Source organism: Dyella jejuensis (assembly GCF_044904675.1).
Classification (GTDB): Bacteria; Pseudomonadota; Gammaproteobacteria; order Xanthomonadales; family Rhodanobacteraceae; genus Dyella_B; species Dyella_B jejuensis.
In genome coordinates, this window is sequence record NZ_JADIKJ010000022.1 from 1 (window position 1) to 52,565 (window position 52,565).

General features: G+C 60.6%; 48 protein-coding genes, 1 tRNA gene and 3 pseudogenes. 21 read left to right on the forward strand and 31 right to left on the reverse strand.

The features are described from left to right. Positions 1-97 precede the first annotated feature (97 nt). From ISP15_RS16770 to ISP15_RS16865, 20 genes are all read right to left on the reverse strand, one after another. Entirely contained in the window at positions 98-301 is a 204-nt protein-coding gene (locus ISP15_RS16770) for a helix-turn-helix domain-containing protein (RefSeq protein ID WP_404548935.1), read from the reverse strand. A 134-nt stretch (positions 302-435) separates the two neighbouring features. Further along, on the reverse strand, positions 436-1,311 hold the full coding sequence (locus ISP15_RS16775) for an anti-sigma factor (RefSeq protein WP_404548936.1): 876 nt from the start codon (positions 1,309-1,311) through the stop codon (positions 436-438). Then, complete coding sequence (locus tag ISP15_RS16780) at positions 1,308-1,868, reverse strand: sigma-70 family RNA polymerase sigma factor (protein WP_404548938.1); 561 nt, start codon at positions 1,866-1,868, stop codon at positions 1,308-1,310. The genes ISP15_RS16775 and ISP15_RS16780 overlap by 4 nt, the downstream gene beginning before the upstream one ends. Before the next feature lie 105 nt (positions 1,869-1,973). Continuing rightward, positions 1,974-2,516, reverse strand: coding sequence for a lipocalin family protein (locus ISP15_RS16785; RefSeq protein WP_404548939.1), 543 nt, complete (start codon positions 2,514-2,516; stop codon positions 1,974-1,976). Positions 2,517-2,520: 4 nt separating this feature from the next. Beyond that, on the reverse strand, positions 2,521-3,606 hold the full coding sequence (locus tag ISP15_RS16790; protein WP_404548940.1) for an SAM-dependent methyltransferase: 1,086 nt from the start codon (positions 3,604-3,606) through the stop codon (positions 2,521-2,523). Then, the gene (locus ISP15_RS16795) at positions 3,603-4,403 is read right to left on the reverse strand and encodes a DUF1295 domain-containing protein (protein ID WP_404548941.1); all 801 of its coding nucleotides are present in this window, start codon (positions 4,401-4,403) and stop codon (positions 3,603-3,605) included. Before ISP15_RS16795 ends, ISP15_RS16790 begins: the two co-directional genes overlap by 4 nt. Beyond that, entirely contained in the window at positions 4,400-4,960 is a 561-nt protein-coding gene (locus tag ISP15_RS16800) for a DUF2878 domain-containing protein (protein ID WP_404548942.1), read from the reverse strand. Before ISP15_RS16800 ends, ISP15_RS16795 begins: the two co-directional genes overlap by 4 nt. Then, positions 4,957-6,252: a class I SAM-dependent methyltransferase gene (locus ISP15_RS16805; RefSeq protein ID WP_404548943.1), complete on the reverse strand. Its 1,296-nt coding sequence runs from the start codon at positions 6,250-6,252 to the stop codon at positions 4,957-4,959. The genes ISP15_RS16800 and ISP15_RS16805 overlap by 4 nt, the downstream gene beginning before the upstream one ends. After that, complete coding sequence (locus ISP15_RS16810; RefSeq protein ID WP_404549001.1) at positions 6,249-7,055, reverse strand: DUF1365 domain-containing protein; 807 nt, start codon at positions 7,053-7,055, stop codon at positions 6,249-6,251. Before ISP15_RS16810 ends, ISP15_RS16805 begins: the two co-directional genes overlap by 4 nt. After that, positions 7,055-8,323 carry an NAD(P)/FAD-dependent oxidoreductase gene (locus ISP15_RS16815; RefSeq protein ID WP_404548945.1) on the reverse strand — a complete coding sequence of 423 codons (1,269 nt, stop codon included), beginning with the start codon at positions 8,321-8,323 and terminating at the stop codon, positions 7,055-7,057. Before ISP15_RS16815 ends, ISP15_RS16810 begins: the two co-directional genes overlap by 1 nt. 3 nt (positions 8,324-8,326) lie before the next feature. Beyond that, complete coding sequence (locus ISP15_RS16820; protein ID WP_404549003.1) at positions 8,327-9,256, reverse strand: acyl-CoA desaturase; 930 nt, start codon at positions 9,254-9,256, stop codon at positions 8,327-8,329. Between the two features lie 112 nt (positions 9,257-9,368). Further along, on the reverse strand, positions 9,369-10,202 hold the full coding sequence (locus tag ISP15_RS16825; RefSeq protein WP_404548946.1) for a hypothetical protein: 834 nt from the start codon (positions 10,200-10,202) through the stop codon (positions 9,369-9,371). 204 nt (positions 10,203-10,406) lie between these two features. Continuing rightward, the gene (locus ISP15_RS16830; RefSeq protein WP_404548947.1) at positions 10,407-11,978 is read right to left on the reverse strand and encodes an RICIN domain-containing protein; all 1,572 of its coding nucleotides are present in this window, start codon (positions 11,976-11,978) and stop codon (positions 10,407-10,409) included. Between the two features lie 179 nt (positions 11,979-12,157). After that, complete coding sequence (locus tag ISP15_RS16835; protein WP_404548948.1) at positions 12,158-13,546, reverse strand: sugar porter family MFS transporter; 1,389 nt, start codon at positions 13,544-13,546, stop codon at positions 12,158-12,160. A gap of 79 nt (positions 13,547-13,625) precedes the next feature. Next, on the reverse strand, positions 13,626-14,516 hold the full coding sequence (locus ISP15_RS16840; protein ID WP_404548949.1) for an SMP-30/gluconolactonase/LRE family protein: 891 nt from the start codon (positions 14,514-14,516) through the stop codon (positions 13,626-13,628). After that, positions 14,513-15,277 carry an SDR family NAD(P)-dependent oxidoreductase gene (locus ISP15_RS16845; protein ID WP_404548950.1) on the reverse strand — a complete coding sequence of 255 codons (765 nt, stop codon included), beginning with the start codon at positions 15,275-15,277 and terminating at the stop codon, positions 14,513-14,515. Before ISP15_RS16845 ends, ISP15_RS16840 begins: the two co-directional genes overlap by 4 nt. A 26-nt stretch (positions 15,278-15,303) precedes the next feature. Then, positions 15,304-16,452, reverse strand: a complete 1,149-nt coding sequence (dgoD, locus tag ISP15_RS16850) for a galactonate dehydratase (RefSeq protein ID WP_404548952.1) — start codon at positions 16,450-16,452, stop codon at positions 15,304-15,306. Further along, the gene (locus ISP15_RS16855) at positions 16,449-17,084 is read right to left on the reverse strand and encodes a 2-dehydro-3-deoxy-6-phosphogalactonate aldolase (protein ID WP_404548953.1); all 636 of its coding nucleotides are present in this window, start codon (positions 17,082-17,084) and stop codon (positions 16,449-16,451) included. The genes dgoD and ISP15_RS16855 overlap by 4 nt, the downstream gene beginning before the upstream one ends. Beyond that, positions 17,081-18,037, reverse strand: a complete 957-nt coding sequence (locus ISP15_RS16860) for a 2-dehydro-3-deoxygalactonokinase (RefSeq protein ID WP_404548954.1) — start codon at positions 18,035-18,037, stop codon at positions 17,081-17,083. Before ISP15_RS16860 ends, ISP15_RS16855 begins: the two co-directional genes overlap by 4 nt. After that, a complete protein-coding gene (locus ISP15_RS16865; protein WP_404548955.1) occupies positions 18,034-18,747 on the reverse strand; it encodes a FadR/GntR family transcriptional regulator in 714 nt (237 codons plus the stop codon). Before ISP15_RS16865 ends, ISP15_RS16860 begins: the two co-directional genes overlap by 4 nt. A 324-nt stretch (positions 18,748-19,071) precedes the next feature. Here ISP15_RS16865 and ISP15_RS16870 point away from each other — a divergent pair, with 324 nt between their 5' ends. The 6 genes from ISP15_RS16870 to ISP15_RS16895 all read left to right on the forward strand — a co-directional run bounded on the left by ISP15_RS16870 (position 19,072) and on the right by ISP15_RS16895 (position 28,734). Beyond that, a complete protein-coding gene (locus ISP15_RS16870) occupies positions 19,072-20,220 on the forward strand; it encodes an aldose epimerase family protein (RefSeq protein WP_404548957.1) in 1,149 nt (382 codons plus the stop codon). 40 nt (positions 20,221-20,260) lie between these two features. Continuing rightward, positions 20,261-21,445 carry a glycoside hydrolase 5 family protein gene (locus ISP15_RS16875; protein WP_404548958.1) on the forward strand — a complete coding sequence of 395 codons (1,185 nt, stop codon included), beginning with the start codon at positions 20,261-20,263 and terminating at the stop codon, positions 21,443-21,445. Between the two features lie 214 nt (positions 21,446-21,659). Further along, positions 21,660-24,527 carry a TonB-dependent receptor gene (locus tag ISP15_RS16880; protein WP_404548959.1) on the forward strand — a complete coding sequence of 956 codons (2,868 nt, stop codon included), beginning with the start codon at positions 21,660-21,662 and terminating at the stop codon, positions 24,525-24,527. A 63-nt stretch (positions 24,528-24,590) separates the two neighbouring features. Further along, positions 24,591-25,655, forward strand: a complete 1,065-nt coding sequence (locus ISP15_RS16885; RefSeq protein WP_404548960.1) for a glycoside hydrolase family 43 protein — start codon at positions 24,591-24,593, stop codon at positions 25,653-25,655. 91 nt (positions 25,656-25,746) lie between these two features. Beyond that, positions 25,747-27,057, forward strand: coding sequence for a GDSL-type esterase/lipase family protein (locus ISP15_RS16890; RefSeq protein ID WP_404548962.1), 1,311 nt, complete (start codon positions 25,747-25,749; stop codon positions 27,055-27,057). Between the two features lie 90 nt (positions 27,058-27,147). Further along, a complete protein-coding gene (locus ISP15_RS16895; protein WP_404548963.1) occupies positions 27,148-28,734 on the forward strand; it encodes an exo-alpha-sialidase in 1,587 nt (528 codons plus the stop codon). A 55-nt stretch (positions 28,735-28,789) separates the two neighbouring features. Here ISP15_RS16895 and ISP15_RS16900 read toward each other — a convergent pair whose 3' ends face one another. From ISP15_RS16900 to bufA2, 5 genes are all read right to left on the reverse strand, one after another. Next, positions 28,790-29,578, reverse strand: a complete 789-nt coding sequence (locus ISP15_RS16900) for a FadR/GntR family transcriptional regulator (RefSeq protein WP_404548965.1) — start codon at positions 29,576-29,578, stop codon at positions 28,790-28,792. A 214-nt stretch (positions 29,579-29,792) separates the two neighbouring features. Beyond that, positions 29,793-30,722, reverse strand: coding sequence for an AraC family transcriptional regulator (locus tag ISP15_RS16905; RefSeq protein WP_404548966.1), 930 nt, complete (start codon positions 30,720-30,722; stop codon positions 29,793-29,795). An 89-nt stretch (positions 30,723-30,811) separates the two neighbouring features. Next, a complete protein-coding gene (locus ISP15_RS16910; RefSeq protein ID WP_404548968.1) occupies positions 30,812-31,591 on the reverse strand; it encodes an HvfC/BufC family peptide modification chaperone in 780 nt (259 codons plus the stop codon). After that, positions 31,588-32,436 carry an MNIO family bufferin maturase gene (gene bufB, locus ISP15_RS16915; RefSeq protein WP_404548969.1) on the reverse strand — a complete coding sequence of 283 codons (849 nt, stop codon included), beginning with the start codon at positions 32,434-32,436 and terminating at the stop codon, positions 31,588-31,590. Before bufB ends, ISP15_RS16910 begins: the two co-directional genes overlap by 4 nt. A gap of 68 nt (positions 32,437-32,504) precedes the next feature. Next, positions 32,505-32,774 (reverse strand): BufA2 family periplasmic bufferin-type metallophore, encoded by a 270-nt coding sequence (gene bufA2 / locus ISP15_RS16920; protein ID WP_404548971.1) that lies wholly within the window; start codon positions 32,772-32,774, stop codon positions 32,505-32,507. Positions 32,775-33,030: 256 nt separating this feature from the next. Between bufA2 and ISP15_RS16925 the strand changes: the two genes are divergently transcribed. After that, positions 33,031-33,492 carry a DoxX family protein gene (locus tag ISP15_RS16925; protein ID WP_404548973.1) on the forward strand — a complete coding sequence of 154 codons (462 nt, stop codon included), beginning with the start codon at positions 33,031-33,033 and terminating at the stop codon, positions 33,490-33,492. A 394-nt stretch (positions 33,493-33,886) separates the two neighbouring features. Here the strand turns inward: ISP15_RS16925 and ISP15_RS16930 are convergent, their stop codons facing one another. Next, complete coding sequence (locus tag ISP15_RS16930; protein ID WP_404548975.1) at positions 33,887-34,105, reverse strand: transposase; 219 nt, start codon at positions 34,103-34,105, stop codon at positions 33,887-33,889. A gap of 228 nt (positions 34,106-34,333) precedes the next feature. Here ISP15_RS16930 and ISP15_RS16935 point away from each other — a divergent pair, with 228 nt between their 5' ends. The 4 genes from ISP15_RS16935 (at position 34,334) to ISP15_RS16950 (ending at position 39,282) form a co-directional block, all read left to right on the forward strand. After that, positions 34,334-35,608, forward strand: a complete 1,275-nt coding sequence (locus ISP15_RS16935) for an HlyD family secretion protein (RefSeq protein ID WP_404548977.1) — start codon at positions 34,334-34,336, stop codon at positions 35,606-35,608. Beyond that, on the forward strand, positions 35,601-37,754 hold the full coding sequence (locus ISP15_RS16940) for a peptidase domain-containing ABC transporter (protein WP_404548978.1): 2,154 nt from the start codon (positions 35,601-35,603) through the stop codon (positions 37,752-37,754). Before ISP15_RS16935 ends, ISP15_RS16940 begins: the two co-directional genes overlap by 8 nt. 67 nt (positions 37,755-37,821) lie before the next feature. Beyond that, positions 37,822-38,022 carry a hypothetical protein gene (locus ISP15_RS16945; RefSeq protein ID WP_404548980.1) on the forward strand — a complete coding sequence of 67 codons (201 nt, stop codon included), beginning with the start codon at positions 37,822-37,824 and terminating at the stop codon, positions 38,020-38,022. Between the two features lie 320 nt (positions 38,023-38,342). Further along, a protein-coding gene (locus ISP15_RS16950) for an IS630 family transposase (protein WP_404548981.1) occupies positions 38,343-39,282 on the forward strand; the annotation gives its coding sequence in 2 pieces (ribosomal slippage) (positions 38,343-38,677 and positions 38,676-39,282; 942 coding nt in all). 42 nt (positions 39,283-39,324) lie between these two features. Here ISP15_RS16950 and crp read toward each other — a convergent pair. Beyond that, positions 39,325-40,026 (reverse strand): cAMP-activated global transcriptional regulator CRP, encoded by a 702-nt coding sequence (gene crp, locus ISP15_RS16955; RefSeq protein WP_404549004.1) that lies wholly within the window; start codon positions 40,024-40,026, stop codon positions 39,325-39,327. Between the two features lie 350 nt (positions 40,027-40,376). Here crp and speD point away from each other — a divergent pair, with 350 nt between their 5' ends. Beyond that, a complete protein-coding gene (speD, locus tag ISP15_RS16960; RefSeq protein ID WP_404548982.1) occupies positions 40,377-41,162 on the forward strand; it encodes an adenosylmethionine decarboxylase in 786 nt (261 codons plus the stop codon). A gap of 122 nt (positions 41,163-41,284) precedes the next feature. Here the strand turns inward: speD and coq7 are convergent, their stop codons facing one another. Both coq7 and ISP15_RS16970 read right to left on the reverse strand, forming a co-directional pair. Beyond that, positions 41,285-41,938, reverse strand: coding sequence for a 2-polyprenyl-3-methyl-6-methoxy-1,4-benzoquinone monooxygenase (gene coq7, locus ISP15_RS16965; protein WP_404548985.1), 654 nt, complete (start codon positions 41,936-41,938; stop codon positions 41,285-41,287). Then, positions 41,938-43,137, reverse strand: a complete 1,200-nt coding sequence (locus tag ISP15_RS16970) for a (Fe-S)-binding protein (protein WP_404548987.1) — start codon at positions 43,135-43,137, stop codon at positions 41,938-41,940. The genes coq7 and ISP15_RS16970 overlap by 1 nt, the downstream gene beginning before the upstream one ends. A gap of 125 nt (positions 43,138-43,262) precedes the next feature. Here ISP15_RS16970 and rplM point away from each other — a divergent pair, with 125 nt between their 5' ends. The 9 genes and pseudogenes from rplM (at position 43,263) to ISP15_RS17015 (ending at position 51,435) form a co-directional block, all read left to right on the forward strand. After that, entirely contained in the window at positions 43,263-43,691 is a 429-nt protein-coding gene (gene rplM, locus ISP15_RS16975; protein WP_404548988.1) for a 50S ribosomal protein L13, read from the forward strand. 9 nt (positions 43,692-43,700) lie between these two features. Further along, complete coding sequence (gene rpsI, locus ISP15_RS16980) at positions 43,701-44,093, forward strand: 30S ribosomal protein S9 (protein ID WP_404548991.1); 393 nt, start codon at positions 43,701-43,703, stop codon at positions 44,091-44,093. A gap of 67 nt (positions 44,094-44,160) precedes the next feature. Further along, a tRNA-Gln gene (locus ISP15_RS16985) sits at positions 44,161-44,234 on the forward strand. 68 nt (positions 44,235-44,302) lie between these two features. Further along, complete coding sequence (locus ISP15_RS16990; RefSeq protein ID WP_404548993.1) at positions 44,303-45,703, forward strand: tyrosine-type recombinase/integrase; 1,401 nt, start codon at positions 44,303-44,305, stop codon at positions 45,701-45,703. A gap of 66 nt (positions 45,704-45,769) precedes the next feature. Then, positions 45,770-47,761, forward strand: a complete 1,992-nt coding sequence (locus ISP15_RS16995; protein WP_404548995.1) for an RNA-binding domain-containing protein — start codon at positions 45,770-45,772, stop codon at positions 47,759-47,761. A gap of 257 nt (positions 47,762-48,018) precedes the next feature. Then, entirely contained in the window at positions 48,019-49,662 is a 1,644-nt protein-coding gene (locus ISP15_RS17000) for a hypothetical protein (protein ID WP_404548997.1), read from the forward strand. Between the two features lie 128 nt (positions 49,663-49,790). Beyond that, a complete protein-coding gene (locus tag ISP15_RS17005) occupies positions 49,791-50,423 on the forward strand; it encodes an FRG domain-containing protein (protein WP_404549006.1) in 633 nt (210 codons plus the stop codon). A gap of 219 nt (positions 50,424-50,642) precedes the next feature. After that, positions 50,643-50,858: pseudogene (locus ISP15_RS17010) on the forward strand (hypothetical protein); the annotation flags it as partial. A 253-nt stretch (positions 50,859-51,111) separates the two neighbouring features. Continuing rightward, positions 51,112-51,435 (forward strand): hypothetical protein, encoded by a 324-nt coding sequence (locus ISP15_RS17015; RefSeq protein WP_404548998.1) that lies wholly within the window; start codon positions 51,112-51,114, stop codon positions 51,433-51,435. 1 nt (position 51,436) lies between these two features. Here ISP15_RS17015 and ISP15_RS17020 read toward each other — a convergent pair. Beyond that, positions 51,437-51,811, reverse strand: a pseudogene (locus ISP15_RS17020) (integrase core domain-containing protein); the annotation flags it as partial. A gap of 2 nt (positions 51,812-51,813) precedes the next feature. Next, positions 51,814-52,565: pseudogene (locus ISP15_RS17025) on the reverse strand (IS3 family transposase); the annotation flags it as partial.

Here is a 52,565-nt window from a genome sequence, read left to right on the forward strand (position 1 = left end):
CACAGCGCCGGCACCTTGATCTCAATGCCCTCCGCAGCCAGACGATCACTCAACTCCGCCAACGTCAGATCCGGCGTCTTTTCAATCCACCCGCGAATCACCGTTTCCTTGTGCGCAATCCGCGAGCGCCGATGACCTCCACCGGCAAGCTTTGACGCTTTCCCTCTTTTTCCCAGCGTTGGCGCACCTGGTACACCCACAGGCGGCTCACTTCGTAGCGCTTGGCAATCGCTGACGGGCTTTCGCCTCGCTCCAATGCACCCAAAACTCGATCACGCAGGTCTTGCGAATACGCATGCATGTTCGTCTCCTCCTCGACACCGGAGGGTACATTACATGTTGTATATGTTTAAATCAAAAATGCTCTAGACCAGGCTGGACTTGTTCACGACACGTTCTTCCGGTGCAGGCAGATGAGGACGCAAGCTCAGCCAGTCATGCCGTGGCGCCGTCAAGCGAGGGCGCTGCGGCAGCATTCGCAGGTTGCAAAATGACAGCTGGTATTGCCACCGCGGCAGGGAAATAGGCGGTGGCATTCACGCGATTGGCGGGGAACGATAACGCTACCTTGCCGCCAGGCTGCGGCGGTGGCGCGCCGCTGATGGCGCCTTGCGCGATCACCGGTCCGGTCGGCTGCCCGGTGGGCGAACCACCCGACGGCTCCAGCGATACCGCCAGTGCGGCGGTCGAGCCGAGCTGGGCGAGCAGGGCGGGACTGAGCGGAATGACGTTGGGTGCGTCGGGGATGAATACCCCGACCGAGATCGGCTTCTTGCCGGCCGGTATCAGCCACAGCTGCGTGCTGCGGTTGCTGGCGATGGCCGCAGGCGTCGCGGGCAGCACGATCATTTCCTTGCGCGTGAGATCCATGGTCGCGGTCCAGCCAGCCACGCCGTTGGTCTGCTTGATGCTCGAAACCATCAAGCTTACCGCCGCCACTTCGTGCCGGGGCGCGGTGGTCGTGCGCAGCATCACCACCACGCATGCCGCTGCGACGATGGAAGCGCCGATGCCGATCCATTGCCACAGCCGCAGGTTTTCCAGCCAGGAACGCCTTGGCGCCGTTTCGCGCACCGCCTGCCATTGCAGTGCGTGCAGGATGCGTGTCCATACATACTCAGGCGGCGCTGTTTCAGGCAAGGTCTGCGCGAGCGGCATCAGATGCCGTTGCCAGCGCGCCACCGCGGTGGCGGCTTCATCGCTGCTGGCTACTTCCTGGGCGATAGCGGCGCGTGCATCGGCATCGAGTACGCCAAGCACATATTCGGCGTAGCGCAGATTGTTGCGGTCGTCTTCGTATGCGGCGTTCATGGTTCAAGGCACGTGCGAAGTTGCATCAGGCCACGGCGAATCCAGCTTTTCATGGTGCCCAGCGGCACTTTGGCCCGCTCCGCCAGTTCGCCATAGGTGATGCCGCTGAAGAAGGCTGCGCGAATGGAGCGCCGTTGCTGCGATTCCAGTTGTTCCATACAGTCCTCCAGCCGCTGGTAATCCTGGCCGCTTTCGGTCTTCGACGCGGGCGTCGGATCGTCATCGGCCAGGCTGTCCATGTCGAAGTCGTGGTCGAGCGCGGCACCCTGGTGCTGGCGCAAGCGGTCGATCGCCTTATTGCGGACCAGCGCCACCAGCCAGGTCATCGCGCCGGCGCGCGCCGGGTCGAAGCTCGCACTGCGCTGCCATATCGATACATAGGCTTCCTGCAATACTTCCTCCGCTTCGCGCCGGTCGGAGAGCATGCGTGCACACACGCCGAACAGCCGTGCCGACGTGCGCCGGTAGAGCTCGCCAAACGCATCGCGATCCTGCTTGGCGATGCGCAACAGTAGCTGCTTGAGTTGTTCGTGATCGGCGGCGCTGGTAACACTCATGGGCAAGCGATCCTGAAAGAATAAAGGGCAGGCAACGACTGAAAAGACCAGGAGCAAGCGTGTTCGTGCGTGCAAGGATGGCATGGGAAGGACAGGCGATAAACATCATGGCCCTGGCTCTGGCCATTGTTGCGGTACCTTGCGCAGCTTGTGCGTATCGTAGCCCAGTGCCGCCACGCGCGCGGTCAACTGCTGGTAGACCGCTTCGGGCAGGCCGGGCGTGCGCGCCATGATCCACACATAATCGCGCTTGCTGCGTGCCACGATCACGTTGCCATAATCGGCATTCACATAGGCCACGACGTACTCGGCCTTGATCGGCCAGACGAATTGCATGCCCCACACCGCTTGCCCGGTACCGGGCCGAACGGTGCCCACCGGATGCATGGTCCTGAGCGGGCCATCGAAGCTGCCCTGGCGAAAGCGGAAGGTAGTCTGGATTTTTCCGTCCGGCAGCAGCGCGTAGGATTCCACGGCGTTGTAGGCGTGCCGTTCCGGATAACTGGGAATGGCCGCGATCACGTACCACGCGCCCATGTAGCGCTGAAGATCGAGATGGTCCACGTGCGGCATGGGTGCGTTCGCGGCGCAGCCTGTGAACGCGATCGCCGTAAGCAGGCCGAGCATGCTGTGCGATAACGGACGCATGGTGTCAGTCCTGCCGCGCAAAACAATAGTGAGCGACCAGCCACTGTTGTCCTTGTTCATAGCCGAACAGTTCGGCACAGGCCATCCAGAACATCCGCCAGCGCTGGAACCATAGCGGCGCAAGGCGCATGCCGTAGGTTTCCTGCAGGATGCGCATCACATCATGGCGGCCGCGGTCCTGGTTGGCCAGCCAATGGTTGGCGGTGCGCTGGTAATGCGTGCCATCGACCAGCCAGCGTTGTTCCAGGCACAGGTCGCGCTGGAACCACAACAAAGTGTCCACCGCGGGCATCAGGCCGCCGGTAAAGAAATGGCGGCCGAGCCAGTTGTCCTCGCCTTGCGTCTCGAACGGATACAGCAACGAACGGTGCGCGAAGATATGCACGAACAGCTTGCCGCCCGGGCGCAACCAGCTGGCGATGCGCGCCAACAGCGATTCGTAGTTGCGCATGTGCTCGAACATCTCGATCGATACGCAGCGGTCGTAGGCTTCCACCTGCAACGCCAGCGCGTTCACGTCGCAGGTGATGACCTGGACATTATTGAAGCCGCGCAGCGCGCATTGAGTCTGGATATGCTGGCGCTGCGAGCGGGAGTTGGAAACCGTGGTGATGCGCGCGCGTGGATAGCGTTCGGCCATCCATAGGGTCAGCGAGCCCCAGCCGCAGCCCAGTTCGAGGATGTCCTGGCCGTCGGCGAGTCCGGCGCGCTCGCAGTACAGCGCCAGCATCGCCTCCTCGGCTTGTTCCAGCGTTTCCTTGCCGGTGGGGTAGTAGCAGCAGGAATATTTCAGCCGGCGACCCAGGCATTCGTGGAAAAAGGCCGCGGGCAACTCGTAATGTTGCGCATTGGCGGCATCGGTGTGAATGGCGAGCGGGCTGTTCCGCAGTTCATCGATGCGCTGTTGCTGGCGCAACGCCTGTGCTTCGGGGCCGCTGCGTTGTTCTTCTTTCAATCGTTGTGTGCAGAGCTGGCGGATGCCGGCGCGCAACAGTGCGTCCGGAAGCAGGCCACGCTCGGCCAGCCCGAGCAGACCCTTGGCTGGGCGGTCCGCGGCGAGTTCGGCGTTCGCCATGGTGGTGGTCGTCATGGTGTACCCCTGTTGGAAGAGGATGATTTGGGAAACCAGGGAATCAGCATCGGCGTGGTGCGCAGGTACTCGCGATAATCCTCGCCCCGGCTGCGCAGGGCCTGCGCTTCGGTGAAGGCGACGCCGCTGATCCAGCGCAGGAACACATACATCACGATCGGTCCGGACCATGCCAGCCATGCCAAAGGCGATGCCCATGCGAGGGCGACATAGGCAAACCAGTGCAGCCATTCGAAGAAGTAGTTGGGATGGCGCGAATAACGCCACAGCCCATCGCGGCAGGTTTTGCCGCGATGGGCCGGATCATGCCGGAAGCGCGCGAGCTGCCGATCGGCGATGGATTCGCCCGCCACGCCGATGCACCAGATGGCGATGCCCACCATGACCGCTGGCGTGAAGGCGGCCATCGGATTACGCGCGGCGGCCATGAACGGCAACGCGAACAGCGGTACCGATAACGCCTGGCCTTGGAAGAACAGGAAGAACTTCCATGCATCGCCGCGCCAATGCGCACGCAATTGGCGATACCGTCCGTCTTCGTCCTCGCGGCGAACGCGCTGCCACAGATGCCATGCCAGGCGGCTTGCCCAGATGCTGCCAAGCACGCCCACGATGCAGCGCGGCGTCGCGGCGCCACGGCTGGTGAGGGCGGCCAGAACAGCACCCAGGCCGACACCTGTCGACCACAGCACGTCGACGATGCCCGCGTTGCGGTGCCGCTGCTGCCAGCGCCAGCCGAGCGTCATCAGCGCCATCATGGTTACGAGGAGCACCGTCAATTGCAGCCACAGGTTCATGGCTGGTCCGGGGAAATGGATGCGATAGACGGGCGCGATGCAGCGCCAAGGCGGCGCGCCAGCCATGCCAGCAGCGGCAGTGCCAACGCCCAGCTGGCGGCGATCCAGCCGATGCCGCGCCAGGCCGGCGCAGCAAACACCACGGCATGCCAGCCGCGCTGCGCGCCCAGATAGGCGAGCGGTGCGCCGATCGCGCCTAATGCCAGCGCAAGCCATGGCCGGTCGCGCAGATAAGCAAGGCTGCGATTGAGTGTGGTGGCGAACGACATCCATAGCGCCAGAATCCACCACGGAGCGCCGTGCTCCGGAAACGCGGGTGACGACGTGGCATATCGCGCCCAGCCGCGCTGGGCCATGACCCCGTCGATCACGATGCCGAGCAGCAACGCTATCGCGAGCAAGCGCAATTCCACCTCCGGACGCTTGGCGGTAACTGTCTGCCAACTTATGAACAGCAAGCCGCTGATGAGCCCGGGCCATGCCGCGCCGCGCGCGGCGCCGATGACTGCGGCGAACCACACCAGTTGGTAGCCAATGAGATTGCCCCAGAAGCTCATTCGCATGCAGCTCCTGCGCGTGGGGTCCAGCGCGCGCCGGCCGGTTGCGCGGCGGGGCGTGCGAACAGCAGGTGCGCGACACCGATGGAACGTTCCAGGAATCCGCCCTCGCAGTAGGCAAGGTAAAACTCCCACAGGCGCATGAACGGCTCGTCAAAACCTTGCGCGCGAATCTCCGGCGCAGCGGCCAGGAAGCGTTCGCGCCAGGCATGCAGGGTGCGCGCGTAAGAGCGGCCAAAGTCTTCCAGGTCGATCAGCGCCAGGTCGCTCGCGCGCGCCTTGGCCGCCAGCATGGCGCTGATCGAGGGAATGAAACTGCCGGGAAAAATATGGCGCTTGATGAAATCCACCGAGCGCAGCGCCTGCGTATAGCGGTGATCCTCGATCGTGATGGCCTGGATCAAGGCGATCCCGTCCGGTGCCAGCAGTTCGGTCAGCTTGGCGAAATACGTTTCCAGATACGGCGCGCCGATCGCTTCGATCATTTCGATCGATACGACCCGGTCGTATTGACCGTCCAGGTCGCGGTAGTCCTTCAGCAGTACGCTTATTTTGTCGCTGAGCCCGGCTTCGGCGATGCGCTGCGTCGCCAGTGCGTGCTGTTCGCGCGAAAGGGTCGTGGTGGTGACGTGGCAACCGTAATGCCTGGCGGCGTGGATGGCGAAGCCACCCCAGCCGGTGCCGATCTCCATCAGGCGCTGGCCGGGGCGTAGATCCAGCTTGTGACAGATCGTGTCCAGCTTGCGCGTGGACGCGCTTTGCAGCGTATCGTCGTCGTCCGTCCACAGCGCCGACGAATACATCATGTCGTCCGACAGGAAAGTGGCGAAGAAGGTATTGCCGAGGTCGTAGTGTTCGGCGATGTTGCGGCGGCTTCCCTCGCGCGTGTTCCGGCGCAGCGCATGCCACAGTTTCAGCAAGGCGCCTCCGGCGCGGGCCATGCCGGTTTCCATGCCATCGAGCAGACTGCGGTTGCGCACCAGCAGCCGCACCAGCGCCACCAGGTTGTCGCAGCGCCAATGGCCGTTGCCGTAGGCATCGCCTGCCCCCACGCTGCCATGCCCGGCGATCGCGCGATAGAAAGCGGCATCGTCGACACGCACATTCACGTGCAAGGAGGCATGCGTATCGGTGACATCGCCCAGCTGCACCGTGCCCCAGGCGTCGTGGATCGTCAGGGTTCCGTGCCGGATACCGCGCATGCGTTCGAGCAGCCGGTCGCGCAGGAAACGGTCAAAGGTGGACGCAGACGATTCCTTCAGGCCTGCGGCCGGGGCGAGGAGTTCGTTCATGGAAGTTTCCCGAAGCTGGTGGAAGACGATGGCGGCAACGGACCGCCAGGGTGGTCGTAAACCGGATTGCGCTTGAGCCAAAGGCGCAACGCCTGCCAATGAATGGCGGCGACCACCTGTGCGGTCATCAGCGGATAACGCCACAGCACGCGCGCCAGCGAGCGGCCATCGAGTGGACGGCGTGCCAGCGCGAGCGTGGCGTCGAACTCCGGCCGTTCGCCGTCCAGTACCTTCATGTGCACGCGCAGATCGTCGCCGGGCGTGGTGAAACGCCAGTCGTAGCCACGCTGCATCGCCATGAACGGGGAAACGTGGAAGGCTTTGCCAAAGCGCCAATGCAGCGCACGGCCGTGCACTTGCGCGTTCGCGACCGGCAGTACATAGGCATGCCGCTCGCGCCAGGGCGTGTTGGTGATATCGGCGACGATGCAATCCAGGGTCGTGCCATCCTCGGCATAGCAGTAATAAAAGCTCACCGGATTGAACACCTGGCCGGCATAGCGCGGATGCGCGAGCAAGCGGATCGGTCCGCCCGGCGCATGCCCGGTCTGTTGCGCGATACGTTGCCGTACCGCCTGCGCCAGCGGCATATCGCCGGGAGCGAGGTAATCGGCACGGCGCCATTCGGCCAGGTTGCGGTGCCGTGCCGACCAGAACCAGCGTTGCTGGAACACGCTGTCGATCTCGTCCAGGTCCAGGTATAGCTGCGCCATGCGGTAACGGAACGCATGTGCGTGCGGCGCATGGCGGCGATGCGTCACCACGCCTTCGTAGACGGCGCTGGCTAGCGGCGGCTTGTGCATCACGCTGCGGTCTCGGCGCGCGAGGAGGTGGTCTGTGCATCCAGCGCGTCGACCACTTCCATGGCGCTGTGCAAGCCGTCTTCGTGGAAGCCCCAGCCCCAGTAGGCGCCAGCGTACCAAGTGCGGCGGCGTCCCTGGATATCCCGCTTGCGCTTCTGCGCCGCGACGGCGTGCAGATCGTAGACCGGATGGTGATAGCTCATCCGCTGCAAGATGCGCGACGGATCGATCGCCTCGGTGCGATTGAGCGTCACCACGAACGGCTCGCGCGAGCGGATGCCCTGCAACAGGTTCATGCAATAGCTCACCGTACATGCATCGCCCGATCGGTCGGGCACATAGGCGTTCCATGCCGCCCACGCCTTGCGATGCCGTGGCAGCAGCGATGCGTCGGTATGCAGCACCGTGTCGTTGATCTGATAACGAATCGCACCGAGCACCGCGTGTTCGTCATCGCTGGGATCGGCGAGCAACGCCAGTGCCTGGTTGCTGTGACAGGCAAGCACGACGTGATCGAAGGTTTCACGGTCCGAGGCGGTGAACACGTCCACGCCATCGTCGCCGCGCTGGATCGCGCGCACTGGAGTGGAAAGGCGCACCTGGGCGCGCCAGCGCGCCTGCATCGCGCGCACGTAGCTGGCCGAGCCGCCTTGTACGACCAGCCATTGGGGACGGCCCGACACCTGCAACATCTGGTGATTGGCCATGAACTGCACCAGATAGCGGGCGGGAAAGGCCAGGATCTGCTTGGCCGACGACGACCACAGGGCCGAAGCCATCGGCACCAGATGATCGTCGCGGAAGGCCGCGCCATAGTGGTGCTGGTCGAGGTATTCGCCCAAGGTCGGCCCGACCCCGGGGCGTTCGAGCAATTGCGGCGCCTCGCGATAGAAACGCATCAGGTCGCCTACCATGCCGAGGAATCGCGGCGATAGCAGATTGCGGCGCTGGCAGAACAATGTATCGAAATCGGCGGCGTTGTATTCCAGTCCGGTGGCGGCGTTGTGCACCGAAAAACTCATGGTGGTAGGGCGGCTCGCCACCCCCAGTTCGTCGAATAACTGGGTCAGCAACGGATAGTGGGTCGGGTTATAGACGATGAATCCGGTATCGATGTCGTACCAGCGGCCGTCCTGCTGCACGGTGTGCGTATGCGTGTGGCCGCCGAGATAATCGTTCGCCTCGTACAAGGTCACCTCGTGCCGGCGCGAAAGCCGGTAGGCCGAGGCGAGTCCCGCGATGCCGGCACCGATGATCGCGATGCGCATGGTTCAGTGCCTCGCCTTGGCCGATACCCACGCCGGCACCGGCTTGAGGTCCCACACCAATCCACATGCCGCCAGCAGCCGCAGGCCGTACCAGGTAAGGTCGATTTCCCACCAGCGGAATCCCTGGCGCGTCGATCCGGGATAAAAGTGATGGTTGTTGTGCCAGCCTTCGCCGAAAGTGATCAGCGCCAGCCACAGATTGTTGCGGCTGTTGTCGCCGGTCTCGAAACGGCGACGGCCGAAGCGGTGCGCCAGGGAGTTGATGGTGACGGTGGCGTGGAACAGCACCACCGTGGAGATAAAGAATCCCCATACCAGCATTTGTCCGCCCGTTACGTGCAGCGAGGGTGCCACGCGGTGCAGCAGCGCACCAAGCCCATACAGGAGCGCGGCCAGCACGATCGGGGCGACCGTGTCATAGCGATCGAGCCAGCGCAGTTCGGGATAGCGGCGCAGGTCAGGCACGCGCGCCAGGTCGGTGCGGAAAGCGCGCGGGGTCAGGAACCAGCCCATGTGGCTCCACAGGAAGCCGGTCATGCTCGGTGAATGCGGATCGAGCGCGCTGTCAGCGTGTCGATGGTGGGCACGATGGTGCGCGGCCCACCATAGCGGGCCGCGCTGCACGCAAGTGGACCCCAGTAGCGCGAAGAAAAATTGCAGCGCGCGCGACGTGCGAAATGTGCGATGGGAAAAATAGCGGTGATAAAAGCCGGTCAGCGCGAACATGCGCACGGCATACATGGCTGCCGCCACCCCCATGGCGGTGGGCGACACGCCCACCCAGAACGCCGCCAGGCACGCCAGATGCAGAATCACGAAGGGAATCGCGCGCAGCCAGTCGACCCGGTCTTCGCGCTCACTGGGCACGGCCGCGGCCGCCTGGGTGTCGAACCAGCTGCGCAAGGCGGCAGTGGTCGTCGGGCGGGAGGCCATGGGTGGCCTTTGGTCGATATCGAGCTTGTTCCGGTACGGGTGCATGGTCGAGTCCTGTGCGTGTCACTGACCTATACGGAAGAGCGGGCGGCTTGGATGCACGCCAGAGGCATCAACCCGGGCAGGTCTGCGCCAGCGGCAGCGCGGCCGCCCGTTGGATGTCCTGCGGGCTGGGGGCGGGGACGCTGGCCGACCGGCTGAAATCGATGCGCACGCGCTGTTCTTTCCCTGCTGCATCGTGGATATTGCTGAGGCCCTCGAAGCGCAGCAGGCGTCGGTCGGCCGTGGCGTAGGTCAGTTCGATCGACGGCACGGCGAAGCCATACCAGGCGTCCATGCTCAACCGCAGATGCCGCACGCTGCCTCGTGCGCCGCTGTTCGCGTCGTCGAGCCGCAGCGCCACGTAGTCGAGCCGGCTGGGCACGGCGAAGACGATGCGGGTACCGCTTGATGTGCCCAGGTCGTTCCAGTGATCCCGCACGTAAGCATCGAAGCCGGCATCGATCACCGCGTTGGCGTACTCGGCCAGTGGGGCCGAGCGCAGCGGCGCGTCGCGGTCGGCTTGCACGTAGATCTCGCGCTTGCCCTGGCTGCCCCGGACGCCCTCGCGATAACCCGTGCGCGCATCGACCAGGTCGAAGTCGGGCGCCTCGGCATTCGGCACGTCGCGCACCCACTTGCGTGCGAACGGCTGGCCGGAAGGACAGCGATACAGCACCAGCCGCGTGCGGACTCCATGGTCGTCGAACAGGAAGTGTTCTTCCTCGTAGATGACGTGCCCATCGACATGGGTAGCCGTCCCTTCGTAATGCTGCGTGTCCTGCGCAGAGGCGGCGCTGCTGAAACCGCCCAGCAGCGCGGCGCAGAAAATCATGTGCAGCCCGGAGCGGATCCGGCCTGCCGAGGTGGGTGGCTGCATCGTGTTGCGCTCGTTGTCCTTGGTCATGACAAGGAGTACGAGTGGGGTCGCCGTTTGGATGCAGCGAGGAGGGTGGCCCCCATCATGGCCGCCGCGGCCTGCCTTTCCAGCTGGGTTTGCTCGATGGGCGGCCCTCGTCCCAGCCTCGCGTGGACAGGCCTGAAGCTGCTCGCGATCGAGATAAAAAAGGCCGGCGCATGGCCGGCCTCTTCATTCACCGGAAAAGCGATCTCATTCAAGCATCCACTGCTGCGGGGCCAGTCCGTTGTCGGTCCATATCTGCAACTGCGTGCCTTCGGTGGTCGAGCCGCCGGTGTCGTCGAGCATCAGCGAGCCGGAGGCCTGGTTCATCAGCTTGTAGGTGCCGTTGCCCAGGTCCATGAACAGCCAGTTCTGGTTGGCATTGCCTGCACAGCCCCACAGCGTGACCAGGTTCCCCGGCGACGTGCTGCCGCCGGTGTTGTCCACGCACAGTCCGGTCTGCTGGTTCTGGATGCTGTACCAGCCGCCACCCTGCGCATGCACGATCCAGTTCTGCACTGGCGCAGCGTTGCAGTCCCACAGTTCCGCGCTGGTGTCATTGGCGGTGGACCAGCCAGTGTTGTCCAGGCACAGCGAAGTGTTCTGCAGGTTGTGGAACACGTGCATGGAGCCGTCGGCGGGCAGGTTGTTCCACGATTCACTGGCGAAGTAGGTGATGCAGCCGCCGTTGTTGTAGTCGGACGCGAGCTCCAGGATGTTCGAGCCATCCGTGGCCGGCAGCAGCGCCGACGAATAGTTCGGGCAGTAGTTGTCGTAGGCGGTGGGAACCTGCACGGGTGCGGCGATGGTGTACCAGTTGCCTGCGCCATCCACGTTGGTGTTGACGAACAATACCTTGCCGTTGGACGCCGATACATTGCCGCTGGATTCGTACATCACCTGGCCGACCAGCACGATCGCGCCATTGCTGGAGATGGCCGACGGGCTCCATGCATTCAGCGGCGCGTGCTCGAAGTATTGGCCGCTGGCGGTGGCGATCTTGGTGCCGGTATTGCTGGCGTCACCGAAATTCCAGCCGTCGGTGGAGGTACGGTAGAACACCGTGCAGGCGGCCGGCCCGCACAATTCGTAGCTCATGAAGAAATGGCCGTCCGGCAGCTTGCTGACCGTGGCCATGCCCGGCCGGTCCGAGGAGACAGTGCTGGCTACCGTGTTGGTCTGGTCCTGCCATGACTGTCCGTTGTAGGTGCGAATCTGCGCCAGCTTCTGGCTACAGCAGGCATCCGTCTCGTCCGACCAGAACATGACCAGCCCGCCATCGTTGGCGACCTCGAACTGCGGTTCCCACAGGCCGTGCGCGCTGCTCCCGGTATTGCCGCCCTGCACCGGCGTGCTGTGGTAATTCCAGCTGACGCCCTGGTTGGTGCTGGTGTATACCTCGATCGCATAGCTGTTGCCGATCGTATAGGTGGCCGCGAACATCAAGGTGCCGGCGGCCAGCGCGCCCACCTGCTGCGGCAGTTCGTAAAGCGTGGCGCAGCATTGCTCGGTACTGCCGCTGATGGTCGGCACCGGGCCGATCAGGTTCCAGCTGGCACCGTTGCTGGTGCTCTGGAAGATGATGCCGTTGGTGCTTGCCACCAGCATGCCGTTGACGGAAGCGGGGCCATGCTCCAGGCGCACGACGCGCGGATAGAGCGTGCTGCCGGTGAGCAGGGTGCCGGTGGCGGCGTGGGCAGGCCGCGTGCCGCCAGCCAGCAGCAGGGCGATCAGCAGGACGAACCGGGAACCCCAGGCCGGCCAGAACTTCGGAAGTTTCATGGAACATCTCCTGTGTCGCGCAAGGCGACAACGTGATGCGTGGATGATTGACGTGCCGAAAGTCGTTGCTGTTGTAGGTGGTGCGCGGCCGCGCGTGTCGGCCGGAAATCCCCAAGTAAAGCGCTTTGCCTGCATCGGGCGCCCGGCGCCCGATGCATAGTGTTTTGTTTTTCAGCGAGTCAGCGGCCGATGTCGCGCAAGCGCTTGCCGCCCAGCAGGTTCCGCTCGATCTGTTCCAGCGTCACGCCCTTGGTCTCGGGCACCAGCCAGAACGTCAGCCCGATGAATACCAGGTTGAGCGCGGCATACAGCCAGAAGGTCTGCGTGTGGCCGAAGGTGTTGAGCAGGGTGAGGAAGGTAGCGCCGACGATCATGTTGGCGATCCAGTTGGTAAAGGTGGAGCAGCCGATGCCGAAGTCGCGGCCCTTGAGCGGCTGCACTTCCGAACACAGCGTCCAGATCAGCGGACCGGCGGACATCGCAAAGCCGACGATGAAGACCAGCAGCATGCCCACGGTGAACAGCTGTCCGGCGTGGGTGCCGATGCCAAGGCGCATCATGCTGCCGACCACGCCCAGGCCGATCGCCATCACCGCGAAGCCGGTGTAGAGGATCGGCTTGCGTCCCCAGCGGTCGATCAGGCCGATCGCGATGAAAGTAGCCAACACATTGGTGAGGCCCACGATCGCGGTAAACCACATCTGCGAATGCGTGTCGTAGCCCATGTCCTGGAAAATGCGCGGCGCGTAGTACATCACCACGTTCATGCCGGTGAACTGCTGCATCAACTGCAGCAGCACGCCAAGCCCGACCGAACGGCGGAAATTACTGTTTTCCAGGAACAAGTGCCAGCCGCGCTGGGGGGTGCGCAGCTGTTCCTTGATATCGTTCGCTTCGCGCTGCACGGCATCGGGATTGCCACGCAGGCGTTGCAGGACATCCAGTGCTTCGGCATCACGCTGGCGCATCATCAGCCAGCGCGGGCTGTCGGGCAGGAAGAACACGCCGAACAGGAACAGGATGCCCGGAATCGCGATGATGCCCAGCATCCAGCGCCAGTTGCCGCTGTAGCTGAAGGCGGTGTCGGAAAGGAACGCCACCAGGATGCCGATGGTGATCATCAGCTGGTACAGCGACACCATCGCTCCGCGGATGTATTCCGGCGCCACCTCCGCCAGATAGAGCGGCGCGGTGAAGGTTGAAATGCCGATCGCCAGACCGAGCACCACGCGCGCGGCGATCAGCGTGTAGGGCGACCAGGCGAAGCCGCACAACAGCGATCCCACCACGAACAGCACGGCGCCGAGGATCAGCGAACGCTTGCGGCCCAGCGAGGCCGACATCCATCCGGCCAGCAGCGCGCCGAGCGCGGCGCCGAACATCATGGCGCTGACGATCCACTCGATCATGTGGTCGGAGATGGCGAAATCTTTCTGGATGAACTGTGTGGCGCCGGAAATCACGCCGATGTCGAGGCCGAACATGAGTCCGGCGAGCGCGGCGAGCACGCAAGTGAATATCGCGGTCGCCTTGGCGTGCGTGGCGGCGGGTGTGGCAATGGCATTCATGGATGACTCCCCAGTCGGATGCGTCGCGTGGATGCCTCGGCGGGCACTTGGGTGATGGCGACGCGAGAAAAGAGCCGGCTCATGCGGGCCGGCCTGCAAAACGTGGTTCGGGCATGCCGGTGAACGGTACTTCGACGGCGAACAGGCCCCCTGCTTGCGGATCCTGCGTCAGCGCTTGCGCGGTCAGGCCGTCGCGCGCGCTGGTGATGTAAAGCACGTTCAGGTGTTCGCCGCCGAAGGCAACGCGCGTCGGTTGCCGGGTCGGTACTGCCACCACCATGTCCGGCTTGCCGTGGCAGTCGTAGCGCACCACACGTCCCGCGCCCCATTCCGCGTTCCACAGGCCGTCCTCGCTGTCGACTGCCGAACCATCCGGTTCGCCTTGCTGCCGCGACAAATCGACGTGGACGCATGCATCCGTCACGCGGTCGCCGTAGCGGCAGCGATGCACGATGCGCCGCATCGAATCGCAGTAATACATGGTGGCGCCATCGGGACTGAAAGCGATGCTGTTGCTGATCGCGACCGGGCCCAGCGGCAATGGTTCGAGCACGAGGTTGTCGTGCAGGCGGTAGAAGCCGCCTGCCGCCCGGCGTGCCTCGCCGGCGGCCGGCTCGTGCAGGGTGCCGAACACGAAGCGGCCCTGGCGATCGCAGGCGCCATCGTTGAGGCGCGTGGGCAACCCAGGCTCGACTTCGGCGATCCGGATCGTTTCACCGCTTTCCAGATGGAAGAAGGCCAGCCCGCTGGCCAACCCCAGCAGCAACCAGTCGTCGTCGTCGCACAGCGCGAACGAGGCCAGGCGTTCGGGCATGTTCCAATGGCGCGTGCTGCTATCGGCGGGGCGGAAACGCCATAGCGTCGACGCATGGATGTCCGTCCAGTACAGCGACTGGCTGCGCACGCACCAGGTCACGCCCTCGCCGAGCGTATTGCGTGCATCGAGCACCAGGGCAGCGGTAAGGCTCATGCCCAGCCGCCGTCCACGATGAAATCCTGTCCGGTACACATGCCACTGTCGTCGGCGCCGAGGAACAGGGCCGCACGCGCGAGGTCGTCCGCCGCCAGGTATCCCGGCATGCACTGCTTGTGCTTGATCTCCCGCTCGCCGGCTTCGTCGAGCCAGAGCTCGCGCTGCTTGTCGGTGATGACCCAGCCCGGCACCAGCGCATTGATGCGGATGCGATCCTTGCCGAGTTCGCGCGCCAGTCCGTTGACCAGGCCGTGCACGGCCGATTTCGCCATCGCATACATCGGATAGCCGGCGTTCTTGATCATCCAGCCGGTGGAACCCAGGCAGATCACCGACCCGCCGCCCAACTCGCGCATGCCGGCCACGACCGCCTGGGTGGCGAAATACTGATGGCGCAAATTCACGGCGATGCTTTGCTCGAACTCCTCCGGCGTGGTGTCTGCCAGTCGATGGCGGCGATCGTTGGCGGCATTGTTGATCAGCACGCCGATCGTACCGATCTGCGCGCGCGCCGCGCCGATGGCCTGCCGCAATGCCTGCACATCCGTGACATCGCAGGGCAGGAACACCGGCGCATGGCGCGTGGCGGGCAGCGCGGCGCGCAAGGCGGCAGCGCCTTTCTCGTCGATATCGAGGAACGCCACGCGCGCGCCCTGCTGGGCGAAGTGCGTGACGAACGCCGCGCCGATGCCGGTGGCGCCGCCGCTGACCAGCACCGCGCGGTCGACCAGGCTGGGATAAGTGGCAAACGAAGACATAGGAAATCTCGCAGAAGGAGGGCGGCTTACCACTCGGCGACGCTACCGTCGGTATGGCGCCAGATCGGATTGCGCCAACGATGACCCACGGCGGCACGTTCGGCGACGTAGGCTTCGTTCACCTCGATGCCCAATCCTGGGCCACCGGGAATGGAAACATAGCCGTCTTCGTAGGCAAACACGCTGCGGTCGGTCACGTAGTCGAGCAGGTCGTTGGCCGCGTTGTAGTGGATGCCCAGGCTTTGTTCCTGGATGAAGGCGTTGTGGCAGATCGCATCGAGTTGCAGATTAGCGGCGAGTGCGATCGGACCGAGCGGACAATGCAGGGCCAGCGCCACGTCGTAGGCTTCCGCCATGGTTGCGATCTTGTGCGTCTCGGTGATGCCGCCGGCATGCGATGGATCGGGCTGGATGATGTCCACGCCACCGATCGCGAACACGCGCTTGAAGTCGTAACGCGAATAGAGCCGTTCGCCCAGCGCGATCGGCGCAGGTGAAATCGACGCCAGCTCGGGGATCGATTCCAGGTGGTCGGACAACACGGGCTCTTCGATGAACATCAGCTTGAACGGCGCCAGCTCGCGCATCAGCACCTTGGCCATCGGCTTGTGCACGCGGCCGTGGAAATCCAGGCCCAGCCCGATATCCGGTCCCACCGCGTCACGCACCGCCTGCACGTTTTCGAGCACACGCTGCACCTTGGCATGCGTATCGACGAAGTGCATTTCCTCGGTGGCATTCATCTTTACCGCGGTGAAGCCGCGCGCGACGGCGTCCTTCGCCGCCTTGGCGGTGTCGCTGGGACGATCGCCGCCGATCCACGAATACACGCGGATGCGTTCGCGCACCGGACCGCCGAGCAAGGTGTGCACCGGCACCCCCAGATGCTTGCCCTTGATATCCCAGAGCGCCTGGTCGATGCCGGCGATGGCGCTCATCAGCACGGGGCCGCCGCGATAGAAGCCGCCGCGGTACAGCACGCTCCAGTGATCCTCGATATGGCGCGGGTCCTTGCCGACCAGGTAATCGGCCAGTTCGTCCACCGCCGCCGCCACGGTATGCGCGCGGCCTTCCACGACCGGTTCGCCCCAGCCGCAGATGCCCTCGTCGGTGTCGACACGCACGAACAGCCAGCGCGGCGGAACGAGAAAAGTGGTGAGTCGGGTGATCTTCATGCGGAGGTTCCTTGCGAATGTGTCTTCCAGGCTTGGGCAAAGGCGTGGGCGCGGCGGGCGATGTCGTCCACGTCGCGGCCGGGTGCGTAGAGGGCGGAGCCGAGGCCGAAACCGCTGGCGCCGGCAGCGAGGTAGGGCGCCATCGATTCCGGGGTAATGCCGCCCACCGGCAGCATTGCCCATTCGCGCGGCATCACGGCGCGCCATGCCTTGAGCACGGACGGCGTGAGCAGTTCGGCCGGAAACAGCTTGATCGCGTCCGCGCCGGCCTGCATGGCGGCGAAAGCCTCGGTGGAAGTGGACACGCCCGGTATGCAATACAGGCCGGCGCGCTTGGCGGCTGCGATCACGACCGTATCGGCATGTGGCATCACGACCACGCGCCCGCCGGCGGCGGCGATCTGCGCCACCTGTTCGGTACGCAGCACCGTGCCGGCGCCGATCAGGCAGCGGTCGCCCAGCGCCGAAGCCAGCCGGCGAATGCTTTCCAGCGGCTCGGGCGAGTTCATCGGCACTTCGATCACGCGAAAGCCGGTATCGGCCAGCACGTGGCCGATGTCCAGCGCCTCTTCCGGGCGTATGCCGCGGAGAATCGCCACCAGGGGAAGAGTATCTAGCCACGCGCGGATCATGCGTCTACTCCGAAATAAGAGTGAAAAGTTGCCTGTGCCAGCAAGCCGGCGGCAGCAGCCAGTTGCCACAGTCCTTGTGCGGCTGCGTCGTCGACGATCGTCGGCGCGGCGTAGCCGAAATACACGGCGGCCGTGGCGTAGCGCTGGCACAGCGATGGTTCGCCGATCAGGTACAGCGGCGCCATGCCAGCGTCGCCGTCGCGCAGTTGCGCGATGCGGAATTCTTCGCCGATCAACAGTGCGGACAGGAAATCGGCCACCTCATCCGCGGCAAGCTGTCCGGACAGCATCCGTGCGCGGGTCGAAAACAAGCGGCTGAACACACCCGCCGCGCCGCTGTCCCTGGCCGTGCGCAAGCCGCGCGCGAAGGCATCGTTCGGGAACGGCAGCGTGGATTCGGCCGGCATGCCGGCGCCAAGAATGGAATGCTTCATCAGCAGCGCGTACAACTCGCCGGTCATCACCGTATCGAACGCCACGATGCGACCGTCGCGCACCGCAGCCCATTTGCTGTGTGTGCCGGGCAGCACGAAATACGCGCTTGCCAGGTCCGGCCGCTGCGCCAGCGCGCCGATAATTTGTGTTTCCTCGCCGCGCATGACGTCGGCGGGATCATTGCGGCACAGGCCGGGAGCGATCCACAGCGCGTGGCTGGTGCAGGCATCCACCCGCAGCATGCCGCGCGCGATGGCGGCGCTGTCCGCGGGCACGCCGACATAAGGCACTTCGCGCCAACCCTGCCGGCTGCCGACCATGCCCGCGGCGATCACCGTGCATGGCGGCCAGCCGGAAGTGATCGCGCACAGCGCCGCCGGAAAGCCGCCCTGCGGCAGCTGGCGGATGCCCCATGCGTGCTGCCGTGATGCCACCACGTTGCCGCCGGCAGCGTAGAGATAGGCGCGCAGGCTGCTGGTGCCCCAATCCAGGCCGATCAATGCTACGTCGTGGTTCATAGGGTTTTCCTGGCGCGGCGCTTGCCGGTCATGTTGGCGCGCGAGTCGAGGATCATCTGCTGCATGGCGCGGCGCGCCACTTCCGGTTCGCGCCGCCGTATCGCCTCGAACACCTTGCGGTGATAAGGCAGCGAATATTTGAAGTCACCGCTCTTGCGCGCGGACAGTACAAAGTAGGAGCCGAGCGCCGTCTCCACGACCGAGAACAGCGAGATCATCAATTCGTTATTGGTAGCGACCAGTACGGCTTCGTGGAATTCCAGGTCCGCTTCGACCCACTCATCACTGGTACGTGCGGCCTCCATCGCCTGGTAGGCCGCCTCGAGGCGCTCGAACTGCGCGGCATCGCAGCGGCGCGCGGCGAAAGCAGCGGCAGCGGGTTCGAATATCTCGCGCATCTCCACCAGCTTCTGCACAAAGTCGGCCGGGGGCATCGAAGCGCAACGCCAGGCCAGCACGTCGGCATCGAGTTGTTGCCAATAGCGCTCCTCGCGTACGCGCGTGCCGACCTTCGGGCGCGCTTCGACCAGGCCCTTGGCGGATAGTACGCGCATCGCCTCGCGCAACGCGGTCCGGCTCACGGCCATTTGCTCGGCCAGCACATCCTCCCGCGGCAGGGATTCGCCCGGACGCAGCACGCCGCTGACGATGCGCACGCCCAGTTCCTGGGTGACATGGCCGTGCAGATTGCGGGCGTTGGCGGTTCTCATCGATGTGCGGGCTCGTTACCTGGCCGGATGAAAATATGCTGCATTGCGAAAATCCTTGCGCGCATGGAGTGCGTGGAAAAGGCCAGCGCGCCGCGACAACAATGGACCCATCTATTTGTCATACCATCTGCTTATAGCACTTGCTTTGGCGCTTTACCGCGGATACATCCGCGCGGCTTTTTTTACGATGCATCGCTCGCTTTTTCCCCGCGTCGCGTTCATGCTGCAGCGCGTAAAGCCCATCCGCCAATGCGTGTATATAATCATACAATATGCGCAGAAGCGATATCGCATTCGATCGACCGCACAAGGGGATTTGTTTTGATGAAACACGCCGTCCTGCTTGGCTCTCTCTTTATGGCAACCACAGCGATGTTGCCGTTTGCGTCGATGGCCGCCCAGGCGACCCGCGCGTCATTCGGCCATGCCGCAGATGGCCAGAACATCGATATCGTGACGCTGACCAACAGCCACGGCATGCGTGCGCGCGTGATGACGTATGGCGCTTCGCTGCAGTCGTTGCTGGTGCCCGATCGCAACGGCAAGCTGGCTGACGTCGTGCTTGGCTACGACACCCTGCAAGGCTATCTGGATCGTCGCCAGTATTTCGGCGCTACCGTCGGCCGCTACGCCAATCGCATCGCGCATGGCACGTTCCCGCTGGACGGCAAGGCCTACCACCTCACCCTCAACGACGGTCCCAACTCGCTGCATGGCGGCGTCAAGGGCCTGGACATGCAGGTGTGGAAGGTCGTCGACGTCAAGCAGGGGGCGGTCGCCAGCGTGACGATGCAATACAGCAGCCCCGATGGCGACCAGGGTTATCCGGGCAATGTCACCATCAAGGCGACCTATGCGCTGAGCGACGACAACCAGCTGAAGATCGCCTACGTCGCCACCACCGACAAGCCGACCATCGTCAATCTTTCCAACCACACCTATTGGAACCTGGGCGGCGAAGGTTCCGGTACGGTGATGGATCACTTGCTGATGATTCCGGGCGATGCCATCACGCCGGTGGATGCGACCTCGATTCCGAATGGGCAGGTCGTGCCGGTGGCGGGTACGCCGTATGACTTTCGCATGGCAAAGCCGATCGGCCGCGATATCCGCGACGGCCGCTCGCAGCAATTGCTGTTCGGCCATGGCTACGACATGAATTGGGTGATCAGCCGCAAGGAAGCGGAGGCGCGGGTGGTGGCGCGGGTGGAGGATCCGCGTTCCGGGCGCGTGATGACGCTGTGGTCGAGCAAGCCGGGCTTGCAATTCTATTCGGGCAATTTCCTCGACGGCACCACGGTCGGCAAGGATCACCACATTTACCGCCAGGGCGATGCATTCGTGCTGGAACCGCAGTTGTTCCCGGATACGCCGAACCATCCGGATTTCGGCTCCGCGCGGCTGGCGCCCGGCGAAACGTATCGCAACACGATCATCTATCGCTTCGGCGTCGATGGCGCGATGGCGAAGTAGTTCGATATACCGATCAGACAGGTCAAGGGTGAGTTGAACCATGAAGCAAACGCGATGGGCAGGCTGGCTGGTTGTGGCGATGGCAATGGGGGCTGCGGTGTCGCACGCCGCCGATTCGCAGCCCTGGAGTGCGGCGAAAGCCAAGGCGTGGTACGCGCAACAGCCATGGCCAGTCGGCAGCAACTACATTCCATCCGACGCCATCAATGAGCTGGAGATGTGGCAGGCCGCCACGTTCGACCCGGCACGCATCGACCAGGAGCTGGGCTGGGCCCAGGGCCTGGGCATGACCACCATGCGCGTGTTCCTGCACGACATGTTGTGGGACCAGGACAAGCAGGGCTTCAAGCAGCGCATCGATCAGTTCCTGGCGATTGCCGCCCGTCACCACATCAAGCCGATCTTCGTGCTGTTCGATTCATGCTGGGATCCCGATCCGGCGCTCGGCCCGCAGCATCCGCCGATACCGGGCGTGCATAACTCCGGCTGGGTGCAGGCGCCGGGCACCAGGATACTCGACGATCCCTCGCGCTATCCGCAGCTGGAAGCCTACGTCAAAGATATTGTCGGCAGCTTTGCGCACGACGACCGCGTGCTGGCCTGGGATGTGTGGAACGAGCCGGATAACGAGGGTGGCGGCAATTACGCCGCGGAAGAACCCAAGGACAAGTTCCAGCGCGTGGCGCAACTGTTGCCGCAAGTGTTCGCCTGGGCGCGCAGCCAGCATCCGGTGCAGCCGTTGACCAGCGGCCTATGGCACGACGCCGACTGGTCGAAACTATCCGCACTCAATGCCGTCGAGCGTACCCAGCTGACGCAATCGGACATCATCAGCTTCCACGACTACGATTTTCCGGAAGAGTTCCTGCGTCGCGTAAACCAGTTGCGCACGTATGGACGGCCGCTGATCTGTACCGAATACATGGCGCGCAGCGCCGGTTCCACCGTGGATGGCGTATTGCCGCTGGGCAAGAAGCTCGATGTGGGCATGGTCAACTGGGGCTTCGTGTCGGGCAAGACACAGACGATCTTTCCCTGGGACTCCTGGCAGCGGCCATATACTTTGCAGCCGCCGGTGATCTGGTTCCATGACCTGTTGCAGGCCGACGGCAAGCCTTATCGCCAACGCGAAGCGGACATCTTCCGCGCGCTGAGCGGTGCGCCAAAAGGTGTCGTGCCCGACAGCGCGGTCACGTTTCCCGTCGCGGCCGCGGCGGTGCAGTGACATGAATCGGAGTCGATCCATGTATTGCGATTTCGCAGGCGACTGAGGTTGTTGTTCATCACACAAAAGGCCGCACTGGCGCGGCCTTTTGGCTTCACCAGATGGCTCTGATCATATAGTAGGACAAATAGCAAATCGGCTTTTAAACTTACATCCATGCATGCCGAATACAGTCGACTCAGCGGCGGGCGGTACTAGAGGAGGGGAGAAGAACATGAAGCGCAATACGTTTATGACTTGCACCATGACGCTGCTCGCCACGGCGATCGCATCGTCGCTGGCACCGGCTTTCGCCGACACGACATCCGCAGCCGCGCAGACTACGGCTGTGGCGCAAGCGTCGACACCACAAACAACGACGTCGGACACCACGCGGTCCACGTCGACGAGCACGACCACGCCGCCCGGCAAGAAAGACAAGCCGGCGCCTCAGGCGGGCAGCTCGCAACCCACGGAAGCAACGGCGAAGACCTTGCAGGGTGTGGTCGTCACCCCGTTGCAGGACAGCTTGCGCAGCGCCCAGTCGATCAAGGAAAACTCGACGATGGTCGTTGACTCGATCGTCGCCGAAGACATCGGCAAGTTGCCGGACAACAGCGTCGCCGACGCATTGCAGCGCGTAACCGGCGTGCAGGTTGCGCCGGACTTCCAAAGCGAAACCGCCACCGTGGTGATCCGTGGCCTGCCCAATGCGGTGACCACGCTCAATGGTCGCGAGATCTTCGGTTCCAACGGCCGCGAATTCTCCTTCCAGGATTTGCCGGCCACCGCGGTGAGCGGCCTGGACGTCTACAAGTCGACGACCGCCAGCATGATTACCGGCGGCATCGCCGGCACGGTGGATATCCGCACCTTCCGTCCGCTCGATTTCGATGGCTTCAAAGCATCGGCAACCTATACCGACACCAACTCCAAGTACGGCGCGCACACCGATCCCAATGGCAGCTTTCTGGTCAGCGATCGCTGGCACGGTGATTACGGCGATTTCGGCGCGTTGCTCGGCGGCGGCATCCAGACCGATCACTACAGCTACAGCGCGCCTTATGTCGACTCCAACCTCACCAGCGTGCTGACCGACGGCAAGGGCAACCCGGTCCGCAATTCGAATGGCGACCTGGTGGTCGGCAATAACCAGTACGGCGCCGACTACAACATCGGTTATCGCAAGCGTCCGGAAGCCAACTACGCGCTGCAGTGGAAGCCGAACGACCAAACCGAGGTTTACGTGGAAGGCCTGTATACCTGGCTGCACGACGAGTACAACCAGCCGTTCTACTTTACTGGCCCGCAAAATGTGGTCGCGCCCAGCTACGTGCAGACCAACAACAGCGCCTGCTTCCCGGTCGGCTTGCTCGGCTCGCCTTACTACGGCCAGACCATCTGCCCGGTGACCGCTGCCAGCTACACGGGCAACTACTACACCGCCACCAGCACCCAGGCGCATCAGGACTGGGGTCACAATATCCAGAACGCCATCGGCCTGAAGTGGAAGGGCGACGACCTCAAGCTGTCGACCGACCTGACGCGCAATGCGTCGAGCTATTACAACGAAGATTTCGTCATCGATACCTTCCTCGATACGTATACCAACCCGCTGACCACCACCTACAGCTATCCGCATAGCTGGAGCCTGGTCGGCAATCCCCAGAACAATCCCAACAACTACTACCTCAACGGCCTGTACCAGGCATGGACCGACAACCGGGCCGTGCAGACCGCATGGCGTGCCGATGGTTCGTATGACTTCGGTTCGAGCTGGCTCAACTCGGTCAACTTCGGTGTGCGCTACGCCAACACCACCACGCAGCAGACCGGTGCTTCCTTCGACCAGGCCCCTCCAGGAGGTTCCAACTTGCCCGACGGTGCGCCGAACCCTGCCAATAACGTCGTCAACCTGTTCGGTGCTTCGTATTTCTGCAACGTGCCGAGCACGAGCGCCCTTCCGGCCGGTGCGCTCACCGGTTGCTACAACTACCTGGTCAACAACAAGAACGCACTGCGCAACTTCTACGGCCTGCCCGATGGCAACTTGCCGCCCGAAGACGGCCAGTACTTCAAGATCAACGAGAAAACCTACTCGGTGTATGGCGAAGGCAACTATGGCGGCAGCTTCGGTGACATCAGTTATGACGGCATCCTCGGCGTGCGCCTGGAGAAGGTCGAGCGCCAACTCAGTGCGTACAGCTATGACACGTCCGACTCGGTGTATTCGCCGCTGGGCATCAACACCAGCCAGCACGTCGCGCTACCGAATGCCACCTTTAATTTGCACTTCACCGATACGCTGCAGATGCGCTTGTCAGCCGGCAAGACGCTGGAATATCCGGACTTCGCCAGCCTCAACCCGTCGTTGACGCTGAGCCCGGCCACCGCCAACGTGATCGCCGAGGGCAGCGGCGGCAACGCCTATCTGAAACCGATCAAGTCCAACAGCTACGACGGCACGCTGGAGTGGTACTTCAGCGACGTGGGTTCGCTGACTGGCGGCGTGTTCTATCACGACATCACCGGCTACATCGAAACCTACAGCTCGCTGCAGAACATCAACGGCACCACCTACCTGATCTCCAGCCCGCAAAGCTCGGGTTCCGGTCACCTGGAAGGCACGGAGCTGGCTTACACGCAGTTCTTCAGCTTCCTGCCTGGCGCGTGGAATGGCCTGGGCATGCAGCTCAACTTCACCTATATCGACGGTTCGCTGAAGACGCCGGCGGAAGACGGCACGGGCTTCATCACCGCACCGTTCCAGAACGTGTCCAAAGACAACTACAACATCGTCGCGATGTATGAGAAGTACGGTTGGTCGGCGCGCCTGGCGTACAGCTACCGCAGTCGTTACTCCGAAGCGTTCTTGTCTTCGTCCAGCATCATCGGGCACAACCAGAGCCTCAACGATGATCCGGCCAACGAGGTCGACCTGTCGATCGGCTATGACATCAACAAGTACTTCACCGTAGTGGTCAACGCGACCAACCTGTTAGGTGCGAAGTTCCACTCGTATGCCGGCCCGGGTACCGCGCTGCCGCAGGATTTGCGCTACACGGACCGTACCTATGGTCTGGGCGTGCGCTTCAAGATGTAATCCCCGCTGCGCCCGTGCAGACCCTCGCTGCACGGGCGTCTTTTTGCAAAGGAGGATGGTTCCATGAAGCACTTGCCGATACGCAAGGTGGCTTTCGTCGTACTGAGCGCACTCGGCGTGGCTGGCGCGCATGCCGCGACCACGTTCACCAATCCCACGTTCAAGAGTCAGGATCCGTGGGTCACGTATGTCGGCGGTATGTACTACTACAGCGGTTCCGGTTGCGGGGTCGCGGATATCTGCGTCAAACGCTCGCGCACACTGACCGGATTGGCGGGCGCGCCATGGATCGGCGTGTGGAAGCATGCGCGCGACACCGATCCGAACGGCCGCGACATCTGGGCGCCGGAACTGCATTTCGTCAACGGCCGCTGGTACATCTACTACGCTGCTGACGATAGTGGCAACAACAACCATCATCGGTTGTTTGTATTGAGTGCAGACGAGAAGGGCGAAGCGCTAAGCCATTTCAGCGAAGGCGACACCGGGCTCCCGCATGGTCAACTTGCGATGACGCCCGCCCGCTGGGGCATCGATCCGAATGTATTCATCGCGTCGAACGGCAAGCTGTATCTGACCTGGTCCTGCACGAACTTCGTCGACGGTACTTTTCCGCAGCGTATTTGCCTGGCAGCGATGGCCGATGCGCTGCACGTGGCCGGCACGGCCGTCTATCTTTCGACGCCCGATCGATCGTGGGAAGAGCGCGGCAAACCAATTCAGGAGGGGCCAGTCGGCTATAGCCGTGCGGGACGCACGTATATTACCTATTCGGGAAGCGCGAGCTGGGCGCCGGACGATTATGCCGTCGGCCTGCTTTCGCTCGACGCGGGCGCCGATCCGCTCAATGCTTCCGCGTGGCATAAATCAGGACCGATTTTCGATCATCACGGCAAGGTGTATGGGCCGGGTTCGGTGGTGTTCGTGCCATCGCCGGATGGCCGGCAGATGTGGAATGTGTATCACGCCATCGATCGCCTGGACTGCAAGTCCGCATATGCGTGCCGTGACATCCGCATGCAACCGATGCACTTTGATGCGCTAGGCGCCCCGATACTCGGAACGCCCGTCGACCCTGGCATTGCGCTACCTTCACCGTCCGGCGAAGACGCGGTGCCGGCACGCTAATTTGCGCATGAAACTTCCAGAAAGTGCGTTGATGAGGATCGCACGTTTTGGCTATCGCCGTGCGTGGCTTTCTTTTCTTGGAGCAGCTTCGATGTCGCGCTACGTTGGCGTCCTGTTCTTGCTTATCGTTGGTCTGCTGCCCCATGGCGGCGCGGCTGTTCGGGCGGCCGAGCCGGGGCACTGGGTGGGCGCCTGGAGCGCGGCTGCCTTGCGCGCGCCGATAGAACCGAACATCCAATTACGTCGGCCACCCGGCAATCCGCCGTTGCATGTGCAAACCGTGCGCGAGTTCGTGCGCATCGACGCAAGCGGAAATCTGTTGCGCATTCACCTGGACAATCGCTACGGCAAACAAGCCGTGCACTTTGGCCATGTGACCATCGCGCGCGCTTCGACGAGCGGTAACGACGCTATCGATCCCTCGTCGTTGAGCGTCGTGACCTACCGCGGCAAACTCCAATTCGTGCTGCCGCCGGGAGGCGCGATCGATAGCGACCCCATACGCATGAAGGCGGTGTCGGGTGAGCGTCTTGCAATCAGCCTTTACGTGCCAGAAAACGTCGAACCCGCGTCATGGCATACCGATACGCGCTACCAACAAAGCCTGTCGGCGCCGGGCGACCACAGCGAGGATCCGCGCTTCGCCGACGCCCAGTCGGCACCGGGTTATGACTGGCTGACCCGCATCGACGTCTTCGCTGGACGACAGACACAAGCGATCGTGCTACTGGGCGATTCGATCACCAACGGCTACCACGCATTACCGGGTCACAGTTATCCCGAACAGCTGGCGGAACGTTTGCGCCATGCCGATTGCGCAAGATCCGTATTAAGTGCCGGCATCGATGGCAATCAGGTGGCCGCGGGCCTGGGCAATTTTGGCCAGGGTGACAGCATGCGGGATCGCCTTTCCTACGACGTGCTCGACGTGCCCGGCTTGCGGTATGTTTTCGTGTTCGGTGGCATCAATGACATCGGCGAGCCGACGTTGGCCGCACGCAATGCCAATAAACCATTGCCCGATGCGAAGGTGATGGCAGAACCGGTGATTGCCGCGCTGCAAGCTATCGCCGCGCGTCTCAAGGCAAGCGGTGTGCGTGTCTATGGCGCGACGCTGTTGCCCTTCGAGGGCACGCAAGGTGCCTATACGCCGCAAGGCGAAGCGGCTAGGCAGATGATCAACGCATGGATTCGTCATGAAGCGCCCTACGACGCGGTGATCGACTTCGATGCGGTGATGCGCGATGGAATGCAGCCTGCACGCATGCAGGCGCGTTATGACAGCGGCGATCATATCCATCCGAACGACACTGGCTATCGCGCTATGGCCGATGCGGTTCCGCTCGCGCTCGTGGGCTGCGATGACGCCGCAGCTCACATCGATAACCCGCGTAACCAATGAATGTGGCGCTCACGTTTCCCCAAGGCCGGGTTGATCCCACCCTCTTTTTTCCAGCCCGGCTTTTTCTCTTTTTGTGCAGCGAGGATCGTTATGACCAATCGAACATTGCGCCGCCATGCCATGCGCTACCTCTGCATCGGCGCCGGCGCGCTGCCGCTGGCTTGTGCACTTGCGCAGGATGTGCCGCCGGATGTTGCGGTCGGGCAATTCCTTGCCAAGGGCACCGGTTATGCATCCGTTGCGAGACTGGAGCAGCCATCCGATGCAGACGCGAACGGGCGCCTGCTGCTGGCGTTCGAGCAAAACGGCGTAGCGGGCGTGCCCTTGTATGCGAGCGATGATGCGGGCAAGACCTGGCATTTCATGCTGAATGTTACCGACCAGGAGCACGCCGGCGATCACGCATGGCAGCTACGCTGGCAGCCGAACATCTCTGAAATGACGCGCGACAGCGGCGACCTGAAGAAAGGTACCTTGCTGCTTGCCGCCAACGCCACGCGCAACGACGCCAAGGGCCATGTGGTCGAAGAAGACCTGCAGCTGTATGCCTCGACCGACTTGGGCAAGAGCTGGCATTACCGCGGCTCGATCGTGCGCGGCGGCGGCCATCCGGAAGACAAGGACAACCATGGGGTGTGGGAGCCGAATATCCACATTCTCGACGATGGCCGGATGATTGCGTATTACTCGAGCGAGCAACACAAAGATAAAGGCTTCAACCAGATTCTGGCGCACAAGCTGTCGACCGATGGCGGCCGCACCTGGGGCGAAGAGGTTGCCGATGTGGCGATGCCGGGCGGGATGGAGCGCCCTGGCATGGCGGTGGTCGCGCGGCTTCCGGACCAGCGCTACGTGATCAACTATGAAGATATCGATGGTCCGAACAATGGCCAGATCCATTTGAAATTCGGTGCCGATGGCTTGCATTTCGGCGATCCGGCTGACCATGGCACGCCGGTGCAGACCGAGGGCGGCGCGTGGCCGGCGGCTTGTCCGGTGGTGAGCTGGTTCCCGGTCGGCGGGGCGCAGGGCGTAATCGTGGTTACCGGCGAGCGTGCCGGCGGCAACGGCGATGCCGCCGGGCGCAGCTTCTACTGGAACAACGATGGCGGACGCGGACCGTGGTGGGAAGTGCCGGCACCGGTGCAGAAAATCACCGGCAACATCCATGCCGGCTGGACCCAGGCCTTGGTGCAGCAGAAGGACGGCAGCTTCCTGCACATCACGTCGTCGGCATCGCCGATCCTGGAGCAGGGGTGGAAGGCGGCCTACAACGTTATCCTCTACGCGGATGCGCCGCTGAACTTCAATCGTTATGAGGCCGAAGATGCGGCGCGCACGAATGCGACGGTGATCGGCAGCCAGCATGCGTCCAACCGGCGCATGGCGCGCATCGCGGCGGCGCCCTATGGCAAGCTCACTTTCGATGTCCATCGTGATCGCGGCGGCGCGCATGTGCTGCGCCTGCGTTATACCGATCTGGGCCTGCCGGCCACGCCGCGCATTAGCGTGAATGGCGCCGCGATGGCGACGGGCAGCAGCAAGGCGGATGGCGATAGCGGCTGGAGCTTCATGGACGTGAACGTCAACCTGCGCGACGGCGACAACACGATCGTGGTGGACGGCGCGGAACACGTTTATGACCTGGACTATATCGAGTTCGATCCGGCACGCTGATCACGATGCTGGCTTGCTGCCGTTCGGCCTTGCGCAGGATGGCGGCAAAAAAACTTCAGCTCTTGCCGCGACGCTTGTTGCTCAGGTTCTCGCGGGTGTCGGCGATGACCTTGAGCATGGCTTTGTGCGCGGTATCCGGATGCTTGTCGCGGATCGCCACCAGCACCGCGCGATGCTGCGGCAGCGAGTACTTGAAGTTGGCGGTGGTGCGCGCCGATAGTGTGAAATAGCTGCTGAGCGCCGTTTCGATCACCGAAAACAGCGAGATCAGCAATTCGTTGCCGGTGGCGGCCAGGATCGCTTCGTGGAAATCGAGATCGGCGCTGGTCCAGGCTTCCGGATCGGGCGCCGCTTCCATGCCTTCGAAGGCAACCTGCATGCGCTTGAGCTGCGATGCCGTGCGATGCCGCGCAGCGCTCGCCGCGGCGGCCGGCTCGATGATCTCGCGCATCTCGGAAAGCTTCTGCACGAAATCGGCGGTAGGCATGGAGCTGCAACGCCAGGCAAGCACGTCGGCATCCAGCTGGTTCCAGAAGCGCGCGTCGCGCACCCGGGTGCCAACTTTCGGGCGCGCCTCGATCAGCCCCTTGGCCGAAAGAACTTTCATGGCTTCGCGCAGCGAAGTGCGACTCACTTCCATGTCGTCGGCCATGGTCGCTTCCGGCGGCAGCACTTCACCCTGCTTCAGTTCGCCGCTGATGATGCGCTGTCCGAGCATCTGTACCACGTGTCCGTGCAGGTTGCGCGCCGCCATCGGGCCGGCGCCGCTGCGGACGCGACGTGCGAGGGCGGATGGTGCCGGCCGTGTGGCCTCGCCGCTCCTGCCGCTTCGAAAGGATGCCATTCGGTCGATCTCCTGCCATGCCACGCCGTGGAATGGGCCCGCCGGATGGACACACCAGATCGTTCAATGCGGCAGGCCTGCCTTGGAGCGGAGCTCTTGGCTGCGCTGCGACAGATGATGCCATGATTCATTCCGCGACTATAGGCGAGTGGCGAGCGGACCCCGGCTCCGCTCCGGGCCGCCTGCTCGTCGCGGACGGTCCGAAGGCAGGATTTTAGTTCAGGACGGGCGTTTCGCCGCCGGCGCGGATCCGTCCGGGACAGATGCCGCTGACCCGCTTGAAGAGGCGGCGGAACGCGGCTTCGCTGCCATAACCCAACTGGCCGGCGATCGCGGCCACCGATAATTGCCGGTCGCGCAGCAGCCGTTCCGCCACGTTGACCCGCCATTGCGTGACGTACTGCATGGGCGGCATTTTCATCAGTTGCGCAAAGCGCTCGGCGAAGGCGGAGCGCGACATACAGGCGAGCGAGGCCATGCTCTGCATGGTCCAGGGATGTCCGGGACTTTCGTGTACTGCCTGCAATACCTTGCAGATGCGGGTATCGGCCAGCGCGGCGAACAGGCCGCGCCGATCACTGTTGCGATTGGCGTAGTCGCACACCGCAAGCGAAAACAAAGTGTCGGCGAGTTTGTTCAACAGCAACTGGCGGCCGGGCAGGCCGGAGTTGACGACCTCGACCATCATCATCGACAAATTGCGAAAAATCGGAGCGGCCTGGGCGGCGCGGACCACGAAACAGCTTGGCAGCGCATGGCTCAGCGGATGGTATGCATGGCTGCTAAAGCGCAGTTCCCCACAGATCAGGCTGGTGGATAAGGCCGCCTCATCCTGCATCGATGCGCTCAGGCGATGGGCGTCGCCATGCGGAAACACGATCAGGTCACCGGTTTCCAGCTGCAGGGGCGTGGCAAGCGCCGCGCTTTCGACGGTGCAATGTCCAACGCCGACCAGATGGAAGAGTCCGCACGGGTAGCGGGGCTCGTCCATGAACCAGGTGCCGCAGCGATGCATGTCGGCGACGGCATCGATGCGTAGCATCGACTGATTGAGCAGGGATTCCAGGGCCGGTTCGACGCTCGTCAAGCGAGGGCGGTCGGCGAGAACGGGATGGTGCTCGACATACATGGGCAACGCTTCCATGACTAGGCTCTGTGCCAGTTATTCGCGGGAAGCGTTGCCACGGTTACATCGAGCGGACCGAGCCGCGGGGTGGGCGGACCAGGCCGCCGTCAATCCGTCCTCCAGCCGCGAACCAGGCCGGCGTCCAGCCAGGTGCGCAGCCATGCCACCATACGTGGCGCAGCGGTGGCCTCGCCATGGACTTGGGCCAGCTTTGCACACAGCGAGGCAAAGGATTCGCCTTGCACGGCAGCGCGCAGCACGGGTGTTTCGTCGTGGTCCAGCCGCCGGTAGTGCACGGTCATGGCGTGGCGCCAGATCATCATGTAGCGTGATCGGGCCAAGCGGCGCAGGCGGGGACGTGCCTCGCCACGGTCTGCCGCGCGGCGGAACGCATCGACGTTGTAGCGGCAGTCGAGCCATTGGAGGTTGTCCTGCATCTCCAGTCTGAGGCCAGCCCACGCTTGCGGAGGAACGGCGGCCAATTCCGCAAGGCTCGCCGTCGGTTGGTCCGCCGCATCGAACGCAGTGGAAATGGCCCAGTCCAGGCGTGCCATCTCGGCCAGTTGCGGCTTGCCGCACCAGGGTCGGGCACGATCGAGGAAGGCAGCGAGGCCGGCGCCATGCCATCGGATGTTGTAGTGCTGCGACGGATGCGCCTCGGCATAGGCGTCCAGCAGCGCGTTGAAATGACGTCCGGCCATGCAGCGCAGGCCGGCGAATTCGTTGTTCAGGGCGTCGCGCAGGCGAGTACGGTAACCATGCCGATAGACGTCCATACGGCTGGTTGCATCGGCAATGGCGTCGCTGCGTATCTGCGGCAACACCGGTGCTTTTGCATGGGTGACCGCCTGCAGCATGTGCTGCTGGATGTCCCGTAGAGAATTCATGCCGCATTCCGTAGCAGTGGTTCGGCCAGGGCGCGGGCATGTCCCAGTTCGCTTATCAGCTCCGCGAGCGGCGGAAAGTGATCGTCGCGCTCGATCATGGTCGACACGCGGCCAAAGCGACGCACGGCTTCCTGGTAAAGCTCCCACACGGCGCTGGAGACCGGCGCATCGTGGGTGTCGATAATCAGCCGGTCGCCTTGTTCGTAGCCGGCGAGATGGAATTGCTGGATACGCGAAGGGGGAAGATCGCGCAGGTAGTCCAGCGCCGAAAACCCATGATTTATCGCGCTGACGTATACGTTATTGATATCGAGCAGGAGCAGGCAGTCCGCGCGCTGGGCCACTTCGGCCAGAAACTCCCCTTCGCGCAATTGCGAAGCGGCGAAGCTGACGTAGCTGGAGACGTTCTCCAGCAGGATGCGCCGCTTGAGTATGTCCTGCACGCGCCGTATCCGGTCCACGACATGCTGCAGCGCTTCTTCGGTATAAGGCAGCGGCATCAGGTCGTGCAGATTCACGCCCTGTACGCCGGTCCAGCACAGGTGGTCCGATACCCAGGCCGGTTCGATGCGCCTGGCCAGTGCGGCAAGCCGGGCAAGATACGCTTCGTCCAGCGGATCGGTACTGCCGATCGATAGCGATACGCCGTGCATCACCAGCGGAAACCGTTGACGGAAGCGCTCGAGCCACACTAGTGGCAGGCCGCCATCGACCATGTAGTTTTCCGAAACGATCTCCAGCCACTCGACTCCGGCCGGATCTGCGAGCAATGCTTCGTAATGCTCCGTGCGCAGGCCAAGGCCGTAACCGAGGTAAGGCAATGCGTCCGTATTTATCGCAGGCATGGCGTTGTTTTTTGTCCTGAGCGGTAACAAGCGGGGCGCGTGCGTCGGCGCGCGCCCCGCAAGGTCGATCACTTCTTGACGGCGGCTTGTGCGGCGTTGCAATCGGCCTGGGTCTTTTGCATGGTAAAGCCTTCGCCCTTGCATGCGTTCTGGCCCTTGCACGCATTGCTGGCCTGTTTGCAGGCACCCTGGCCTTTGCAGGACGAAGAGTTCACGCACTTGACCATGGCGGTGTCGCCGGCGGGAGTGCCGATCGGTGCGGCGGAGACGGCGGCGGCGGCGAACAGGCCGGCCACCATGACGGCCATCGCGCTGGCATTGACTGTCTTGACGTTCATAGTTGGGACTCCAAAAAAGTGATTGCCGCGAAGCGGCTGGCATGTCTCGTCCGTTAGCGGTCTCGACGGGATCGATTGTGCTGCTGCGACACGCCGGCGACTGCGCCCGAGCATCCCGCTTTTATGCCCGATCGTCCGGCCTGTGCCGGCCATGTGGAGAGCCGGATCGCGAGCAAGAAAGCATGGACGCTCGGGCATGGCAGCGATGGGGACGCCCGCGCATCATGCGCCCACTTCATCCCAAGGAATATGTGCAATGCATCAATTCGTGGCGGCAAAGGCTTCGCGCCTGCTCGACCTTCTGCATCGCTGGCGCTGGCTCGGACCGTTGGTCATGCGGCTGGTGTTCGGCTACTTCTGGCTGGAGACCGGCATTGCCAAAGTGCATAACCTGGATGGATTTACCCAACGCTTCATCGGCTGGCACATTCCGTTTCCCGCCTTCAGCGCGACCCTGTCAGCGTGGACGGAATTGGTCGGCGGGTTACTGCTGATGCTCGGTCTGTTTACGCGGCTGGTGACCATTCCGATGATCATCAACATGATCGTGGCGGTCACGCTGGTGGTATCGAGCAATCTGATGGGCCTGGACGATTACGTCGAAGCCGACGAAGTGATCTATACGCTGATCTTCCTGTGGTTGCTGATCGCGGGCCCCGGCAAAGCGAGCGTCGATACGCTGGTGGCGCGATGGCTTGGCGTGCGTACCTGCGATTGAGCATCCTGTTAGGGAGCGCTTGACTAATGGCGGGATTTAATAAGTCGGCACGTGTGCGCGTGCGAGAGAACCTACTGATACATGCTCTCTATCGGTTACCTAACGGAAATTTGTGGTGAACATTAGGATCTTGGGATGCCGATTGGGACTATTTCGATTTCATCCGCGACATCGCGCAACGCACGCTGTCAACCATCCATTCGGACTGCTTGATGCGCTTACTCTATGACATGAGAGCCTATGCGCTGCAGCTCCAAAATAGTAAATCCTGCTTACACCAGTGTTGCTGTTATTCTGGTCGCTCGCTGACCAGGCTGGATTTTTATGCGTGGCTACCAGCTCCGTCGAGGCAGGCGACCTGTGGCGTGTGTTTCTTCTTCACATCGATCTTTCTTTAAAGATTGAGATGAACTTGTGTCGTTGACATATCGTCGGGTGGATATGTGATGCGACGAAAGTGCGAGCGCGTTCGGTTCGCGCACATCGGGCAGCGGAAGTCCTGCGGCCAGCGGGCTCGATACAGTACACGGCAGCAATTCGCTTGGGTGCCATACTGCGCAACAAACTCGACCATCGACAAACCATTTTGAAGCTGCGCCGGATTGATCGCCATGACGCCACTCCTCGTTACGGACAGCGTCAAAGTAATCGTAAAAACGTCTTATATCACGCGATTTTTGGCTGAGCGTTGGGCTAATCAGGTTTCCTGTTGTTACGTGGATCGGAGGGAAAAAACGGAGTTTTTGGGAAAACTCTGATTGCAACGATGCCCCAGTGCCTTATAGCGTCGACCTTGGCAAAGGTGATTGGAGCGAGGGCGTTCTATGCCAGGGAGGTACGCATGACGTCGACAAGCCTGTTTCGGCAAGAAGTGATAGAGGCGCGGCGTGGGGAATGGCTGGGGACCACGCTTGTCGCAGTGCCGCTGTCGCGTTGGCTGTTGACCTCCTTTGTGTTGGCGTTGGCATCCGCTCTGGTGTTGTTTCTGGTCTTCGGCCATTACACGCGTCGCGAAACCGTTATCGGGCAACTGGTGCCCACTGCTGGGCTGCTTAACCTGTCAGCTGCAAATGCCGGCATAGTCACTCATGTATGGATAATTGACGGCCAAACGGTGCGTCGGGGTGATCCCCTGATCGAAATCTCTAGTGAGCAGGACAGCGCCATGCTTGGCGACACGCATGCGCTAGTCGGTCAACAGCTAGATGTACAGCGTGCACGCTTGCAAGCCGACTTGCATACCCAGCAGCAACTCACCGCCCAGCAAGCTGTTGCGTTACGCGACAAAGCTTCTTTATTGCGTGCGCAGCTGGAGCAGATCAACGGTCAGCTGGTGATCCAGAAAAGAGAAGCCGAAGGTGCCGAGGAACTCTTAGAGCGCATCCAGCCGCTGGGTGCCAAAGGTTATGTGTCAGCACTGGCCATCCAACAGCAACAGACCACAGCCTTCAATGCTCAGGGGCAATATAAGTCGTTGCTGCGCCAGCAGTTAGACACTCGTCAGCAACTGGACGCTACGCAGCAGGAATTGATGCAACTCCCCCTGGATGCGAAGATCAAACGCAACGACACCGAGCGACAATTGGCCGAGATCGATCAGTCGGCGGCGCAGAACGAAATGCAGCGCGCTGTCGTGTTGCGAGCGCCACGCGACGGTGTAGTCTCGGCGGTGCTGTTCAAAGAAGGCCAGATGGTGGCCGCCGGGCAATCGATCCTCTCGCTGTTACCCGCCGGCTCGGTCCTGCAAGCGCAATTACTGGTGCCTTCGCGTGCGGTGGGCTTTATCGAGCCCGGCTGCCGCGTGGTATTGCGCTACCAGGCCTTTCCCTATCAAAAGTTCGGCCAGCAGTACGGCCGGGTGGTCGATGTCTCGCGTAGCGCATTGACGCCCGCCGAGGTACAAGCGTTGGTTGACAAGCAAACCCAAGAGCCGCTTTACCGCGTGCAGGTTTCTCTCGACCATCAGCAGGTGCTGGCCTACGGCAAGCCGGAAGCCGTCAAGCCGGGTATGGCCGTGGATGCAGACGTCCTGATGGAGGAACGCACCCTGCTCGAATGGGTATTTGAGCCGCTTTATGGCATGGCGCATCATCTGATGTGGGGCGCGCATGGCTGACGGTACGTCGTGGAACAGCCATTTGACTAGCAAAGGAATACAGGTACGGTTGCAATTCGGCTGGTCACCACGGTTGCCGATGGTGCTGCAAACGGAAGCAGCCGAATGCGGCCTTGCCTGTCTTGCCATGATCGCGAGTTATCACGGTCACGATATTGACCTTGCCGACTTGCGTCGTCGCTTTTCCTCCTCCCTTAAAGGAGTGACGCTTTCGCGTCTTATGGCGATGGCTGGGCAGTTGGGATTCACGTGCCGTCCGCTAAAGCTCGATCTCGATCACCTGAGCGAGCTGCGCATGCCGTGCGTTTTGCATTGGGACCTCAACCATTTCGTAGTGCTCAAGCGTGTGGTGCGGGGCAGCGTCATCGTCCACGATCCAGGGCGTGGTGTTCGCAAGCTCCGTATCCGGGAGGTATCCGATCATTTCACGGGTGTCGCGCTGGAACTGACTCCGGGTGCCGACTTCTCCCGCGTGCAAGCAAGGCAGGCAGTATCGCTTCGCGCGTTGACCGGGCGCGTGCGCGGCCTCATTCCGGCGTTAACACAAATCCTACTGCTAGCACTCGCGCTCGAAGTGTTCGTCCTCGCCGGCCCGTTCTATCTGCAATGGGTGCTGGATCAGGTGCTGGTGGCGGCGGATCACGATCTGCTGACCTTGTTGGGGTTGGGCTTCCTCGGCATCACAATTTTCTCAGCGCTAATCACCGCCGCCCGTTCGTGGGCCGTGACGTGGTTGGGCGCCACGCTCAATGTGCAATGGACCAGTAATTTATTCAGCCATTTGATGCGCTTGCCGCTGGATTGGTATGAAAAGCGGCAAGTCGGTGATGTGGTGTCCCGCTTTGGCTCCATCCAAACTATCCAGCGAACCCTCACGACACAGTTCGTCGGCTCACTGCTCGATGGTCTGATGTCGCTGGTTACCCTGATGGTAATGGCATTCTACAGCGTGCGGTTGACACTGCTAGTGTCTGGATTATTTGTCGTCTACGGGTTGTTTCGCTGGGGTTTCTTCAACCCACTGCGCCGCGCTAATGAGGATCAGATCGTCTGCGCCGCACGGCAACAAAGCGAACTGCTGGAATCCATCCGTGGCGCCATGCCGATAAAACTGGCGAATAAGCAGAACGAGCGGCTGCTACGCTACGTCAATGCCGCCGTCTCCACCGCCAATCGTGACATCGGCATCGAGCGACTGAGTATCGCGTTCACGCTCAGTAATCAGCTGATGTTCGGTATCGGTCGCGTGGTACTGATCTGGATCGCGGCCACGCTAGCGCTGAATAACAATTTCTCAGCGGGCATGTTGATTGCTTTTATCGCCTATGCCGATCAGTTCATTACGCGTGCAGCCGGGCTGATCGATAAATGGGTTGACTTCCGCATGCTCAAGCTGCACGCCGAGCGCGTAGCGGATATCGCATTGACGGCTCCGGAGAAAATGGCGGGCACCGCATGGAGCGGACCAATTCCGGAAGCCAGTATTGAAATGCGCAACGTCAGCTTTCGCTATGACGAGGGCGAGCCGTGGATTTTTAAGCACTGCAACCTACACGTCGAAGCGGGTGAATCGGTTGCGATCGTTGGTCCGAGCGGTTGCGGCAAAAGCACGCTGGCAAAGCTCGTGCTGGGTCTATTGGAACCCACCGAAGGTGAGGTGCTGTATGGCGGTATCGACATCCGCAAGCTGGGCCTGGATACGTATCGCCAATGGATTGGTGCGGTGATGCAGGACGATCAGCTCTTTGCCGGTGCGATTACCGACAACATCAGTTTCTTCGATCAAGAGGCTATGCCCGCCGAAGTCGAAGCGGCAGCCCGCATTGCGGCAATTCACGACGACATCATGGCGATGCCGATGGGCTACCAGAGCCTTGTGGGTGATATGGGGTCTAGCTTATCGGGTGGTCAGAAGCAGCGCTTAATCCTGGCGCGAGCACTATATCGAAGCCCACAACTTCTGGTGTTGGACGAAGCGACGAGTCATTTGGATATGCAACGCGAGAAAGCGATTAACGACGCGATCAAACAATTTTCCGTCACGCGAGTCGTGATTGCACACCGAAGTGAAACGATCAGGGTGGCCAATAATGTCGCATTGATTGAAAATAAAAAGATAAGGATCATCGAAAACTCACCCTGGTAGTTTTTCGAAAGAAGTCGGAATCAGGGCGGCTAATGAACATCCCTGATGCTAAAAACGGAGCATGATTATGCAAGAGCTGACAATCAACGAGGTTGAATTGGTTTCTGGATCAATGACTACCAATCAGTGCATTGGTGTGTACGCGATAGTAGGTGGAGTTACCGGTGGCGTAGCCGGTGCCTTTCTTGGCGCAGGCATTGGCGCATTTGGCGGTTCATCGTTTGGTCTTGCGGTTGGCGGCGCATTTGGCATGATTGTTTGTAACTAATCTACTATAGATAGCAGGTCACTTTTGTGGCCTGCCTTTCATTGCTAACTAAGAGAATCAACATATGGAAAAGTATTTTCCAGTAATAATTATTCTTTGTGGCGTGTTGGGGGTGGTTGGCAGAAAGAAAAGGTCGATAGTCATACCTGCTGTAATATGTGGATTCACAGTGAGCATTTTGGCGGCCTTCGGACTATTTGGCTGAAATTAAAGCGCCAGGGATGCTCTGAACTATTCTCCACTTCGTGCATCCTAGAGCATTTTTGATTTAAACATATACAACATGTAATGTACCCTCCGGCGTCGAGGAGGAGACGAACATGCATGCGTATTCGCAAGACCTGCGTGATCGAGTTTTGGGTGCATTGGAGCGAGGCGAAGGCCCGTCAGCGATTGCCAGGCGCTACGAAGTGAGCCGCCTGTGGGTGTACCAGGTGCGCCAACGCTGGGAAAAAGAGGGAAAGCGTCAAAGCTTGCCGGTGGGAGGTCATCGGCGCTCGCGGATTGCGCACAAGGAAACGGTGATTCGCGGGTGGATTGAAAAGACGCCGGATCTGACGTTGGCGGAGTTGAGTGATCGTCTGGCTGCGGAGGGCATTGAGATCAAGGTGCCGGCGCTGTGGCATCAGCTCAACAAGTGGGGTTTGAGCTTTAAAAAAAACCCTGCACGCCAGCGAGCAGTCGCGCGCGGACGTGCAGCAGGCAAGGACTGAATGGAGGCGCGACCAGCCGCAATGGAGTCGAGGTCGGTTGGTTTTCCTGGATGAAACGGCTACCACCACGTGCATGACCCGGTTGCGGGGCCGTTCGCCACGAGGGCAGCGNTGTGTCGCTTCTGCGCCCTACGGCCACTGGAAGACGACCACGTTCATTGCCGGCTTGCGTCACGATGCGATTACCGCGCCGCTAGTGCTCGATGGTCCAATGAACGGTGTCGCGTTTCTCGCCTACATCGAAACGTGCCTATGCCCCACGCTGCGGTCCGGCGACATCGTGGTCGCCGACAACCTGTCATGCCACAAGGTCGTCGGTGTCAGGGAGGCCATCGAAGCCGTAGGCGCTACGCTCCGCTACCTGCCACCGTACTCGCCCGACCTCAATCCCATCGAAAAAATGTTCTCCAAGCTCAAGGCCCTATTGCGCAAGGCCGCAAAACGAACCGTAGAAGCTCTCTGGACGGAGATCGGCAAGCTGCTCGATGTGTTTACACCACACGAATGTTCCAACTACTTTGCGTCGTGTGGATATGTAAATGATTGAATTGAAAATGCTCTAGCGCGGGCTACGCGACAGGCGAAGATCCTAGCGGGTGCCGCGCACCACGATAGTCTTGCCGGAGACTTCGATCATGCCCTGCTCTTCGAGCTGCTTGAGCACACGGCCGACCATTTCGCGCGAGCAGCCCACGATGCGGCTGACTTCCTGGCGGGAAATGCGTATCTGGGTGCCGGCAGGATGGCTCATCGCATCGGGTTCCTGGCACAGGTCCAGCAGGGTGCGCGAGATGCGGTTGGTGACATCCATGAAGGCCATCCGGCTTACCTGGCGCGAGGTTCGCAGCAGACGGTGGGTGAGCTGGGCGCCGATGGAGAACAGGATCTTCGGGCATTCGTCGCGCAGCGGGCCTTCCATCAGCTGGAACAGGCGCTCGTAGCTGATCTCGGCCATTTCGCAAGGACTGCGGGTGCGCACCATCGACTCGCGCTGCGCCTGTTCCACGAACAGGCCCATTTCACCGATGAACTGCCCGCGGCTGATGTAGGCGAGGATGAGCTCGCGGCCTTGCTCGTCCTCGGTGCACACGGCCAGCGAGCCGTCGATCACGTAGTAGAGCGTATTGGCGGGATCGCCGGGACGGATGATCGCGGTCTTGCCGGGATAGCGGCGGCGGTGGCAGAGACCGAGGAAGCGCTCCATGGCGGCAGGATCAGGCGCGAACCCCAGCGGAGCCTGTGACTTCTCGAAAGCTTGTTGTAATTGATATTTCAGCTGCACCACAGAAATTTCCCCAAGCTGAGTTTGTCCCAAGGGCCGCTTCATCCGGCGGCCACACGTACCGCGTTCCTTGCAACTTCCGCATTATGGCAAAGACGGCGTGAGCCTGTTGGATGCTCCGAGCACCTTCACGCGGCGAATGCGCTCCTGCGCGTCTCCCCATTCTGCCGGTCGAGCCCTCAGGTTCTGTTTTCGACCGATTTGCCGCATACTTCGCAGTCTTCCGGATGGTGGCAGCTGCCATCGTCCGTACACAAGGGGCGTGCAGGATAAGGGTCCAGCATGCTTTTTCTACAGCGGGGACCCTTGTAGCTAACCCGCCTCACCTGTCGGCCGTGACCCGGCCATGGAGTGTCGCCGTGGTGAAACCCCTTCCGCGCCTGCGCCTGCAAGGCTTCAACAACCTGACCAAGGCCCTGAGCTTCAATATCTACGATATCTGCTACGCAGTGTCGGAAGAGCAGCGCCAGCGCTATATCGAGTACATCGACGAACAGTATGACGCCGATCGCCTCACGCAGATCCTTACCGACGTGGCCGAGATCATCGGCGCGAACATCCTCAACGTAGCCCGCCAGGATTACGACCCGCAGGGCGCCTCGGTGACCATCCTCATTTCCGAGGAGCCGGTGGTGGAGAAGCTGGGCCGCGACACCATCTCCGGTGCCGTGGTGGCGCATATGGACAAGAGCCACATCACGGTCCATACCTATCCGGAAACGCATCCGCACAACGGCATCGCGACCTTCCGCGCGGACATCGACGTGGCCACCTGCGGCGTGATCTCCCCGCTGAAGGCGTTGAACTACCTGATCGACAGCTTCGAATCGGACATCGTGGTGTGTGATTACCGCGTGCGCGGCTTTACCCGCGACGTGAAGGGCAAAAAGCACTTCATCGATCACAAGATCAATTCGGTGCAGGACTATCTGGCCCGTCACATCCGCCAGAAATACGAGATGTTCGACGTGAACGTGTACCAGGAAAACATCTTCCACACCAAGATGCACATCAAGGACTTCGACCTCGACACGTACTTGTTCGAGGCGCACGCGGACGATCTTTCATTCAAGGAGCGCCAGCGCATCGAATCGCTGCTGCGACGCGAAATCGAAGAACTGTTCCACGGACGCAACCTCATGTAATGAAAAGCCCGCCGGAAGGCGGGCTTTTTCTTGATGCCGTGGCGAGCTGAGGGGGCGTTGCAAGAATGGCGACTCGCAGCTTCCTCCCAGGGTAGCTGGTCACACGAAGAGCGAACGGGGCGTCAGATTCGGTAGGCCACCGTCTTCATCACCATGGAACTGACATGCATCAGCTGCGGAATCGGGAACGGCAACCTCACGCCGCCACGCTCCCGGGCATGCTTGGCGTGCTGCATCTCTTCAACCTGCATTTGCCGCAGCACCGCGCGTGAGCGTTCGTCCTGCGCGGGCAACTTGCTCATATGGTTGGCCAGGTGCGCTTCCACCTGCTTCTCGGTTTCCACCACGAAACCCAGGCTGACGCGGTCGCCGGCCAATGCGGCGACCGCGCCGATGGCATAGCTGCCTGCGTACCACACGGGATTGAGCAGGCTGGGGCGACTATCCAGATCGTGCAGGCGTTCGGCGCACCAGGCGAGGTGATCGGTTTCCTCGGCGGCGGCCTGCCGCAGATGAGTCCGGTTCTCCTGTTTGCGCGCCAATGCCGCCTGGCCATCATAAAGCGCTTGCGCACAGACTTCGCCGGTATGGTTTACGCGCATCAGGCCGGCCACGCGACGGCGTTCGCGCTCGTCCAGCTCGGCCTCGGCGATGCCATGCGCGGGAGAAGGCCGGTTGGCTTCGGGCGCGCCAGCGACGGTTTCAAGCGCGCGCTCGATGCCTGCCAGCAGGCGATCGAGCGGGGTAAGCGTGCGTATAGTCATAAAGGTATCCATCAAGGGTCCCATTGCTGCGCGAGCAGGGTCAGCGGATGCATGGTCGGTAACGTCGTTGTCCGTTGCGCCAGCCCGGCGGCCAGATGCAGGCGGCAACCGATATTGGATGATAGAAGCAGTTCCGCATCCAGTGCGTCGAGGTGGGAGATCACGCCATCGCGCAAGGCGCCGGCACGCTCGGGAAATTGCAGCACGTGGCTGCCGGCGGCGCCGCAGCAGTAAGGCGGCGTGGGCAGACGCCGCAGCGCCAGCTCCGGGATCTGTTGCAGCAACGCCGCCAGCGCGGCGTCGCTACGGGCGACATTGGCCTGGGTGCAGGGCACATGCAAGGCGACACGGCGTGCCAGCGGACGAAAGCGCAGACGCCCGATGCGTGCGGCCAGCAGGACAACAGGGTCGTCCACTCGCACACCAGGAAGCGCGCGGCGCAATGTGCCCAGGCAGCCGGATGTCACCGTGACAAGATGATCCGCGCCCATGGCAGTCCACGCGCGCCGGGTACGCTCGGCTGCCGCCTCAGCCTCTGCTGCCTCGCCATCGTGAAGGTCGAGCGCGCCACAGCAAAAAGCCGGCATGCGGATGACCCGGTAGCCGACTGCGGCTAATAGCAATTCGGCAGCCTGCGCGGCGTCGGCATCCTGGACGCTGGCTACGCAGCCCGGAAACAAGGCGACCGTATCCGTCTGCGTACCGTGATGCTGCTGCACCGAGGACGTCGCGGGAATAGTGGGCGAGGTTGGCAGCAGAGCCAGGGAGGCGCGCCACAATGCACGCTTTCCGGGGTCAAGAAGGCGCGGGAACCAGCGGGCTGCTGCGGTCCGGCGGGCCAGTCGCTGCAACCAACGATTCAGATTCGGGCGCTTGGCTATCTCAAGCAGAAGCCGAGGGCGTCCTGGTGCAGGCCCCAGTAGCGCACGGGTTTCCACCAGCAGTGCCTCGTACTGGATCCCCGCCGGACACGCCCGCTGGCAGTTAAGGCAGCCCAGGCAGTGATCCAGGGGTTCGCGTAGTTGCGGGCTGGGGCTCGCTTGGCCCAAGGCCAGCGCGGCGGCGATGGCGATACGTCCGCGTGGCGATTCAGTTTCGCTGCCATCCAGCGCATACGTCGGGCAGACGGGCAGGCAAAGGCCGCATTGGACACACTGGTCGGCCAGCACGGCAATGCGGTGTCGGGGCTTCTCAAAGGGCATGACGTTCATGCTATCATTCGCAGCTCGCAGCCCACCTTGGGCTTGCGCGATGGATGAAAGCTTCGCTATCATCTCGCGCCTTTGTTCCATCGATTCCGCTTACCGCCTCTGTGGCGGCAGACAGGTATTCCGAAATGAAAACGTTCAGCGCCAAGCCGGAAAGCGTCAAGCGCGACTGGTACGTGGTCGACGCCACGGACAAGACCCTCGGTCGTCTTTCGACCGAGATTGCGCGTCGCCTGCGCGGCAAGCACAAGCCCGAGTTCACCCCTCACGTCGATACCGGCGACTATATCGTCGTGATCAACGCCGGGAAGGTGGCTGTCACCGGCGCCAAGCTGGACGACAAGATGTACCACCGCTTCACCGGCTACGTCGGCAACCTCAAGACCACCAGCTTGAAAGACCTGCTGGCAACCCATCCGGAGCGAGTCATCGAGATCGCCGTGAAGGGCATGCTGCCGAAGAATCCGCTCGGCCGCGCCATGTACCGCAAGCTCAAGGTATACGGTGGCACCGAACATCCGCATACCGCCCAGCAGCCGCAGGCGCTGGAAATCTAAGGAAGCATCATGGCGATTCAGCAGAATTACGGCACCGGCCGCCGCAAGACCTCCGCCGCCCGCGTGTTCCTGCGCAAGGGCAGCGGCGCGATCGAAGTGAACGGCAAAACCCTGGAACAGTTCTTCGGTCGCGAGACCTCGCGCATGATCGTGCGCCAGCCGCTCGAACTGACCCAGAGCGCCGACAAGTTCGATATCAAGGTCACGGTCGCCGGCGGCGGCATCACCGGTCAGGCCGGCGCTATCCGCCTCGGCATTGCCCGCGCCCTGATCGAGTACGACGAAAGCCTGAAGACCCAGCTACGCAAGGCTGGCTTCGTGACCCGCGACGCTCGCGAAGTCGAGCGCAAGAAGGTCGGTCTGCACAAGGCTCGTCGCGCTACCCAGTTCTCGAAGCGCTAATCCTCGCAAGAGGCCGCGTTTCGACCGACCGGTGCATCAAGTCAGAGCGCACCGCTCGGCACGGCATTGGGAGATCGTCTAACGGTAGGACAACGGACTCTGACTCCGTTTATCTAGGTTCGAATCCTAGTCTCCCAGCCAAATCGACGTTCCAAGAAATTTCGGAACGTTCCAGTAGGAAAGAAAACCCGCCTAAATGGCGGGTTTTTTTGTTTTTTGTTTCTAGACGTACCGGGATGTTCCCAAAAGTTTCACGCATCCTCTGGGGTAAGGCGTGGGGTAAAGCCGCTGCTCGTTGTAAATTACCCCACGGAGGCGGCCTCGAAAAAATGCTGCCGAAGTCGCAACCCAAGGAATCTCAAAGATTTTCATCCACGGATTACCCCATGCCCGGAACGCTAAGCAACGAATCGATCAGAGATGCTGAGCCATGCGAAAAAAAGTACTGGCTGGCCGATGAGCTCAATAACCTATATGTCTTGGTCATGCCCAGCGGTGCCAAATATTGGAAATTTCGTTACCGCCATAGTGGCAAGAACGATGAGGTGACGGTTGGTAAGCCATACCCAAGGATGCTTTTGAGTGCCGCGCGAACTGAGGCTCGTCGGCTGCAAGTTCTCGTGGATAAAGGGATAAATCCGCGTGAGGAAAAGAAGCGTAAGAAGCAAGCTGCAAAACAGAGTGCAGCTAACACCTTCGCTGAAGCGGCCAACGCTTGGCATGCTTTCCGGGCTCAGGCATGGAAAATTCGTACAACAAAACAAGTAAGGGAATACTTAGATAAGGATCTCTTGCCGGCCTTTGGGCGAAATAGGCTCGATGCTATAACGACTGAGATGCTCGCGGATCTTGTCCATCGGATTAGTAATGAACGTGCAGCACCGGATGTGGCAAAGAAGGTGCGGCAGTGGCTTCGTGCGATTTACGAGTATGCGAGAGCAAAAAATTGGACCAATGCTGATCCAGTTCGCGACCTCCACGCGATCACTCTTATAAGGACAGAATCAGCGCCTTATCCACATATTGCATTTGAAGAACTTCCTGCCTTTCTGTTGGCTCTGAAGAATGTCAAGGCTTCGCCACTTGTAAAATGTGCCACTTACCTCGCTCTATGGACAGCGAACCGTCCAGGTGTTACTCGAACCATTCGATGGTCTGAGATCGACCTTGAAAAGGGTCTGTGGACGATCAAAAAGGGCAGAGACGAGATGAAGCTCGGCTACAGGCATGTCACTCCACTCTCAAGTCAGGCTGTGGCTGCCCTACATCAAATCCACAAAGTGACGGGAACGTTTGAGCACGTTTTCATCGGCAGAAATGATCCAAGTAAACCAATGAGTGATACTGCGGTTGGTCAAATGCTAAAGCGTATGGGCTACGGCGGGCGTCAGACTATGCATGGCTTTAGGCATGTGGTCAGTTCAGCCTTGAATCGAAAAGGCTATGCGCCTGATCACATAGAGAGGCAGCTTGCTCACAAGGACCCCGACAAAATGAGGGGGGTCTATAACACCGAGCCGTACTTAGATGATCGCGGAAAGATGCTCCAAGAGTGGGCTGACATTTTAGACTCGCTGTTTCAGCCCATTGTTTGCCAGTTTGACTGGTAACGATGCAATGTAGCTACTTGGATTGACAACCACAACGGTTCAAACCTATTTTTTATGGAAAACCACGTGAACGATTCCTTCAGTATGCTCGCTTCGGATTTTGAATTCCTGAAAGAGTCGTCTGAATACGAGTGCAAGTTAGCGGGTGGTCGAGATGGCAATGGCGAACTACCTAAGGATTTTTGGCCAACTTATTCGGCGATGGCTAATACGGCTGGTGGGATCATCTTGCTCGGACTTCGCGAGTTAGATGGGAAGTTCATCGCTGAAGGTATTAAGGATGTAGAAAAGGTCAAGCGTGAACTTTTTAATAATGCAAACAATAAAGAAAAGGTGAGTGCCAATCTTCTGACAAACGAGTGCGTTGCTGAAATTGATGTCGAGGGGAAGACGATACTTTGGGTGAATATTTTTAAGGCATCGCGCAAGCAGCGCCCTGTGTATCTTAACAATCGTCCCTTTGGCCATACCTATCGCAGATTGCATGAGGCGGATCAGCATTGCGATGACGAGACAGTCAAACGAATGCTGGCCGAACAGGTAGAAGACGAGCGAGACGCCCAGATTTTGAAGGGCTATGGGCTTGACGATATTGATCAAGATAGTTTGCGTGTTTATAGGCAGCTGCTTCGAGCTGAGAAACCTGATCATCCATTTCTTGAACATGACGATCAGGAGTTCCTGCGATGTTTACGTGCGTGGCGGCGAGATAGAGAGAATGGTGACGAGGGTTTAACGGTTGCTGGGTTGCTGATGTTTGGCTCTTGGGCTGCCATTCAAGAAGCATTTCCACATTACTTTGTGGACTATCAAGAGCGTCCTGAAGCGCGCACCGAAAATCGGTGGGTGGACAGAATATTTCCCGACGGAACTTGGTCCGGCAACGTATTTGATTTCTACAGGCGCGTTTATAGAAAGCTGATCACGGACCTAAAAGTGCCATTTGCGGTCAAAGATGGGCAGCGCCTTGGTGACTCTCCCGTTCATATCGCGCTCCGCGAGGCACTAGTGAATACTGTGGTGCATGCCGACTATACCGGGCGGTTGTCGATCCTCGTTGTAAAGAGGCCAGACATGTTCGGTTTCCGCAATCCGGGTGGCCTGCGCCTTCCACTTTCACAGATATTGACGGGCAGTGAAAGCGATTGTCGTAATCGCATCATGCATCAGATGTTCCTGATGATTGGTCTCGGCGAACGCGCGGGTTCTGGTGTGCCGAAGATATTCAGCAGCTGGAAAAGTCAGCATTGGGCGCCGCCGAACCTTTATGAAAAGGAGGAGCCTGAACAGACGTTGTTGGAATTACGAATGTCGGATCTGTTGCCTGCGGATGTAGTTGAGCAGTTGCGAGAGCTGCTCGGTGATGCCTTCGAAGAGTTAGACACTACTGGTAGGCTCATTTTGGCGACAGCCCGAATGGAAACAGTGGTTAACCATGCGCGGCTGATGAAGATTTGCGCCTTACATGGCCACGATCTGAGCTTGCGTCTAGCCAACATGGAAAGAGACGGTTTACTCGCGTCTTCGGGGCAAGCTCGGGCGAAGGTCTATCATTTGCCCGGTGATATTCCGGTCTCACCCGAAGACGTATTTGCACCCGGACCTTGGCCCTTAAGCTCCGGGCATACAACTCTTAGCTCCGGGCATAAAGCCCTGAGCTCCGGGCATAGCCCTGAAAGTAGCGGCCAATCCGGTGGCTCGCGGGATCAAGAAGGGTGTTTATTGTCCCCTAGGCTAGATGCCCCTCTAATTGATGACCTCGCCCAAGTCTCAGAAGCTTTGAGATCATCCTTGGAGGCTTTGGCGGTCGCGCCACGTACAAATCGACGCATTTCTGCCGACGAAATGTCTCGCACGATATTGGCAGTTTGTGCCGAGCGCTATTTGACATTGAGCACTCTTAGCAAACTTTTGGATAGAAATGGCGACACCTTGAGAAAGGTGCATCTTGCCGAATTAGTAAAAAGGGGGGCGCTCAAACTTGCGTTCCCGGCCACTCCAACCCATGAGAAGCAGGCATACCGGGCGGTTCATCAATACGACGATAGCGAAGCCTAAAGTCAGGGGCTTCTGCCGCTCAATTCTCAAAATGTATACGATTTGATTTTGGGAGCGATCGTTTTTCGTTGCCTAATAAAATGTGGCAAAGGTGTGCTCAGCGGCTAAAGGGGAAGTGCGTGGCGAATACCGGAGTGGACGGAGGTGCGACGGGAGGGGTTGACCAGCCCAGGCGGGAGGGGGTTAATCGAGATGCCTTGGAAAAAGCGCTACCAGAGCACACAGACCTCCGAGACGCGGCTGCGGTAACCGTCCCCATGGATGACTTGACTAGCGAGTCCCTCGCCGAAATGGCGCTGCTCAAAAATACAATGCCCGATCTGTCTGATGTTGCGGCGTTGACGTCCAGTTTCGATTCAAGCTCGATCGCGGCAGCGTTGGCAATGAAGAGTTCCATTCCGGACTTGACCGCTATGAATGTGTTCAAGGACGACTTGATCGGTAAAGCGATTGCTGCTCACACATCTACAATGCCCGATCTATCTCATGTTGCGGCGTTGACGTCCAGTTTCGATTCAAGCTCGATCGCGGCAGCGCTGGCAATGAAGAGTTCCATTCCGGACTTGACCGCTATAAATGTGTTCAAGGACGACTTGATCGGTAAAGCGATTGCTGCTCACACATTTACAATGCCCGACCTGTCTCATGTTGCGGCGTTGACGTCCAGTTTCGACTCAAGCTCGATCGCGGCAGCTCTGGCGATCAAGAGTTCCATTCCAGACTTGACCGCCATGAATGTGTTCAAGGACGACTTGATCGGGAAAGCGATTGCTGCTTACGCATTTACAATGCCTGATCTGTCCGATGTTACGGCGCTGAAGTCGAGTTTCGACGGGAGTTCGATCGGGGCCGCTCTCGCGTTTCAGGACTCCATGCCGGATGTTAAAAGCTATCTCCTGAATTCGCCTAGTTACTCGGCTTTTACCACTATACGTAACTCATTGAGTGAGATAGTGGACGGGAAGCATGGGTTTCAATTTTCGCAGATTGCAGGAATCAAAAAAGTATTCGAAGAATATCACTCCGATCACGCGGCCTACTTTAAAGGTGGGGAGCTAAAAAGCTATCTCTTGGACCAGATCAGTGGGTCCATGGAGCGAATGAGGATACCTTCGCTGGATATCGTAGGTGCTGCTGCATCCGTGAAGGGGGTTCTCGAAGTTCATCGGATGGCTTCGGTTATCGACCGGTTCACAGCATTCAATGATAAGACAGGAGCAGTGCTAAGAGGACTGCTGGGTGACTGGCGAGATCTGCAAGACTTGTCATCTATTTCCTTTGAGCAGAAGGAAAATAGAGGCCGCTTTTATGTTGATCAGGGTCTAGACAACTCACTGACCAATTTCACGCCAACAGCATTTGAGGAGCTTGCGGAAGGTTCTGGCCTACGAATCGAAACTACATCGCTGGCAAAAATGTTTGGCGAGCCGGTACCAATTGCTCAGGGTGAAGAAGTTGAGCTGGGGCGAGCCATGGAAGCGTATGGTTATCTCGTAAGGTTCGAAAGGTTCATCCGTAAAGCCATTGATGACGCCATGACCAAGGAGTTTGGAGAGGATTGGCCGCGTCGTCAGCTTCCAAATGGAGTTCACGATTCATGGGTGGAGAAGAAGAAAAAGGCCGATCGCGAAGGTGGTGCGAGATTGCGCTTGATTGATTATGCCGATTTCACTGACTACGAGCGAATCATCGCAAAGAGGGATAACTGGAGTAAGGTTTTTTTTGCCTTTTTCAATACCCAAGAAAGTATTCGTGAATCTTTGCGGCGACTTCAGCCGGTACGTATTTGCGCGATGCATTCCAGAGAAGTAACTAACGACGATATGCTCTACCTATACGTCGAGATTAAGCGCATAACGAGCGCTTTCATGAAGAAAATAGAAGTCACCCTAAGGAAGTGATGTGACCGGAAAGACATGGCCTCTGCGCTATTCTGAAGATGAGCTTTGGGCGCTCGTCCATAGGCATCGCACAATTGGGGTAATGGAAAGGAAGTGGTCGTTTGCCCCGGAACGACCAAGGGCAGAAGGTGCTTCTTCCAGCTACCTATCCCCCATATCTCTTTCGAGGACAATCGAAACGTCATGTTCCATGCTTTCCTTCCATGTATCGTCATATAAAAACTATGCCGCAATATATGTGGAAGGTCTCGGAGGCAGACGCGATGAGGATAGTTGCCGACGCAGCGCGAACGCTTTGGTATTACTCAGAGTTAGAGAGGCATCCCATATTTCAGTGGGCAAAGGCAAATAGGCTATACCTGCCCGAGCTAGAACTCGCTCAGCATTATGGTATTCCGACCGCACTATTAGATTTGTCGGAGTCAATTGAAGTTGCGCTTTTCTTCGCAACGCATGAATTTAAGGATGGCATGTTTCATCCTTGTACGTCAGGGACCGGCATATTGTATATGGTCGACCGTACAAGAGTGCCGAAGGGGCTCGTGTCTCGCTTCATCTCTGTGGCAAGTCAACCTTTTCTGAGGCCGCTTAGTCAATGGGCTTGGACTTGCGAATTGCTCATGGGGGAGTGCTTCGAGGACTGCCCATCGCTAGGCGCAATAGAATTCGAGCATTATGTGGCGGGTTTTTTATGGTTTCTGTTTCTCTGCGTCTCTGTGTTGTGTCTAGCGGCTTCGTCCATTGCATGGGACAAACCGTGAGGAGATCAGCCGCTTTAAATTTACCCTACGGGGCTATGGCTGGTGTACTGATGAGATGATCAAAGCACTGATGCCCCGCAGAGAAAAAATTCTGGGTTTCAGATGGTATGAACGGGCTGTACCTGTAAGTAGCCCTACGGGCGCCAAGTACTGGAAATTTCGTTTCCGTTTCAACGTTAAAGGTGACGAGCTTAAGGCAGTAGATACGCTGAAGCGGCCAATGACTGGCATGCGTTTCAATCGAGGGCTTGGGCAACGTGCACGATCGAGCAAGTGCGACAGTATCTTGACAGGGACCTTATCCGTAGCCTCGGAAGGGTTCCCCTCGATGAGGTTTCCCCCCGAAAAAAAATTGGCCGATTTTCCAGAGGCTGTGAACAGCCGTGCGCCTGGTGTGGCCAAAAGATGCGGCAATGGCTGGGAGCCAATTTTTAGCTATGCAAGAGCGAAAGATTGGACGAAAGCAGATCCCACGAAAGATCTGAAGGCGATCACATTATTTGGTCTCCCTTCCCGGAGGCATGCGCACCTCCTATTGGACCAGATGCCTGCATTTTCGCAAACTTACCCAGGCTGACGCCCAGTCGCTCGGTTAGCGGACACATTCGTCATGCCCATCAAGGCAGTTTAGGATGGGTAAGGAAAAGTCGATTCACGGTCCCATTTACGCGCATGGAGGATTTCCTAGATGGCTTCATTTACAACCAGGCCGCTCTTAGTTCTATCACTGTTTGCAAATGGTTTAGTGGCGGTATTGCTCCTGACAGGATTTGCATCATCACGCTCATCGACATTCGATGAAATCACGGTTCATCGAATCAATGTTGTCGAACCGGACGGCACGTTGCGCATGGTCATTTCAAATAAAGCGGATTTGCCAGGTGTAATCGTGAAAGGCAAAGAGCAACCGCCGCAAGATCGGCCACAGGCCGGCATGCTCTTTTACAACGATGAAGGCTCCGAAAACGGCGGTTTGAACCGCCCCGGCTTTCGTGAAGGCTGTTTGGTTTAAGTCATGCTGGTTCAGCGGCTCGTGATTGCGCGAGTTGCCGATAGTAGTTTGCCTCGGCCTCCGCTGGCGGGATATAGCCGATTGGTGCAAGCAATCGCTGGGCGTTGAACCAGGCCACCCATTCCAGCGTCGCAAGCTCTACGGCCGCCTTGGTTTTCCATGGCCCTCTGCGGTAAATCAGCTCGGCTTTGTAGAGCCCATTGATAGTCTCGGCGAGTGCGTTGTCGTAGCTGTCGCCGCGACTTCCCACTGAAGGTTCGATTCCCGCCTCGGCCAGGCGTTCGCTATAGCGGATCGAGACGTATTGCGAACCTCGATCGCTGTGGTGGATCAACGTGCCGTCGCGCTCTGGACGACGGGCGTAGAGCGCCTGCTCGNCGCAAGCTCTACGGCCGCCTTGGTTTTCCATGGCCCTCTGCGGTGAATCAGCTCGGCTTTGTAGAGCCCATTGATGGTCTCGGCGAGTGCGTTGTCGTAGCTGTCGCCGCGACTTCCCACTGAAGGTTCGATTCCCGCCTCGGCCAGGCGTTCGCTATAGCGGATCGAGACATATTGCGAACCTCGATCGCTGTAGTGGATCAACGTGCCGTCGCGCTCTGGACGACGGGCGTAGAGCGCCTGCTCGAGTGCATCGAGTACGAAATCCGTACGCATCGAATCGCTGACCCGCCAACCGACGATACGGCGGGCGAAGACGTCGATGACAAACGCGACGTACAGCCAGCCCTGCCAGGTCGAGACGTACGTGAAATCACTGACCCACAGCTGGTTCGGTCGGTCGGCACGGAATTGCCGATTAACCTTGTCCAGCGGGCGCGGTGCATCACGATCACTGACGGTGGTGCGCACGACCTTGCCGCGCATGACGCCGCGCAGTCCATGCTTGCGCATCAGCCGCTCGACCGTGCATCGTGCCGCCACGATGCCTTCGCGGCCGAGCTGTCGCCAGACCTTGTCCGCACCGTAGACCTGCAGGTTCGCTCGCCAGACGCGCTGGATCTGCGCAACCAGCGCCTCGTCGCGCTGTGTTCGCACCGGACGTCGTTCCGGCTGGCGCTGGCGTGCGGCATGCACACGGTAACCCGATGGGGCGATCTGCAAGGCTTTGCAGATCGGCTCGACCCCAAACG

What these genes read in the sequence shown, in the direction of transcription:
- ISP15_RS16875 (WP_404548958.1), top strand. Translation starts at nt 20,261, where the DNA reads ATGAAGCAAACGCGATGGGCAGGCTGGCTGGTTGTGGCGATGGCAATG.
- ISP15_RS16830 (WP_404548947.1), bottom strand. Translation starts at nt 11,978, where the DNA reads ATGAAACTTCCGAAGTTCTGGCCGGCCTGGGGTTCCCGGTTCGTCCTG.
- ISP15_RS16785 (WP_404548939.1), bottom strand. Translation starts at nt 2,516, where the DNA reads ATGCGTCCGTTATCGCACAGCATGCTCGGCCTGCTTACGGCGATCGCG.
- ISP15_RS16810 (WP_404549001.1), bottom strand. Translation starts at nt 7,055, where the DNA reads ATGCACAAGCCGCCGCTAGCCAGCGCCGTCTACGAAGGCGTGGTGACG.
- ISP15_RS16855 (WP_404548953.1), bottom strand. Translation starts at nt 17,084, where the DNA reads ATGATCCGCGCGTGGCTAGATACTCTTCCCCTGGTGGCGATTCTCCGC.
- ISP15_RS16800 (WP_404548942.1), bottom strand. Translation starts at nt 4,960, where the DNA reads ATGAGCTTCTGGGGCAATCTCATTGGCTACCAACTGGTGTGGTTCGCC.
- ISP15_RS16885 (WP_404548960.1), top strand. Translation starts at nt 24,591, where the DNA reads ATGAAGCACTTGCCGATACGCAAGGTGGCTTTCGTCGTACTGAGCGCA.
- ISP15_RS16845 (WP_404548950.1), bottom strand. Translation starts at nt 15,277, where the DNA reads ATGTCTTCGTTTGCCACTTATCCCAGCCTGGTCGACCGCGCGGTGCTG.
- bufB (WP_404548969.1), bottom strand. Translation starts at nt 32,436, where the DNA reads ATGCCTGCGATAAATACGGACGCATTGCCTTACCTCGGTTACGGCCTT.
- ISP15_RS16880 (WP_404548959.1), top strand. Translation starts at nt 21,660, where the DNA reads ATGAAGCGCAATACGTTTATGACTTGCACCATGACGCTGCTCGCCACG.
- ISP15_RS16780 (WP_404548938.1), bottom strand. Translation starts at nt 1,868, where the DNA reads ATGAGTGTTACCAGCGCCGCCGATCACGAACAACTCAAGCAGCTACTG.
- ISP15_RS16970 (WP_404548987.1), bottom strand. Translation starts at nt 43,137, where the DNA reads ATGAACGTCATGCCCTTTGAGAAGCCCCGACACCGCATTGCCGTGCTG.
- ISP15_RS16835 (WP_404548948.1), bottom strand. Translation starts at nt 13,546, where the DNA reads ATGAATGCCATTGCCACACCCGCCGCCACGCACGCCAAGGCGACCGCG.
- ISP15_RS16925 (WP_404548973.1), top strand. Translation starts at nt 33,031, where the DNA reads ATGCATCAATTCGTGGCGGCAAAGGCTTCGCGCCTGCTCGACCTTCTG.
- ISP15_RS16775 (WP_404548936.1), bottom strand. Translation starts at nt 1,311, where the DNA reads ATGAACGCCGCATACGAAGACGACCGCAACAATCTGCGCTACGCCGAA.
- bufA2 (WP_404548971.1), bottom strand. Translation starts at nt 32,774, where the DNA reads ATGAACGTCAAGACAGTCAATGCCAGCGCGATGGCCGTCATGGTGGCC.
- ISP15_RS16820 (WP_404549003.1), bottom strand. Translation starts at nt 9,256, where the DNA reads ATGGCCTCCCGCCCGACGACCACTGCCGCCTTGCGCAGCTGGTTCGAC.
- ISP15_RS17000 (WP_404548997.1), top strand. Translation starts at nt 48,019, where the DNA reads ATGGATGACTTGACTAGCGAGTCCCTCGCCGAAATGGCGCTGCTCAAA.
- ISP15_RS16895 (WP_404548963.1), top strand. Translation starts at nt 27,148, where the DNA reads ATGACCAATCGAACATTGCGCCGCCATGCCATGCGCTACCTCTGCATC.
- ISP15_RS16900 (WP_404548965.1), bottom strand. Translation starts at nt 29,578, where the DNA reads ATGGCATCCTTTCGAAGCGGCAGGAGCGGCGAGGCCACACGGCCGGCA.
- ISP15_RS16890 (WP_404548962.1), top strand. Translation starts at nt 25,747, where the DNA reads ATGTCGCGCTACGTTGGCGTCCTGTTCTTGCTTATCGTTGGTCTGCTG.
- ISP15_RS16825 (WP_404548946.1), bottom strand. Translation starts at nt 10,202, where the DNA reads ATGACCAAGGACAACGAGCGCAACACGATGCAGCCACCCACCTCGGCA.
- ISP15_RS16860 (WP_404548954.1), bottom strand. Translation starts at nt 18,037, where the DNA reads ATGAACCACGACGTAGCATTGATCGGCCTGGATTGGGGCACCAGCAGC.
- dgoD (WP_404548952.1), bottom strand. Translation starts at nt 16,452, where the DNA reads ATGAAGATCACCCGACTCACCACTTTTCTCGTTCCGCCGCGCTGGCTG.
- ISP15_RS17015 (WP_404548998.1), top strand. Translation starts at nt 51,112, where the DNA reads ATGGCTTCATTTACAACCAGGCCGCTCTTAGTTCTATCACTGTTTGCA.
- ISP15_RS16790 (WP_404548940.1), bottom strand. Translation starts at nt 3,606, where the DNA reads ATGACGACCACCACCATGGCGAACGCCGAACTCGCCGCGGACCGCCCA.
- ISP15_RS16945 (WP_404548980.1), top strand. Translation starts at nt 37,822, where the DNA reads ATGCAAGAGCTGACAATCAACGAGGTTGAATTGGTTTCTGGATCAATG.
- ISP15_RS16770 (WP_404548935.1), bottom strand. Translation starts at nt 301, where the DNA reads ATGCATGCGTATTCGCAAGACCTGCGTGATCGAGTTTTGGGTGCATTG.
- ISP15_RS16940 (WP_404548978.1), top strand. Translation starts at nt 35,601, where the DNA reads ATGGCTGACGGTACGTCGTGGAACAGCCATTTGACTAGCAAAGGAATA.
- ISP15_RS16905 (WP_404548966.1), bottom strand. Translation starts at nt 30,722, where the DNA reads ATGGAAGCGTTGCCCATGTATGTCGAGCACCATCCCGTTCTCGCCGAC.
- ISP15_RS16930 (WP_404548975.1), bottom strand. Translation starts at nt 34,105, where the DNA reads ATGGCGATCAATCCGGCGCAGCTTCAAAATGGTTTGTCGATGGTCGAG.
- ISP15_RS16865 (WP_404548955.1), bottom strand. Translation starts at nt 18,747, where the DNA reads ATGAGAACCGCCAACGCCCGCAATCTGCACGGCCATGTCACCCAGGAA.
- ISP15_RS16935 (WP_404548977.1), top strand. Translation starts at nt 34,334, where the DNA reads ATGACGTCGACAAGCCTGTTTCGGCAAGAAGTGATAGAGGCGCGGCGT.
- ISP15_RS16840 (WP_404548949.1), bottom strand. Translation starts at nt 14,516, where the DNA reads ATGAGCCTTACCGCTGCCCTGGTGCTCGATGCACGCAATACGCTCGGC.
- ISP15_RS16815 (WP_404548945.1), bottom strand. Translation starts at nt 8,323, where the DNA reads ATGCGCATCGCGATCATCGGTGCCGGCATCGCGGGACTCGCCTCGGCC.
- ISP15_RS16910 (WP_404548968.1), bottom strand. Translation starts at nt 31,591, where the DNA reads ATGAATTCTCTACGGGACATCCAGCAGCACATGCTGCAGGCGGTCACC.
- rplM (WP_404548988.1), top strand. Translation starts at nt 43,263, where the DNA reads ATGAAAACGTTCAGCGCCAAGCCGGAAAGCGTCAAGCGCGACTGGTAC.
- rpsI (WP_404548991.1), top strand. Translation starts at nt 43,701, where the DNA reads ATGGCGATTCAGCAGAATTACGGCACCGGCCGCCGCAAGACCTCCGCC.
- coq7 (WP_404548985.1), bottom strand. Translation starts at nt 41,938, where the DNA reads ATGGATACCTTTATGACTATACGCACGCTTACCCCGCTCGATCGCCTG.
- ISP15_RS16795 (WP_404548941.1), bottom strand. Translation starts at nt 4,403, where the DNA reads ATGAACCTGTGGCTGCAATTGACGGTGCTCCTCGTAACCATGATGGCG.
- ISP15_RS16805 (WP_404548943.1), bottom strand. Translation starts at nt 6,252, where the DNA reads ATGAACGAACTCCTCGCCCCGGCCGCAGGCCTGAAGGAATCGTCTGCG.
- ISP15_RS16870 (WP_404548957.1), top strand. Translation starts at nt 19,072, where the DNA reads ATGAAACACGCCGTCCTGCTTGGCTCTCTCTTTATGGCAACCACAGCG.